The organism is Streptomyces sp. NPDC028368 (assembly GCF_055565615.1).
This window is the reverse complement of sequence record NZ_JBVHTY010000011.1, coordinates 56,313-113,983: the sequence shown is the minus strand read 5'-3', so window position 1 is coordinate 113,983 and position 57,671 is coordinate 56,313. Positions and strand designations below refer to the sequence as shown.

Annotated in this window: 44 protein-coding genes and 1 pseudogene (2 of these 45 cut by a window edge); 12 read left to right on the top strand and 33 right to left on the bottom strand. The window is 71.7% G+C overall.

Annotated elements, in window-relative coordinates; genetic code table 11:
- Window positions 1-2,245, bottom strand: the 5' portion of a protein-coding gene (locus ACZ4S3_RS24965; protein ID WP_467937760.1) for a polysaccharide lyase 8 family protein. Its footprint begins 164 nt before the window's first position; the window shows 2,245 of its 2,409 coding nt (coding positions 1-2,245); it begins with the start codon at window positions 2,243-2,245; its stop codon lies beyond the left edge, outside the window.
- A gap of 251 nt (window positions 2,246-2,496) precedes the next feature.
- Between ACZ4S3_RS24965 and ACZ4S3_RS24960 the strand changes: the two genes are divergently transcribed.
- On the top strand, window positions 2,497-3,117 hold the full coding sequence (locus ACZ4S3_RS24960) for a YceI family protein (RefSeq protein ID WP_467937758.1): 621 nt from the start codon (window positions 2,497-2,499) through the stop codon (window positions 3,115-3,117).
- Window positions 3,118-3,188: 71 nt separating this feature from the next.
- Here the strand turns inward: ACZ4S3_RS24960 and cimA are convergent, their stop codons facing one another.
- From cimA to ureA, 6 genes are all read right to left on the bottom strand, one after another.
- Window positions 3,189-4,814, bottom strand: a complete 1,626-nt coding sequence (gene cimA, locus ACZ4S3_RS24955) for a citramalate synthase (RefSeq protein WP_467937756.1) — start codon at window positions 4,812-4,814, stop codon at window positions 3,189-3,191.
- Between the two features lie 281 nt (window positions 4,815-5,095).
- Window positions 5,096-6,403 (bottom strand): MFS transporter, encoded by a 1,308-nt coding sequence (locus ACZ4S3_RS24950; RefSeq protein WP_467937754.1) that lies wholly within the window; start codon window positions 6,401-6,403, stop codon window positions 5,096-5,098.
- 124 nt (window positions 6,404-6,527) lie between these two features.
- Window positions 6,528-7,142: a TetR/AcrR family transcriptional regulator gene (locus tag ACZ4S3_RS24945; RefSeq protein ID WP_467937752.1), complete on the bottom strand. Its 615-nt coding sequence runs from the start codon at window positions 7,140-7,142 to the stop codon at window positions 6,528-6,530.
- 36 nt (window positions 7,143-7,178) lie between these two features.
- The gene (locus ACZ4S3_RS24940) at window positions 7,179-8,219 is read right to left on the bottom strand and encodes an agmatine deiminase family protein (protein WP_467937750.1); all 1,041 of its coding nucleotides are present in this window, start codon (window positions 8,217-8,219) and stop codon (window positions 7,179-7,181) included.
- A 97-nt stretch (window positions 8,220-8,316) separates the two neighbouring features.
- Complete coding sequence (locus ACZ4S3_RS24935; RefSeq protein ID WP_467937748.1) at window positions 8,317-10,011, bottom strand: urease subunit alpha; 1,695 nt, start codon at window positions 10,009-10,011, stop codon at window positions 8,317-8,319.
- On the bottom strand, window positions 10,008-10,724 hold the full coding sequence (ureA, locus tag ACZ4S3_RS24930; RefSeq protein ID WP_467937746.1) for an urease subunit gamma: 717 nt from the start codon (window positions 10,722-10,724) through the stop codon (window positions 10,008-10,010). Before ureA ends, ACZ4S3_RS24935 begins: the two co-directional genes overlap by 4 nt.
- Before the next feature lie 316 nt (window positions 10,725-11,040).
- Here ureA and ACZ4S3_RS24925 point away from each other — a divergent pair, with 316 nt between their 5' ends.
- Entirely contained in the window at window positions 11,041-12,486 is a 1,446-nt protein-coding gene (locus tag ACZ4S3_RS24925; RefSeq protein ID WP_467937744.1) for a cytosine permease, read from the top strand.
- 119 nt (window positions 12,487-12,605) lie between these two features.
- Here the strand turns inward: ACZ4S3_RS24925 and ACZ4S3_RS24920 are convergent, their stop codons facing one another.
- Window positions 12,606-13,694, bottom strand: coding sequence for a branched-chain amino acid aminotransferase (locus ACZ4S3_RS24920; protein WP_467937742.1), 1,089 nt, complete (start codon window positions 13,692-13,694; stop codon window positions 12,606-12,608).
- A gap of 314 nt (window positions 13,695-14,008) precedes the next feature.
- A complete protein-coding gene (locus ACZ4S3_RS24915; RefSeq protein ID WP_467937740.1) occupies window positions 14,009-15,049 on the bottom strand; it encodes a 3-isopropylmalate dehydrogenase in 1,041 nt (346 codons plus the stop codon).
- Window positions 15,050-15,178: 129 nt separating this feature from the next.
- Between ACZ4S3_RS24915 and ACZ4S3_RS24910 the strand changes: the two genes are divergently transcribed.
- Entirely contained in the window at window positions 15,179-16,774 is a 1,596-nt protein-coding gene (locus tag ACZ4S3_RS24910; RefSeq protein ID WP_467937738.1) for a purple acid phosphatase family protein, read from the top strand.
- Between the two features lie 55 nt (window positions 16,775-16,829).
- Here ACZ4S3_RS24910 and ACZ4S3_RS24905 read toward each other — a convergent pair whose 3' ends face one another.
- Window positions 16,830-16,961, bottom strand: coding sequence for a hypothetical protein (locus tag ACZ4S3_RS24905; protein ID WP_403502025.1), 132 nt, complete (start codon window positions 16,959-16,961; stop codon window positions 16,830-16,832).
- Between the two features lie 348 nt (window positions 16,962-17,309).
- Between ACZ4S3_RS24905 and ACZ4S3_RS24900 the strand changes: the two genes are divergently transcribed.
- From ACZ4S3_RS24900 to ACZ4S3_RS24885, 4 genes are all read left to right on the top strand, one after another.
- Window positions 17,310-17,906 (top strand): CDP-alcohol phosphatidyltransferase family protein, encoded by a 597-nt coding sequence (locus ACZ4S3_RS24900; RefSeq protein ID WP_467937736.1) that lies wholly within the window; start codon window positions 17,310-17,312, stop codon window positions 17,904-17,906.
- Window positions 17,907-17,950: 44 nt separating this feature from the next.
- Window positions 17,951-18,814 carry a phosphatidate cytidylyltransferase gene (locus ACZ4S3_RS24895; protein WP_467938065.1) on the top strand — a complete coding sequence of 288 codons (864 nt, stop codon included), beginning with the start codon at window positions 17,951-17,953 and terminating at the stop codon, window positions 18,812-18,814.
- A 251-nt stretch (window positions 18,815-19,065) separates the two neighbouring features.
- The gene (locus ACZ4S3_RS24890; protein WP_467938063.1) at window positions 19,066-20,307 is read left to right on the top strand and encodes a lysophospholipid acyltransferase family protein; all 1,242 of its coding nucleotides are present in this window, start codon (window positions 19,066-19,068) and stop codon (window positions 20,305-20,307) included.
- A gap of 178 nt (window positions 20,308-20,485) precedes the next feature.
- Window positions 20,486-20,632 carry a hypothetical protein gene (locus ACZ4S3_RS24885; RefSeq protein WP_467937734.1) on the top strand — a complete coding sequence of 49 codons (147 nt, stop codon included), beginning with the start codon at window positions 20,486-20,488 and terminating at the stop codon, window positions 20,630-20,632.
- 62 nt (window positions 20,633-20,694) lie between these two features.
- Here the strand turns inward: ACZ4S3_RS24885 and pruA are convergent, their stop codons facing one another.
- On the bottom strand, window positions 20,695-22,326 hold the full coding sequence (pruA, locus tag ACZ4S3_RS24880; RefSeq protein ID WP_467937732.1) for an L-glutamate gamma-semialdehyde dehydrogenase: 1,632 nt from the start codon (window positions 22,324-22,326) through the stop codon (window positions 20,695-20,697).
- A gap of 122 nt (window positions 22,327-22,448) precedes the next feature.
- Complete coding sequence (locus ACZ4S3_RS24875) at window positions 22,449-23,375, bottom strand: proline dehydrogenase family protein (protein WP_467937730.1); 927 nt, start codon at window positions 23,373-23,375, stop codon at window positions 22,449-22,451.
- A 215-nt stretch (window positions 23,376-23,590) separates the two neighbouring features.
- Between ACZ4S3_RS24875 and ACZ4S3_RS24870 the strand changes: the two genes are divergently transcribed.
- Window positions 23,591-24,931 carry a PucR family transcriptional regulator gene (locus ACZ4S3_RS24870; RefSeq protein WP_467938062.1) on the top strand — a complete coding sequence of 447 codons (1,341 nt, stop codon included), beginning with the start codon at window positions 23,591-23,593 and terminating at the stop codon, window positions 24,929-24,931.
- A gap of 26 nt (window positions 24,932-24,957) precedes the next feature.
- Here ACZ4S3_RS24870 and ACZ4S3_RS24865 read toward each other — a convergent pair whose 3' ends face one another.
- From ACZ4S3_RS24865 to ACZ4S3_RS24830, 8 genes are all read right to left on the bottom strand, one after another.
- On the bottom strand, window positions 24,958-25,881 hold the full coding sequence (locus tag ACZ4S3_RS24865) for a hypothetical protein (RefSeq protein WP_467937729.1): 924 nt from the start codon (window positions 25,879-25,881) through the stop codon (window positions 24,958-24,960).
- Between the two features lie 285 nt (window positions 25,882-26,166).
- Window positions 26,167-26,508 (bottom strand): PRC-barrel domain-containing protein, encoded by a 342-nt coding sequence (locus ACZ4S3_RS24860; RefSeq protein ID WP_467937727.1) that lies wholly within the window; start codon window positions 26,506-26,508, stop codon window positions 26,167-26,169.
- A 327-nt stretch (window positions 26,509-26,835) separates the two neighbouring features.
- Complete coding sequence (gene serA / locus ACZ4S3_RS24855; RefSeq protein ID WP_467937725.1) at window positions 26,836-28,425, bottom strand: phosphoglycerate dehydrogenase; 1,590 nt, start codon at window positions 28,423-28,425, stop codon at window positions 26,836-26,838.
- 281 nt (window positions 28,426-28,706) lie between these two features.
- Entirely contained in the window at window positions 28,707-29,705 is a 999-nt protein-coding gene (gene ilvC, locus ACZ4S3_RS24850) for a ketol-acid reductoisomerase (RefSeq protein ID WP_467937723.1), read from the bottom strand.
- 101 nt (window positions 29,706-29,806) lie between these two features.
- A complete protein-coding gene (gene ilvN / locus ACZ4S3_RS24845; RefSeq protein WP_388262403.1) occupies window positions 29,807-30,331 on the bottom strand; it encodes an acetolactate synthase small subunit in 525 nt (174 codons plus the stop codon).
- Window positions 30,332-30,372: 41 nt separating this feature from the next.
- A complete protein-coding gene (locus ACZ4S3_RS24840) occupies window positions 30,373-32,244 on the bottom strand; it encodes an acetolactate synthase large subunit (protein WP_467937721.1) in 1,872 nt (623 codons plus the stop codon).
- A 209-nt stretch (window positions 32,245-32,453) separates the two neighbouring features.
- On the bottom strand, window positions 32,454-35,399 hold the full coding sequence (locus ACZ4S3_RS24835) for a putative bifunctional diguanylate cyclase/phosphodiesterase (RefSeq protein WP_467937719.1): 2,946 nt from the start codon (window positions 35,397-35,399) through the stop codon (window positions 32,454-32,456).
- A 293-nt stretch (window positions 35,400-35,692) separates the two neighbouring features.
- Window positions 35,693-36,670: a 2-hydroxyacid dehydrogenase gene (locus tag ACZ4S3_RS24830; protein WP_467937717.1), complete on the bottom strand. Its 978-nt coding sequence runs from the start codon at window positions 36,668-36,670 to the stop codon at window positions 35,693-35,695.
- An 89-nt stretch (window positions 36,671-36,759) separates the two neighbouring features.
- Between ACZ4S3_RS24830 and ACZ4S3_RS24825 the strand changes: the two genes are divergently transcribed.
- The 3 genes from ACZ4S3_RS24825 to ACZ4S3_RS24815 all read left to right on the top strand — a co-directional run bounded on the left by ACZ4S3_RS24825 (window position 36,760) and on the right by ACZ4S3_RS24815 (window position 39,433).
- On the top strand, window positions 36,760-37,797 hold the full coding sequence (locus ACZ4S3_RS24825; protein ID WP_467937715.1) for an aldo/keto reductase: 1,038 nt from the start codon (window positions 36,760-36,762) through the stop codon (window positions 37,795-37,797).
- A 112-nt stretch (window positions 37,798-37,909) separates the two neighbouring features.
- A complete protein-coding gene (locus ACZ4S3_RS24820) occupies window positions 37,910-39,139 on the top strand; it encodes a PQQ-dependent sugar dehydrogenase (RefSeq protein ID WP_467937713.1) in 1,230 nt (409 codons plus the stop codon).
- Between the two features lie 105 nt (window positions 39,140-39,244).
- Complete coding sequence (locus ACZ4S3_RS24815; protein WP_467937711.1) at window positions 39,245-39,433, top strand: DUF6191 domain-containing protein; 189 nt, start codon at window positions 39,245-39,247, stop codon at window positions 39,431-39,433.
- Window positions 39,434-39,451: 18 nt separating this feature from the next.
- Here the strand turns inward: ACZ4S3_RS24815 and ACZ4S3_RS24810 are convergent.
- The 6 genes and pseudogenes from ACZ4S3_RS24810 to ACZ4S3_RS24785 form a co-directional block, all read right to left on the bottom strand.
- Window positions 39,452-39,682, bottom strand: a pseudogene (locus ACZ4S3_RS24810) (GNAT family N-acetyltransferase); the annotation flags it as partial.
- Between the two features lie 108 nt (window positions 39,683-39,790).
- On the bottom strand, window positions 39,791-42,874 hold the full coding sequence (locus ACZ4S3_RS24805; protein ID WP_467938060.1) for a helix-turn-helix transcriptional regulator: 3,084 nt from the start codon (window positions 42,872-42,874) through the stop codon (window positions 39,791-39,793).
- A 74-nt stretch (window positions 42,875-42,948) separates the two neighbouring features.
- Window positions 42,949-43,206 carry a hypothetical protein gene (locus tag ACZ4S3_RS24800; protein ID WP_467937709.1) on the bottom strand — a complete coding sequence of 86 codons (258 nt, stop codon included), beginning with the start codon at window positions 43,204-43,206 and terminating at the stop codon, window positions 42,949-42,951.
- 144 nt (window positions 43,207-43,350) lie between these two features.
- Window positions 43,351-43,956 (bottom strand): hypothetical protein, encoded by a 606-nt coding sequence (locus ACZ4S3_RS24795; protein WP_467937708.1) that lies wholly within the window; start codon window positions 43,954-43,956, stop codon window positions 43,351-43,353.
- A 96-nt stretch (window positions 43,957-44,052) separates the two neighbouring features.
- Entirely contained in the window at window positions 44,053-46,314 is a 2,262-nt protein-coding gene (locus tag ACZ4S3_RS24790) for an MMPL family transporter (RefSeq protein ID WP_467937706.1), read from the bottom strand.
- A gap of 224 nt (window positions 46,315-46,538) precedes the next feature.
- On the bottom strand, window positions 46,539-48,647 hold the full coding sequence (locus ACZ4S3_RS24785; RefSeq protein ID WP_467937704.1) for a phosphocholine-specific phospholipase C: 2,109 nt from the start codon (window positions 48,645-48,647) through the stop codon (window positions 46,539-46,541).
- A gap of 260 nt (window positions 48,648-48,907) precedes the next feature.
- Here ACZ4S3_RS24785 and ACZ4S3_RS24780 point away from each other — a divergent pair, with 260 nt between their 5' ends.
- Complete coding sequence (locus ACZ4S3_RS24780; protein ID WP_467937703.1) at window positions 48,908-49,912, top strand: aldo/keto reductase; 1,005 nt, start codon at window positions 48,908-48,910, stop codon at window positions 49,910-49,912.
- A 37-nt stretch (window positions 49,913-49,949) separates the two neighbouring features.
- Here ACZ4S3_RS24780 and ACZ4S3_RS24775 read toward each other — a convergent pair whose 3' ends face one another.
- The 7 genes from ACZ4S3_RS24775 to ligA all read right to left on the bottom strand — a co-directional run.
- Window positions 49,950-50,852: an LLM class F420-dependent oxidoreductase gene (locus ACZ4S3_RS24775; protein WP_467937701.1), complete on the bottom strand. Its 903-nt coding sequence runs from the start codon at window positions 50,850-50,852 to the stop codon at window positions 49,950-49,952.
- 199 nt (window positions 50,853-51,051) lie between these two features.
- Window positions 51,052-52,560: an Asp-tRNA(Asn)/Glu-tRNA(Gln) amidotransferase subunit GatB gene (gene gatB / locus ACZ4S3_RS24770; protein ID WP_467937699.1), complete on the bottom strand. Its 1,509-nt coding sequence runs from the start codon at window positions 52,558-52,560 to the stop codon at window positions 51,052-51,054.
- A gap of 31 nt (window positions 52,561-52,591) precedes the next feature.
- Window positions 52,592-52,834 (bottom strand): hypothetical protein, encoded by a 243-nt coding sequence (locus ACZ4S3_RS24765; protein ID WP_393539992.1) that lies wholly within the window; start codon window positions 52,832-52,834, stop codon window positions 52,592-52,594.
- Window positions 52,831-54,324, bottom strand: coding sequence for an Asp-tRNA(Asn)/Glu-tRNA(Gln) amidotransferase subunit GatA (gatA, locus tag ACZ4S3_RS24760; protein ID WP_467937697.1), 1,494 nt, complete (start codon window positions 54,322-54,324; stop codon window positions 52,831-52,833). The genes ACZ4S3_RS24765 and gatA overlap by 4 nt, the downstream gene beginning before the upstream one ends.
- 5 nt (window positions 54,325-54,329) lie before the next feature.
- Window positions 54,330-54,626: an Asp-tRNA(Asn)/Glu-tRNA(Gln) amidotransferase subunit GatC gene (gene gatC / locus ACZ4S3_RS24755; protein ID WP_467937695.1), complete on the bottom strand. Its 297-nt coding sequence runs from the start codon at window positions 54,624-54,626 to the stop codon at window positions 54,330-54,332.
- Between the two features lie 465 nt (window positions 54,627-55,091).
- Window positions 55,092-57,200: a putative bifunctional diguanylate cyclase/phosphodiesterase gene (locus ACZ4S3_RS24750; RefSeq protein ID WP_467937693.1), complete on the bottom strand. Its 2,109-nt coding sequence runs from the start codon at window positions 57,198-57,200 to the stop codon at window positions 55,092-55,094.
- Window positions 57,201-57,356: 156 nt separating this feature from the next.
- Window positions 57,357-57,671, bottom strand: partial view of an NAD-dependent DNA ligase LigA gene (ligA, locus tag ACZ4S3_RS24745; RefSeq protein WP_467937691.1) — the end only. 1,902 nt of this gene lie beyond the right edge of the window; the window shows 315 of its 2,217 coding nt (coding positions 1,903-2,217); the start codon falls outside the window, past its right edge; it ends in the stop codon at window positions 57,357-57,359.

Sequence of the window (57,671 nt, the reverse complement as noted above, 5' to 3'; positions counted from 1 at the left end):
CGGGGGCCGCGGCGCAGAGCACCGCCGTCCGCTCGCGAGGGCGCTCCCGTACCAGCACACTCGCCGGGCCGCCACTGGTGAGCTTCCCGGCGCTGCCCGCCTGCCAGAAATTGGCGGCCGTTACGCCGAGCGAGTGCACGGATACGGCCTGCCGGGTGGCGTCGTTGGCGAGCACGGTCAGCCAGTGCCGGTCGGCGGCGCGGGCGGCGAGGGTGCGCGCGGTGGCGCCCGGCATGAGGAGGTAGGCGTAGCGGGCGTCGGTGGGGTCGGTGCCGTGGTCGTGCCAGAGGGTGAGGTAGCGGCGGGTGAGGGGGGCCGGGTCGGAGCCGGTGTTGATGTCGTGCCAGGAGCCGGTGCGGGCCTCGCGCAGCGCGCTCAGCGGGGCGCCGCCGGGGAAGACGTAGCCGCCGTGTCCGGCGAGGTGGGCCCAGTGGGCGCGGCGGAATCGGCGGGTGCGGCCGAGGGTGCCGGGCTGCCGGGCGCCGTCGACGGTGAGGCAGGCGGTGCCCCGCTCCCCCAGCGCCCGGTTGTCGACGACGGTCTCGGCGGGGACCCCGTCGCGGGCCGTGATCCCCGCGCCCAGGCAGACGACGGTGTCCGCGAGGCAGAACCAGGACTTCTTGGCGGTGAGGGTCGAGGCGAGACCCCGTAGGTCCTGGCCGATGGCCGCGAATTCGCCGTCCGTGGTGCCGCCCACCCAGCGCGCGGCGGGTTTCGGTTCGCCCCAGCCGCCGCCTTCGTTGTCGGCCAGCCGCTTGGTGGACACGGTCGTGCCGGGCAGCCGGTAGGGGTCGACGGTGGGCCAGAAGGCGTCCGTGTACTGGTCACCTGCGAAATCCGCGCCCCACCAGGAGAGCATGCCGGCTCCGGTGTGCCAGCCGTGCGGGTTCTCGCCGTTGCCGTTCTCGTAGTACGTGATCCGGTCGGAGGCCATGGCCAGGCCCGCGGCCCAGCCGGGGCGGCGGTGCACGGCGCGGTCCATGGCGGGGAAGAGGCGGTGGCCGACGGGTTCGGGGGCGGCGGGTGCGGGACTGTCTGCGATGGCGGCCAGGCGGGCCAGGTCGGCGACCGTGTACTGCCGGTCGGTGCGGACGGGCAGCGTACGGTCGCGCGCGGTCCAGCCCTTGACCATGGCGTGCCAGCGGGCCCGCTCGGCGGCGCTCGCGGCCTCGCCGAGCAGGGCCACGGCGGCGATCAGCGCATGGCCGTGGTAGTGGTCGCTGCGCATGATGTGCCGCTCGTCGCCGCGGAGGTAGCCGCGGCTGACGGCCCGTCCGTTGACGCTGTCCATCATCAGGCCGTTGTAGAGCAGCGGGGCGTAGGCGTGCTCCACGCTGTCGAAGATGATCTGCCGGGCCGGGTCGGTGACCTGCCAGGCCGAGCCGTCGAGCAGGGTGAACAGCCGGCCCAGGCCGTCGAGGAGGACATAGCCGTAGGTGCCGGAGTAGGCGACCCAGGTGTGCTGGATGAAGGAGCCGTCGGCGTAGAGGCCGTCGCCCTTCGTCACGTACGGGAAGACGGGCGAGAGGGCGTCGCGGGCGAGGGCGAGTTTGGCGGGGGCGCGGCCGAGGAGGCCGCGCAGGGCGACGACGCGGCACAGGTCGACGCGGTTGGCGCCGGTGCTGGTGCCGGTGTAGTCGCCGAGCATCGAGTCGGGGACGAAATGGTCGACGGCGGCGAGGTAGCGGGCGCGCCGGGCTTCGGTGAGTCCGCCGTCGGTCACGCGGTCGTCGAGGATCGCCACGGTGTCGAGTAGGAGTCTGGGGGTGCCGATCTGCCACTCCCACCAGTTGCCGTAGCGGGTGGTGCGGGTGTTGTAGACGGTGGCGTCGAGGTGGTCGAGGCCGGTGATGATGTCGGCGGCGAGGTCCGGGGCGCCGGTGTGGCCGGTGCCGGGCTGGGCGTAGGCCTGAGCCATGGTGGCGAGCCGGCCGTAGCTCCGGGTGATGCCGGACGGCGGGTCGTAGGGGCAGTCCGGCCAGAGGGAGGCGGCGGTGGGCCGCATGCCCGTACGGAACGTTTCGGCGAGATCGCCGGTCTCACGGAGGGCGTCGGCGTACGGCGCGGCGGCGGGGTCGAAGCCGGTGCCGAGGGTGAGGGCGACCCAGCGGGCGCGGAGGGCGTCGTAAGGGTCCGCCGCGGCATACGCGGGTCCGGGCCCGAGCGAGAGGCCCAGCGCGCCTGCCGTGGAGGCGGCGAGAAACCTTCGGCGGGACCAGGCGGACGGAGCGGGGACGGTCGGCACGGTCGGTCCTCTCCATGGCGTCAACTGGGGTGTGGCGCTGCGCACTTGGGAGTTTCCGATGGTGTAGCACGGCGCCCGGCCGGCGGCAATGACCGCGCCGGAACGGCGGCCGCAGCCCGCCCGGAAGCATCGACCTCGAGCAAGCATGTTGAACATTGAACTAAATCTGCTACGCTCAATCTCGTTGAAGGTTAAACAAATACCTGCACCCCTGACGCAGCCCCGCTGCACACCGTCCTCGAGGAGGAGCCATGGCTCTGTTCAACCGCACGAAGCGCACCGCCGCCCCGGCCGGCACCACGGCCCCCACCGCCGTCCTCGATGCGGACCCCGCGCTCGCCGCGCTGACCGGGGACTACACCATCGACCCGGCGCACAGCAGCATCGGCTTCACGGTCCGGCACGCGATGGTCACCAACGTCCGCGGCGCGTTCGGCGCGTACGAGGGCGCCCTCCACCTCGACGGCGGCGACCCGGCCCGCTCCACCGCCACCATCGACATCAAGATCGCGAGCATCGACACCGGCATCGCGGACCGCGACGGCCATCTGCGCAGCCCCGACTTCTTCGACGCCGAGGCCTTCCCGCTGATGACCTTCCGCAGCACCGCCGCCGAGCGGGTGGCCGGCGACCGCTTCCGTATCACCGGCGACCTGACCATCAAGGACGTCACCAAGCCGCTCACCATCGACCTGGAGTTCAACGGCTCCGCCACCGACGTCTACGGCGCCGAGCGGGTCGGCTTCGAGGGGCACGCCGAGATTCTGCGCTCCGAGTGGGGCCTGACCTGGAACGCCGCGCTGGAGACCGGTGGTGTGATGGTCAGCGACAAGGCCAAGCTCACCTTCGACATCTCCGCGGTCAAGGCCTGACCGCACATCAGCACGCGAGGGCCCCGGCGGATACGCCGGGGCCCTCGCGTGCGTCCATGCCTACTCCATGCCTACTCCTGCGGCTCGACCCCGGCCCGCAGCAGCCCGTACGCGTACGCGTCATCGAGCGCCTGCCACGACGCCGCGATGACGTTCTCGGCGACGCCGACCGTGGACCACTCCCCCTGTCCGTCGCTGGTGGAGACCAGGACGCGGGTGATCGAAGCGGTGCCCTGGGCACCCTCCAGGATGCGGACCTTGTAGTCGACCAGCTCCATGTGGGCGAGCTGCGGATAGATCCGCTCCAGGCCCACCCGCAGCGCCCTGTCCAGCGCGTGGACCGGACCGTTGCCCTCCGCGGTGGCGACGATCCGCTCGCCCTTGGCCCACAGCTTCACGGTCGCCTCGTTGGCGTGCGTACCGTCGGGGCGGTCCTCGACGATCGCCCGCCAGGACTCGACGGTGAAGTAGCGCAGCGCCTTGCCGCCCGTCGCCGCCCGCAGCAGCTCCTCCCGCAGCAGCAGCTCGAACGACGCGTCGGCGGCCTCGTACGTGTAGCCCGCCAGCTCCCGCTCCTTGACCCGCGCCACGACCCGGCCGACCAGCTCGCGGTCGCCGCTCAGATCGATGCCGAGCTCCTTGCCCTTGAGCTCGATGGAGGCCCGGCCGGCCATGTCGGAGACCAGCATCCGCATGGTGTTGCCGACCAGCGCCGGGTCGATGTGCTGGTAGAGATCCGGGTCGACCTTGATCGCGGAGGCGTGCAGCCCGGCCTTGTGGGCGAACGCGGAGACACCGACGTAGGGCTGGTGGGTGGAGGGGGTGAGGTTGACGACCTCGGCGATGGCGTGCGAGATCCGGGTGGTCTCGGCGAGCTTGCCCTCGGGCAGCACCCGGCGCCCGTACTTGAGCTCCAGGGCGGCGACCACCGGGAAGAGGTTGGAGTTGCCGACCCGCTCGCCGTAGCCGTTGGCGGTGCACTGGACGTGGGTGGCGCCCGCGTCGACGGCGGCCAGGGTGTTGGCGACGGCGCAGCCGGTGTCGTCCTGGGCGTGGATCCCCAACCGCGCGCCGGTGTCCGCGAGGACGGTCCGTACGACGGCCGTGACCTGCGCGGGAAGCATGCCGCCGTTGGTGTCGCAGAGCACCACGACATCGGCGCCGGCCTCGCTCGCGGTCCGTACGACCTGCTTGGCGTAGACCGCGTCCAGGGCGTAGCCGTCGAAGAAGTGCTCACAGTCCAGGAAGACCCGGCGGCCCTGGGCACGCAGATACGCGACGGTGTCCCGCACCATCGCGAGGTTCTCCTCCGGCGTGGTGCGCAGTGCCAGCTCCACATGCCCGACATGGGACTTGGCGACCAGGGTGATGACCGGCGCCTGTGAGTCCAGGAGGGCCGCGACCTGCGGGTCGTCCTCGACGCGTACGCCCGCCTTGCGGGTGGCGCCGAAGGCGACCAGCCGGGCGTGCCGGAAGTCGATCTCCGTACGGGCGCGCTCGAAGAACTCGGTGTCGCGGGGGTTGGCGCCCGGCCAGCCGCCCTCGATGAAGCCCACGCCGAAGTCGTCCAGGTGCCGGGCGATGGTCAGCTTGTCGCCGACGGTCAGGTTGATGCCCTCGCGCTGCGCACCGTCGCGCAGCGTCGTGTCGAACACATGGAAGTCGTCGGACACGGGGGCTTCGGGTACGTCCGTCATGCTGGTCTGGCTCCTGTCGGGTCTCGGTCTACCGGAATAACCGGTTCCACCGTCCCTCCATGATCCCTCGCGCTCCGCCTCCGGTGACTGGTGGGCCGGAAACGAAAAAACCTCTCGCGGGTGCGAGAGGTCTGCGCGCGGGTCTGGGACGACGATGGCCGCGCCGTACTCGGTTCGTACGGGGCGGTCACTGCGGACCGGCGCGCCTGCTGCCAATAATCATGGCGAACGAGAGCACGGGGGCAGTCTGGCACACCGCCGCCCCCGCGCCGCCGCCCGTCTCAGGATGCGAGCACGCGCTCGGACCCGGCGTCCTTGCCCACCTGCTGGAGGTCGATGGTGCGGGTCTCGCGCATCGTGAGGTACACGATCAGGGAGACGGCGGCGCAGCCGGCCACGTACCAGTAATAGCCGGACTCGACACCGCCCTTCTTGAACCACAGGGCGACGTATTCCGCGGTGCCGCCGAAGAGCGCGTTGGCGATGGCGTACGGCAGGGCGACGCCCAGCGCGCGGATGCCGGTGGGGAACAGCTCGGCCTTCACACAGGCGTTGATGGAGGTGTAGCCGGTGACGACGACCAGCGCGAGGAGCGAGAGCCCCAGGGCCGGCCAGAAGCTGCCCGCGTGCTTGAGCAGCGTCATGATCGGGACGGTCAGGAAGGTGGATCCGACCGCGAAGGTGATCAGCAGCGGGCGGCGGCCGATCCGGTCGGAGAGCCTGCCCGCCAGCGGCTGCAGGCACATAAAGAGGAACAGGGCGCAGAAGCTGACCAGCGAGGCGGTCGGCTTGTCCAGCCCGGCGCTGCCCGAGAGGTACTTGGTGAGGTAGGTCGTGTAGGTGTAGTAGGCGACCGTGCCGCCCATGGTCAGCGCGATGACCAGGAACGCCTCGCGCTTGTGGGCCAGCAGCGCCTTGATGGTGCCGCGGTCGGGGTCGGCGTTGGCGTCCTCGTCCCCGGCGTAGACCTCGGTCTCCAGCATGTTGCGCCGCAGATAGAAGACGATGGCGGCGCCCAGCGCGCCCACGATGAACGGGATCCGCCAGGCCCAGCTGTGCAGCGCGTCCTCGGACAGGGTGCGCTGCAGCACGATCTGCAGGCCCAGACCCAGCAGCTGCCCGGCGGTCATCGACACGTACTGGAAGCTTGAGGCGAAGCCGCGTTGGCCGGGCGCGGAGGCCTCGGTGAGGTAGGTGGCACTGGCCGCGTACTCGCCGCCGACCGAAAGCCCCTGCAGCATCCGGGCGATCAGCAGTACGGCCACGCCGCCATAGCCGGCGACGCCGTACGTAGGCGCGATGGCGATCAGGATCGCCGAGGCGGACATCAGCGTGACGGTCAGCGTGAGCGCCGCCTTACGGCCCTTGCGGTCCCCGACCCGCCCCAGCACCCAGCCGCCCACCGGGCGCATGAAGAAGCCGACGGCGAAGATCCCCATGGTGTTCATGAGGTTGGCGGTGTCATTTCCCTTGGGGAAGAACGAATCCGCGAAGTAGACCGCGAAACTGGCGTAGACGAACCAGTCGAACCACTCCACCATGTTGCCGGCCGAGCCGACCCAGATCTTCTTCCACTGCTCTCGTCCCATAGCCGCTCACGGTTGCGGACGCGGAGGCCTTCGGCAAGAGCCAAGGTGGCAACGATCGGGCGTACTTGTGTGCCTTGCGGTCACGGGCACTCGGATGCCTGCCCGGCGGAGGGATCCGCTCCGGTCACGGCGTCAGCGACTCGTCCAGGAATTCCGTCACCTGCTCGCGCACCTGTGCCCGGTCCGTCCCCGGCAGGCCCACCACCAGATGGGTGCCGAAACCGTCGAGGAGGGCGCGGGTGCGGGCGGCGAAGCGTTCGGGGTCCACGGGGCGGAATTCGCCCCTGGAGGAGCCTTCCACGAGGAGTGCCACCAGGTCGCGGTGCCAGGCCAGTTCCAGGTCGAGCTGGCGCTCGCGGGTTTCGTCGTCGGCGTTCTGGGAGCGGTTCCAGACCTCCAGCCACAGGGTCCAGCGCGGATCGCGGTGGCCCTCGGGGAGGTAGAGGTCGACGAGGGCGTCCAGGCGTTCGCGGGCCGGGACGCGGCGGGAGAGGGCGGCCCGGCGTTCGGCGCCGAGCTGCTCCTCGCTCCACTGGAGGGTCTGCAGCAGCAGCTCGTCCTTCGTACCGAAGTAGTAGAGGATGTGGCCGCTGCTCATGCCGACCTCGCGGCCGAGACCGGCCATGGTCAGCCGGTCCAGGCCCTCCGCGGCGATGGTGGCCATCGCCGCGGCGAGCACCTGTTCACGGGGCTGGTTGAGCCGCCGCCGGGGACGGCGCGCGGGCACGGGACCGGGCACGGGGGGACCTCCGGGGACGGCGGGGTCTGGGGTGGATCAGACCTTGGGCTGCTGCTGGGTGATGCAGTGGATACCGCCACCCGCTGCGAAGATCGTACGGGCGTCCACCAGGGTCACCGTCCGGCCGGGGAAGAGCCGGCGGAAGATGGCGGCCGCTTCCTCGTCGCGCGGGTCGTCGAAGGCGCAGAGCACGATGCCGTCGTTGCACTGGAGATGGTTGATGTAGGAGTAGTCGACCAGCTCGCCGTCTTCTTCGATGACGGTGGGGGCGGGGATCTCCACGATCTCCAGCCGGCGGCCCTTGGCATCGGTCGAGGCGCGCAGCAGCTTGACGATCTCGTTGCAGATCGCGTGGTCGGGGTGGTCCGGGTCGGGCTGGGTGTGGACCATGACGACGCCGGGGCGGGCGAAGGCGGCGACGATGTCGACATGGCCGCGGGTGCCGAACTGGCCGTAGTCGGCGGCGAGGCCGCGCGGCAGCCAGATCGCCTTGGTGGTGCCGAGGTGGGCGTGGATCTCAGCCTCGACGTCCTCCTGGGAGCGGCCGGGGTTACGGCCCGGGTCGAGCTGGACGGTCTCGGTGAGCAGGACGGTGCCCTCGCCGTCGACGTGGATGCCGCCGCCCTCGTTGACCAGGTCGGTGGCGTAGCGGCGGGCGCCGGCCAGGGCGGCGACCTGCTCGGCTATCTTCTCGTCGCGCTCCCAGCGGGCCCACTCCTGGGCGCCCCAGCCGTTGAAGACCCAGTCGGCGGCGGCGAGATTGCCCTTGCCGTCGGTGAGGAAGGTGGGGCCGATGTCGCGCATCCAGGCGTCGTTCAGCGGCCGCTCGACCAGCTCGATGTCGTCGCCGAGCAGGGCGCGGGCGCCCGCCAGCTGGCCGGGTCCCGCCACGACGGTGACCGGCTCGTACTGACGGACCGCGCGGGCGACGGCGGCCCAGGCCTCGCGTGCCTCGGCCAGCGTCTCGCCGCCCTCTTCACCGAAGGTGAAGTTGGGGCCGGGCCAGGCCATCCAGGTGCGCTCGTGCGGTGCCCACTCCGGGGGCATGGAGAAGCCGTCGGCGACGGGAGTGTTCATGTGGGGTCCGTCCTCACATTCGGGGGAGAGAAGGTGGCGGGGTCGCCGGACGTCTGTAGCGGTGTTACAGGCGGTGTGGTGACAAGAGGCGGTGTGGTCAGAGGAAGTACAGGCGCGAGAGCGAGACGGTGTCGGCCGGCTCCGAGCGCATCGGGTCGCCGTCGAGCGTGACCAGCCCGCTGCCCCCGTCCACCTGCACCTGCCCGACACGGGAGTTGTGGATGAGGTCGGCGGGGCCGATGCCGCGGGTGCCGCGGACGGCGACGCGACGGCGGCGGGTGGGCATACCGTCCATGCCGCCCTCGGCCGCGGCGCGCGCGACAAAGGCGACGGAGATCTCGGCGGGGGTGGCTCCGTGCGCACCGAACTGCGGGCCGAGCACCAGGGGTTCGCAGGTGTCGGTGGCGGCGTTCGGGTCGCCGGTGACGCCGTAGGCGGGGAAGCCGGACTTCAGCACCAGCTGCGGCTTGGCGCCGAAGTACTGCGGCGACCAGAGCACGACGTCCGCCATCTTGCCGACCTCGATCGACCCGATCTCGTGCGAGAGACCGTGGGCGATGGCGGGGTTGATGGTGAGCTTGGCGATGTAGCGCAGGACGCGGGCGTTGTCGTCGTGCGCGCCGTCGCCCTCCATGGGGCCGAGCTCGGCCTTCATCTTTCCGGCCATCGCGAAGGTGCGGCGCACGGTCTCGCCCGCGCGGCCCATGCCCTGGGCGTCGGAGGAGGTGATGCCGATCGCCCCGAGGTCGTGCAGCACGTCCTCGGCACCCATCGTGCCCGCCCGGATACGGTCGCGGGCCATGGCGGCGTCGCCCGGCAGGTCGGTCTTCAGATCGTGGACCGAGACGATCATGCCGTAGTGCTCGGCGACCGCGTCCCGCCCGAAGGGGAGGGTGGGGTTGGTGGAGGAGCCGATGACGTTGGGGACGCCGGCCATCTTCAGGACGTTGGGGACGTGTCCGCCGCCGCAGCCCTCGATGTGGAAGGCGTGGATGGTCCGGCCGTCCAGGACCCGCAGGGTGTCCTCGACGGAGAGGCATTCGTTCAGGCCGTCGCTGTGCAGCGCGACCTGGACGTCGTGTTCCTCGGCGACGCGCAGCGCGGTGTCCAGGGCGCGGGCGTGCGCGCCCATGTCCTCGTGCACCTTGAAGCCCAGGGCGCCGCCCTCGGCCAGCGCCTCGACCAGCGGGGCCTCTCCGGAGGAGGAGCCGCGGCCCAGGAAGCCGATGTTGACCGGCCAGGCGTCGAAGGCGCTGAAGGCATGGCCGAGTGCCCACGGGGAGTTGACGCCGACGCCCCATACGGGGCCGAATTCCTGGCCGATGATCGTCGTCACGCCGGAGGCCAGCGAGGCCTCCATGACGCGCGGCGAGAGGAGGTGGACGTGGGTGTCCACGGCGCCCGCGGTGGCGATCATGCCCTCGCCGGAGACGATGGACGTGCCCGTGCCGACGACGACCTCGACACCCTCGAGGGTGTCGGGGTTACCGGCCCGGCCGATCGCGTGGATCCGGCCCTCGCGGAGGCCGATGGACGTCTTGCGGATGCCCTGGACCGCATCGATGACCAGGACGTTGCTGATCACCACATCGCAGGTCTCGCGCAGCGATGCGGCCTTGAGGTGCAGCCCGTCACGGGCGGTCTTGCCGAAGCCGGCCAGAAACTCGTCGCCGTGCTTCTGGGAGTCGGACTCGACGCGGACGACCAGGCCCGTGTCGCCGAGGACGACCCGGTCGCCGGCCCGCGGGCCGTGCACCGACGCGTACTCGTGCGGGTCGATCGTGCTGCTCATGCCTGCTCCTCCGCTCCCAGGTAGCCGCAGGCGGCCGCCCGCCGCAGCGCTTCCGTCTTGGCGCCCGGTGCATCGAGCGGGCCGTCGACCAGACCGGCGAAGCCGATCGCGATCCGGTCGCCGCCGATCGGGACCAGACCGACCTCGTGCGTGCCGCCCACATCGAACCGCTCGGACGAGCCGGCCGGGACGCACAGCCGCATGCCGTAGGCCGCGGCGCGGTCGAAGTCCAGCCGAGGGTTGGCCTCGAAGAAGTGGAAGTGGGAGGTGACGCTGATCGGCACGCTCGCGGTGTTCCGTACGGTCACGGTGACCGCGGGTACCGGCTCCGGGTCGGCGGGGCCGGGGAGCACCGCGCCGGGCACCGCGCTCTCGTCCCCGTCGCCGGCGGGTTCGCCCTCGGGGGCGCCGCCGCGAATCGGGTCGCTGACCACCGCGAGGCGGGAGCCGTCGTCGAAGACGGCCTCCACCATCACGTCGCCGACCACATCGGCAACGCCCGGCAGCACATCGTCCGGGCCCAGCACATTGCGGCCCGCCTCGATGGCCTGAGCGAGGCGGCGCCCGTCCCGCGCCGCCTCGCAGACTGTGTCCGCGATCAACGCGGTCGCCTCGGGCACGTTCAGCTTCAGTCCGCGGTCGCGGCGTGCGCGCGCCAGCTGTGCCGCATTGAAGAGCAGCAGCCGGTCGCGTTCCGTGGGGGTCAGCCGCATCCCGTCGCACCTCCAGCTCGATGACTCGATTAGAGCAGCACTCTAACTGGAAAATCGTCAAGCCGAAAGCATTGACCTGGGGCGCATTCATGAGTCACATTGAGCGCTGCTCTAAAAGAGTGGCGGACGGCGAGCCGCTTAGAACGCCACTCAAAGATCACCACACGGATCACCACCACGTGATCCCGGAGAACATCACCCGACCTCGCCCCTCACCTCACCGGGCGAGCGCCGCTCACGGAGCACTGCACAGAGCAGCCATCGAGCACTCATACACACGCAACACACAGTTGTCCGGCCTCTCAGGGGAGCCCTCATGCCGATCGAACAACGCGGAGTCGACACGATCCCGGACGAGGAGCGCACCAGCGGCCCTCGCGACCTCATCTCGATCCTGCTCGGGTCGAACCTCGCACTCGGCGTGGTCATCTTCGGCTGGCTCCCGGTCTCCTTCGGTCTGGGTTTCTGGGGCTCGGTCAGCTCCCTGGTGACGGGCACCCTCGTCGGCGCGGTGCTCACCGCCCCGCTCGCGCTGGTCTCCCTGCGCAGCGCGACGAACCTCTCCACCAGCAGCGGCGCCTTCTTCGGCGTACGCGGCCGGCTCATCGGCTCGGTCATCGGCCTGCTGCTCTCCCTCGGCTACACCGCGCTGACCCTGTGGGTCGGCGGCGATGCGATGGTCGGCTGTCTGCACCGCCTCATCGGGCTGCCGACCGGCGGCGCGTCGTACGCGGTCGTCTACGCGGTGCTGGCGGGCGCCACCGCCGTGGGCGCGGTCTACGGCTACAAGGTGCTGCTGCGGATGAGCAAGGTGCTCTCCATCGGCCTGACGATCCTCCTCACGGTCGGCGTGATCGCGTTCGCGCACCACTTCACCACCGCCCCGGTGCCCGGCACCTCGTACGCGCTGGGCGGTTTCTGGCAGACCTGGCTGCTGGCCGCCGTCTCCGCCGGTCTCAGCGGCCCGATCGCCTTCATCACCCTGCTCGGCGACTACAGCCGCTACATCTCCCCCCGCCGCCACAGCTCGAAGAAGGTCTTCGTGGCCACTTACGCGGGCCTGGTGATCGGTCTGCTGGTGCCGCAGCTCTTCGGTACGTTCAGCGCGCTCGCGGTCGGTGCGGGCGACGACTACGCCGGTCCGCTGGTGGCCGGCGCGCCGTTCTGGTACCTGATCTTCCTGCTGGTCAACGCCTCCGCCGGTTCGGTGGGCAACTCCGGCCTGATGCTCTACAGCATGGGCCTGGACCTGGACGCGATCCTGCCGCGGGCCACCCGCACCCAGGCCACGTACGTCGTCGCCGCGGTCTCGACCCTGCTGGTCTTCGCCGGCCACTTCCTGTGGGAGGCGCAGGACGCGATGACGTCCTTCGTCCTGCTCATGACCGCCATCGGCACCCCGTGGGCGGTCATCACCGTGATCGGCTTCGTGCGCTGCCGCGGCACCTACGACCCGGATTCGCTCCAGGTCTACAACCGCGGCACGCGCGGCGGCGTGTACTGGTTCCGGGCGGGCTGGAACGTCCAGGCCACCATCGCCTGGGTGCTCGGCTCCGTGGTCGGCCTGATGGCCGTGGACACGCCCTTCTACCAGGGGCCGCTGCTGAACTACACGGGCGGTATCGACGTCAGCTTCCTGCTCGCCGCCGCCGTGGCCGGTGTCGCCTACCTGGCCCTCAACGCCCGGCAGCCGCGCCCGGTCCCGACGCTCCGGCCCGCTCCGGCGGCCGCCCCCGTGGAGGCGCCCGCGGAGGTCGGCTGAGCCGGCCGTCGGCTGAGCCGGCCCGCCCACGGCTGAGGCCGCCCCCGACTTCGCGTCGGGGGCGGCCTCAGTCGTGTTCAGGGCGGCGCGCCGGTGTCCGGGGCGGTGCCGCGGCGGGGTCAGCCCAGCTCGTGCATCCAGCCGTGGGTGTCCTCGGCGACACCGCGCTGGATGTCCAGGAGCGCCTCGCGCAGCCGCAGCGTGACCTTGCCGGGCTCGCCGCCGGACTGGGTCCAGTCGCCGCCCGCGCTCTTGACCGTGCCGACGGGGGTGATCACGGCGGCCGTGCCGCAGGCGAAGACCTCGGTGAGCGTGCCGTTCTCCGTGTCGGCCTTCCACTGTTCGATGGAGACCCGGGCCTCCGCCGACTCATAGCCCAGGTCACGGGCGACGGACAGGAGGGAGTCGCGGGTGACGCCGGCGAGGAGGGAGCCGGTCAGCGTGGGCGTGACGATCTTGTCGCCGTACACGAAGTACAGGTTCATGCCGCCGAGCTCCTCGACCCACTTGTGCTCCACGGCGTCGAGGTAGGCGACCTGGTCGCAGCCGTGCACCGCGGCCTCGGCCTGCGCGAGCAGCGACGCGGCGTAGTTGCCGCCGGTCTTGGCGTCGCCCATGCCGCCGGGGACGGCACGCACCCGGTCCTCGGACAGCCAGATGGAGACCGGCTTGACGCCGCCGGCGAAGTACGCGCCGGCCGGCGAGGCGATGACGACGAAGAGGTACTCGTTGGCGGGCTTCACGCCCAGGCCGACCTCGGTCGCGATCATGAACGGGCGCAGGTAGAGCGACTCCTCGCCGCCGTGCGCGGGCACCCAGTCCTTGTCCTGCTGGACGAGCAGGTCGCAGGCCTCGATGAAGGTCTCGACGGGCAGTTCCGGCATGGCCAGCCGGCGCGCGGAGGCCTGGAAGCGCCGGGCGTTGGCGTCGGGGCGGAACGTGGCGATGGAGCCGTCGGGCCGGCGGTAGGCCTTGAGGCCCTCGAAGATCTCCTGCGCATAGTGCAGGACGTTGGTCGCCGGGTCGAGGGAGAGCGGCCCGTACGGCACGAGCTGGCCGTCGTGCCAGCCGCGGCCTTCCGTCCACTTGATCGTCACCATGTGATCGGTGAAGTGGCGGCCGAAGCCGGGGGCGGCCAGGATCTGCTCCCGCTCCGCATCGGACAGCGGGTGGGAGGAGGGCTTGAGCTCGATCGTGGGCGTCGTCATGAATGCGTGTCCTTCACTGCGTCTTCCGCACCGGTGCGGTTGGTGGCGGCCGCGTACGACGGTCTCCTGACGTACCGGTCGTTACGGGGACGTCCGAGTTTCCTCGCGGACGGCGGCCCCTCGTCCGATTATCGCTCGTGGGTGTCCGCCCCCGTAAAGGTCCCGGCGCCCTGCCGTGTGCGCGGTCTCCGGGACCGATGGTCGCATCCCGGCCCGGAGCGGCGCAGGGCGGGACGGCGGCGGACATGCGGACAGCGCCGGAACCCCATGGGGGCCCGGCGCTGTCCGTACTGCTCAGTGCGCTGCTGCGGGCCTCAGCCCGCTACTCGCGCGGCGAGGGCGTCGCCGATCTCGTCCGTGCTGCGGGCGGTGCCGTTCCGGGCCTCCAGGTCGGCCGCGACGGCCTCCTCGATGCGGGCGGCCTCGGTCTCGTAGCCGAGGTGGCGCAGCAGGAGGGAGACGGAGAGGATCGTCGCCGTCGGGTCGGCCTTGCCGGTGCCCGCGATGTCCGGCGCGGAGCCGTGCACCGGCTCGAACATCGAGGGGAACTCGCCGGTCGGGTTGATGTTCCCGGAGGCGGCCAGGCCGATACCGCCGGTGACGGCCGCGGCGAGGTCGGTGAGAATGTCGCCGAAGAGGTTGTCGGTGACGATCACATCGAACCGCTCGGGCTGCGTGACGAAGAAGATCGTCGCGGCGTCGACGTGCAGGTAGTCGGTGGTGACCTCGGGGTACTCCTGGCCGACCTTGTCGAAGATGTTCTTCCACAGGTGGCCGGCGTAGACCAGGACGTTGTTCTTGTGGACCAGCGTCAGCTTCTTGCGGGGGCGGGCGTTGGCCCGCTCGTAGGCGTCGCGGACCACGCGCTCCACGCCGTAGGCGGTGTTGAGGCTGACCTCGGTGGCGACCTCGGCCGGGGTGCCGGTCCGCAGGGAGCCGCCGTTGCCGGTGTAGGGGCCCTCGGTGCCCTCGCGGACCACCACGAAGTCGATCTCCGGGCGGCCGGCGAGCGGGGTCGCGGTGTTCGGGAAGAGCTTCGAGGGGCGCAGGTTGACGAAGTGGTCGAAGGCGAAGCGGAGCTTGAGGAGCAGCCCGCGCTCGAGCACACCGGACGGCACCGACGGGTCACCGATCGCGCCGAGCAGGATGGCGTCGTGCTGCTTGAGCGACTCCAGCTCCGCGTCGGGGAGCGTGTCCCCGGTCTCGTGCCATCGCCTGGCCCCGAGGTCGTACTCCTGGGTTTCCAGCTTGACGTCCTGCGGGAGTACCGAGGTCAGGACCTTCAGGCCCTGGGCCACGACTTCCTGGCCGATACCGTCACCGGGGATCACTGCGAGGCGAATGCTGCGAGACATGCCTGGACCCTACTCTCCGTCCCATTGATTGACACGTAACGTCCGTCATACGGACACGTGGGAAGCCGGTCAGCTGCCGTTCACCCGTTCGACCCACCGTGTACGGCTCTCGCTGCGAAATTCAACGGCATGACTGCACCTTCCCGGGGCTCCGGCCCCGTGTCCTCGCATCTTCCGCGTGTCGGTATACCGGAGCAGCTCGCGGCCCGGCTGAGCATGCCCGAGCAGCATGAGTACCTCCGTACGAAGCTGACCCGCCGCGGCCTGCTGCGGACCTCGGCCGCCACCGCGGGCGCGGTCGCGGGCTCCGGTCTGCTGGCCTCTTCGGCCCAGGCCGCCTCCCCCACCCTTCTCGCCTCGCGCGCCACCGCCGCCGTCGACGGGTCGCTGGTCGCCCCCTTCGGCCGTCACCTGGCCTTCGGCGCCGACCCCAAGACCCAGATGCGGGTGGCCTGGCAGGTGCCGTTCGCGGTCCGGCGGCCGTATCTGCGGGTGGGGCTCGAGCCGTGGGACCTGGGGCGCAAGATCGAGGCCGAGGTGCGCGATCTGCACACCCCGGCGCTGTCGTCGAAGCTGCCGGCCGTCGAGCAGTACTACCTGCACGCCGCACTGGACGGGCTGCGCCCGGGGACGACGTACTACTACGGCGTCGGCCACGACGGTTTCGACCCGGCCGACCCGCGCCACTTCTCCACCGTCGGCACCTTCCGTACCGCCCCGGCGCGTGCCGAGTCGTTCGTCTTCACCGCCTTCGGCGACCAGGGCGTCAGCTACCACGCGCTCGCCAACGACCAGCTGATCCTGGGTCAGAACCCGTCCTTCCACCTGCACGCGGGCGACATCTGCTACGCGGACCCGGACGGCCAGGGCTCCGACCACGACACCTACGACGCCCGCGTCTGGGATCAGTTCCTCGCCCAGACCGAGTCGGTGGCCAAGTCCGTGCCGTGGATGGTGACCACCGGCAACCACGACATGGAGGCCTGGTACTCGCCCAACGGCTACGGCGGCCAGAACGCCCGCTGGACGCTGCCCGGCACCGGCCCGGACGCCGAGAACGCCCCCGGCGTCTACTCCTTCACCTACTCCAACGTCGCCGTCGTCGCACTGGACGCCAACGACGTCTCGTACGAGATCCCGGCCAACCAGGGCTACACCGGCGGCAGGCAGACCCGCTGGCTGGACCGCCGGCTGGGAGAGCTGCGCGCCGCGGACGGGATCGACTTCATCGTCGTCTTCTTCCACCACTGCGCCTTCTCCACCACCAACTCGCACGCCTCGGACGGCGGCGTGCGCGACGCGTGGCTGCCGCTGTTCGAGAAGCACCAGGTGGATCTGGTCGTCAACGGCCACAACCACGTCTACGAGCGCACCGACGCCATCATGGGCGGCCGGGTCGGCAAGAAGGTACCGATCGGCGAGCGCGTCGACTCCTCGCGCGAGGGCATCGTCTACGTCACCGCGGGCGGCGCGGGCAGGGCGCTGTACGACTTCCCGGTGCCGGACAGCTACGAGGGCCATGTCAAGGACCTCGACGAGGTGAAGACGTATCACTGGACCAAGGACCGCACCAAGGCCGTGGACACGGTGGAGTGGTCGCGGGTGCGCTACACCGGCTTCTCGTTCCTCGCGGTCGAGGTCGAGCCGGGGCACCGCCCCCGCATGAAGGTCACGGCACTCGCCGAGTCGGGCGAGCGCGTCGACCACTTCGAGGTGACGCGCTAGCGGACACCGCCCTGGGCGACGGCTGTGCCCCGGGTGCGCCCGTGCGCCCGGGGCGTCAGTGCCCGGTGGCGCCGCCGTTGTCGCGGCGGTCGAGCGCCCGCTGGAGGGCGGCCGCGGCGGCCCGGCGGTCGGCTTCGTTGGTGGTGCGGGCGGAGTGGCGGGTCCTGCGGACGGCTGTCTCGGCCATGATTCACGTCTCCAATGCCAAAGCCCCGAGAGCTTCAGGGGTGCGTCGATGCAGACACGGCCGGCAGGGGCGGGGACCACGGCGCGGCAGGGATCACCTGCGCTGGCGCACCGGGCCTCATCCGCCGCGCTCGATGGAGCGGTACGTTCGGCTTCTACAACGCTAGGACAGCCGGGCCGTGATGTCTGCACAATTACTTGGGCTTCCTACTATCTGAGACGGAGACCACTGCGCTCCGGGCGGCGCCCGCCCGGCGAGCGGTACTCAGCCGGGGTTAGCCCACTTGAGTACCGCACGTGAGTACGAACACCGTGCCGCGGCCGGGCGTTGCACGGCGAAAGTGGCCCCATGAACGGCCTGTACGCACTCAAGCCCTGGTACGCGGCCCGGCTCGGCAGGGTCCGCGGCGCGCTGGCCCGCCGGGAGGTCTCGCCCGACGTGCTGACCGCCGCCGGTGTGCTCGCGGCCGCGTGGGCCGCGGCCGCGCTCGCCTGGCTGCCGGCCCCGCTCGCCGCCCTCCCCGTCGCGGCCCTGCTGGCCGCCCGGCTGGCCTTCGCCAACCTCGACGGCGCCCTGGCCCGCGACACCGGGCGCTGCACCCGGCGCGGCAGTGTCCTCAACGAACTCGGCGACCGCGCCGCCGACCTCCTGGTCCTCGCCGGATTCCTGACCCGCGCCCCGCTGTGGCTGGTGGCCGCCGCCGCGCTGGCCGCGACGCTGCCGTCCTGGGTGGCGCTGGCGGGCGCGGCGGCCGGGGCGCCGCGCCGTAACGGCGGTCCGGTCGGCAAGACGGAACGCTGCCTGCTCACGGTGGTGGCCGCCGCGACGGGCTGGGCGGTACCGGTCCTGGCCGTGCTGGCGGTCGGCTCCGCGCTGACGGCGGTGCTCCGACTGGCCTGGCTGTGGCGGGAATTGGGCGACACCACGACCGAGGTGACCCGGTGAGCGCGCTCGTGGGGCCGGCCCCGGCGGGCGGCGCCGGAAGCCTCCTGCTGACCGGCGGCGAGGCCGTCGGGCGGGTCGCTCCGGTGGTCGGCGGGGTACTGGGGCTGGGCGGCGTGGCCGTCGCGGCGCTGCCCGCCCGGGTACGGATGCGCCGCGAACTGCGCCGCCGCTGGCGCACCTGGGCGCTGGCCGCCCCGGTCTTCCTGGGCTCGCTGTTCTTCGGCGAGGCGGGCGCGGCGGTCCTGGCGGCGGGCCTCGGCCTGATCGCCGTGGCGGAGTACGCACGGATGGCCCCCGGCGGGACGTCCGCCGGCGCCGAGCGCCGGGTGCTCGCCGCGGCCGCCGTCGTCCTGCCGCTGCTCGCCTGGCTGCGCCCCGAGTGGCTGGATCTGCGGGCGATGACGGTGCTGCTGCTCGCCGCCACGCTGCCCGCACTGCTGTCCGGCGACCACACGGCGGGCGCGGCCCGCGCCGCCCGCGCCCTCTTCGGCCTGCTGTGGATCCCGGTGGCGCTCACCGGCCTCGTCCTCCTCGGCGGTACCGCCGTCGCGGTGGGCGTCGCGGTCGCGCTCGGCGATGTGGGTGCCTGGTGCGGCGGTATGGCACTGGGGCGGCGCGGCGCACTCGCCCGCCCGCTGTCGCCGCTCTCCCCCAACAAGACCTGGGCCGGGGTGCTCGGCGCGGCGGTGGCAACGGCCGGTGCCCTGGCGGCCGTCGGCGCGTTCACCCCCTGGCTGTGGGGCGCGGTGCTGGCCGGCTGCGTCCTGGGTGACCTGCTCGAATCCATGGTCAAGCGGGAGGCCGGGGTGAAGGACGCCGGGAGCTGGCTGCCCGGCTTCGGCGGGCTGCTGGACCGTATCGACTCGCTGCTGGTGGCGGTGCCGCTGGCGATGGTGGTGACGCTGTGACAGCAGCCGGGCGTGAGTGCCGTACCGCCGCACGGGCCGCCGCACGGGCCACGGCCCGCCGCGGCGCCAGGGTGCGGGCCGGGGGTTCCGTTGCGGGCGGCCGACGGGGCCGCACCGGCCGCCGGCGCCCGTCGTCCCCGCACGCCCGCCGCCGTGCGCTGCGTCCCCGGGGCATCCGGCGCCCCCGCCGGATCCACCGGCCGCTGCGCCCCCACCTCCTCGGCGGCGGCCGCCCCGCCCGCCACCCGGCGCTGCGCACGCTTCCTCCCGTCCCCCGGCTCCCCCGGGTGCCGCTCCCGTCCACCACCGCCTCCTGGCTGCGCCGCGCGCTGTGGACCCTCGCCCTCACCCTCACCGGCGGCATCACCCGCCATGGCCAACTCCCGCGCGGCGGCTGCGTGGTCGTCGCCAACCACTCCTCACACGCCGACACCGCGGCCCTGCTCGCCGCTCTCGACGCCCGGCACGCCCCGCTGATCGGCGCGGCCGCCGACTACTGGTTCGCCACCCCGTGGCGCCGCCGCATCTGCCGCCGCCTCGCCGCGGGGTTCCCCGTACGGCGCACCGGCGGCGGCCTCGACGACCTGCTGGACACGGCCGACGCGCTGCGGGCCGGCCGCGCCGTGGTCCTCTTCCCCGAGGGCACCCGCGGCCGCGACGGCGCGGTCGGCGACTTCCGCCGGGGCGCCCTGCTCCTGGCCGAACGGGCCGGCGTCCCGGTCGTCCCGGTGGGCCTCGCGGGCACCGACCGCCTGCTCCCCAAACACGGCACCCTGCGCCGCACCGAGGTCCGCGTCCACATCGGCGCCCCCCTGTACGGCCCCGTCGCCCCGGCCACCGCCCGCGACGCCGTGCAGTCCCTGACCGACCGCGCGGCGCTGACCGATCACGCGGCCCTGACCGACCTTGCGGCCGTGGGCGGCCGCCCCGACTCCCGGCTCCGCCGCCGTACCGCCGCCCTCGTCGCCTCCCGCCGGGGCCTGCCGCTCGCCTTCGCCTGGGCCTTCGCCGAGGCGCTGAGCTGGCCGCTGATGCCGGAACTCTTCCTCGCCATCGCCTGCGTGGCCGCGCCCCGCGCCGGTCTGCGGCTCTCCCTCGCGGCCCTGGCCGGCAGCCTCACGGGCGGTCTCCTCGCCCTCCAACTCGCCGCCGGCGGCGCCCACTTGCCCGCCCCGCTCACCACGGACCGGATGCGCGCCGAGGTCTCCCGCCAGCTCGCCGACGAGGGCGCCGCGGCCGTCCGCCACCAGCCCTGGGACGGCATCCCGTACAAGGTCTACGCCGCCGAAGCGGGCCGCGCCCATGTCCCCGCCCCCGACTGGCTCCTGGCCTCCGCCGAGGCCCGCGGCAGCCGCACGCTGACGGTCGGCCTGGCGTTCGCTGCGCTGGGGGCGGCGGGGCGGCCTTGGCGGCGGCGGTATGCGGGGTATCTGGCGCTGTTGGGGGGTGGGTTCGCGGTGGGGCTGGGGATGATCGTCAACGGCTGGAGCTGATATTCGTACGAACTGGTGGTGGGCGGCGGTCACGTGGCCGGGCGACGGAACCGCATGCCTACCGTGGCCGCATGATCAATCCGGACAAGGCCCTGTGGCGGGCGTGGAAAGCCATCGACCTTCCCGAGGGCTGCCACACCGAGCTTGTGGAGAACTGCGAGGCCACGGCACCGTCACCGTGCTCACCGTCCCCTGCCCCGCAGAAGCCTCCTACGCCGACGAGCACCGCGTCGCGTACGGCACCGACATCACCCTCCCCGAAGGTCCCGCCAAGGGATTCACCATCGGGGAGCCCATCACCGGCCCCCGTCGCACCGGCAGCTGACGCAAACACCGGCGGCCCGGCACCCCCAAGAGGGTGCCGGGCCGCCGCCGTACGCAGGGGCCTCAGCCCATGTGCGGGTACCGGTAGTCCGTCGGCGGCACCAGCGTCTCCTTGATGGAGCGGGTGGACGTCCAGCGCATCAGGTTCTGCTTGGCGCCGGCCTTGTCGTTGGTGCCCGAGGCGCGGCCGCCGCCGAAGGGCTGCTGGCCGACGACGGCGCCGGTGGGCTTGTCGTTGATGTAGAAGTTGCCGGCCGCGAAGCGCAGCACCTCACAGGTACGGGCCGCTTCGGCGCGGTCCTGGGCGATGACGCAGCCGGTCAGGCCGTAGGCCGAGGCGGACTCCATCTGCTGCAGCATCGCGTCGTAGTCGGCGTCGTCGTAGACGTACACGCCCAGGATCGGGCCGAAGTACTCGTCCTTGAAGATCTCGTTCTCCGGGTCGGTGGAGACCAGGACCGTCGGGCGGACGAAGTAGCCCTCGCTGTCGTCGTACGTGCCGCCGGCCACGACCTCGACCGTCGGGTCGGCCTTGGCGCGGTCGATGGCCGCCTTGTTCTTGGCGAAGGACCGCTCGTCGATGACGGCGCCCATGAAGTTCGCCAGGTCCGCGACATCGCCCATGGTCAGGCTGTCGACCTCGGCCGCGAACTCTTCCTTCAAACCGGCGTTCCAGAGGGAGGCCGGGACGTAGGCGCGGGAGGCGGCGGAACACTTCTGGCCCTGGAACTCGAAGGCGCCACGGGTCATGGCGGTCTTCAGCACGGCGCGGTCGGCCGTCGGGTGGGCGACGATGAAGTCCTTGCCGCCGGTCTCGCCGACCAGACGCGGGTAGGTCTTGTAGTTCTCGATGTTGGTGCCGACCGTCTTCCACAGGTACTGGAAGGTCTTGGTCGAACCGGTGAAGTGGATGCCCGCCAGCTCGGGGTGGGTCAGCGCCACCTCGGAGACGTCCTTGCCGTCGCCGGTGACGAGGTTGATGACGCCCTTGGGCAGCCCGGCCTCCTCCAGCAGCTGCATCAGCAGCACGGCGGCGTAGGTCTGCGTCGGGGAGGGCTTCCAGACGACCACGTTGCCCATGAGGGCGGGGGCGGTCGGGAGGTTGCCGGCGATCGCGGTGAAGTTGAAGGGCGTGATCGCGTAGACGAAGCCTTCGAGGGGGCGGTGGTCCGAGCGGTTCCAGACGCCGGGGGAGTTCGCCGGGGGCTGCTCGGCGAGGATCTGGCGCGCGAAGTGCACATTGAAGCGCCAGAAGTCGATCAGCTCGCAGGGAGTGTCGATCTCCGCCTGCTGGGCGGTCTTGGACTGGCCGAGCATGGTGGCGGCGGCCAGCTTCTCGCGCCAGGGACCGGAGAGCAGGTCCGCGGCCTTGAGGATGATCGCGGCGCGGTCGTCGAAGGACAGCGCACGCCAGGCGGGGGCGGCGGCCAGCGCGGCGTCGACCGCGTCCTGGGCGTCCTTGACGGTGGCGGTGCCGAAGGTGCCGAGCCGGGCGGCGTGGTTGTGGGGCTGTACGACATCGAAGCGCTCGCCGGCGCCCATCCGCCGCTCGCCGCCGATGGTCATCGGCAGCTCGATCGGGTTACCGGCCAGCTCCTTGAGCTTGGCCTCCAGGCGACTGCGCTCCGCGCTGCCGGGGGCGTAGGTGTGAACCGGCTCGTTAACCGGCACGGGGACCTGGGTCACAGCGTCCATGGCGGCCGTGTCTCCTTCGCTGTAGTTCGCTGTAGCGACGTCGGTGTTCGTACGGGGTCTACGGGGGTCAGCGGTGCGGCCCGGGTTTCCAGCATCCACCCGAACCCGCCGCCAGGGGGCAATCAGCCGCGAGTCGCCAGCGACCGCAGGAAGAACCCGAGGTTCGCGGGGCGCTCGGCGAGGCGGCGCATGAAGTAGCCGTACCAGTCGGTGCCGTACGGGATGTAGACCCGCATGCGGTGCCCCTCGGCGACCAGCCGCTGCTGTTCGGCCTCGCGGATGCCGTACAGCATCTGGAATTCGAAGTCGCCGGGCTTGCGGCCGTTGCGCTGCGCCAGCTCCTGGCCGATGGCGACCATCCGCGGGTCGTGCGACCCGATCATGGGGTAGCCCTGCCCCGCCATCAGGATCTTCAGGCAGCGGACATAGGCCTTGTCGACCTCCCGCTTGTCCTGGAAGGCGACGGTCGCGGGCTCCTTGTACGCACCCTTGACCAGCCGCACCCGGGAGCCTTCCCCGGCGAGCGCATGACAGTCGTCCTCGGTACGGAAGAGGTAGGACTGGACGACCGCGCCCGTCTGGGGGTAGCGCTCACGCAGCTCGGCGAGGATGGCGAGGGTGGAGTCGACGGTGGTGTGGTCCTCCATGTCGAGGGTCACCGTCGTACCGGCCTCGGCGGCGGCCTCGACCACCGGCGTGACGTTCTTCAGCGCCAGCTCGTGGCCGCCGGGCAGCGCCTGGCCGAAGGCGGAGAGCTTGACGGACATCTCGGCCTTCACGCCGAGCCCCTGCTCCTTGAGCGCCGCCGTCAGCTGGAGATAGGCGTCGCGGTTACGCAGCGCCTCGGCAGGGTCGGTGATGTCCTCGCCCAGGTGGTCGAGGGTGACCTCCAGGCCGCGCGCGGCCAGCGACCGGACGACCGTCATGGACTCGGCCAGCCGCTCGCCGGCGATGAAGCGGTCCACCACAGGGCGGGTGACCGGAGCGGCCGCGACGATGCGGCGGATGCTGTCGCTGCGCGCTGCGGCGAGAAGCACGGGACCCAGCATGGGGCACCTCCACGGTTCAGGATGACAAATGCCGGGCGAGCGCCGTAGCGGCGGTGCAGCGGCAAGATGAGCCACCTGAAACTTAAGGATCTCGCCATCTTCCGGCCATCGACAGCTGTCACGCCTTCGTGGTCAGGATCTCAGACAGATGTATGAGAATGGTGCAGGGCACGTACGGACGAGAAGGTACGGACAAGAAGGGAGCCCGGCGGCGGATGCGGGGCGATTACCAGCAGCTCGTGGACGAGATCTCGGCGGCGCTCGGCGCACCGGCGACGCTGGAGGACCGGGATTTCGGGCTGATCGCGTTCGGCGCGCACGAAGGTGACGACGACGAGGTCATGGACCCGGTACGGACCCGGTCGATCCTGCAGCGCCGGTCGTCGGCGGCGGTACGGGCCTGGTTCGAGGCGTTCGGGATCGCGCGGGCCAGGACGGCGCTGCGCATTCCGCCGGACCCCGCAGCCGGGGTCTTCCGCGGCCGGATCTGTCTGCCCGTACGCCATCGCGGCATCGTGCACGGCTATGTCTGGCTGCTGGACGACGGGCATCTGACCGACCTGGAACTGGGCGGCCGCGGCGCGCCGGCGGACCCGCGGATCGCGCAGGCGATGGAGACCGCCGCCCGGATCGGCGCCCTGCTGGCGGACGAGGCCCGCGCCGGGGCCGAGCTGGGCGATCTCCTGCGGGAGCTGCTGACCTCGGGGCCCGGTGCGCGCGGGTCCGGTGCGCGCGGCGCCGCCGAGGCCGCCCTGGGCGATGCGCTGCGCGACACCCTGCGCTTCCCGGCGGGCTCGCCGCTCACTCTGGTCGCGGTGCTGCCCTGGGACACCACGGACGCCGACGCGGCGCCGCTGCCGAGCCTGCCGGGGCTGCTCGCGGCCTGTCCGCTGCCCGCGGGCAGCGGCCCGTCCGGGGCCGCCGAGCCCCCGGCTCCGGGGACGGCGCCCGACGCCACCGACTCCGCCGACCGGCCGCGCACCGGCCACCCGCACGCCGCGTCCCCCGCCCTGGCCGCCCTCGTACGTCTCCGTTCGCCCGGCTCCCTCGCCCCCGCCCATACGGTGGCCGAGCATCTGCTGCGCTCACCCCGCGCGGGCGCCGCGCCGGCCGCCGGGACCGCCCGCGGCCGCGCCCTCGCGCCCCGGCCCGGTGCCGCCGGAATCGGCACCGGCACAAGGGAGTTGGCCGACCTTCCGGCCGCCTGGCAGCAGGCCCTGGATGCGGCCCGCGCCGCCCGTGCCGAGCCGCGGCTGGGCCCGGTCGCCCAGTGGGACGCCATCGGCGCGTACCGCCTGCTGACCGCGCTGCCCCTCACCGGCCCCGACCCGGCCGTCGAGGCGCTGCTGGCCCCCGCACACGCCGAACTGGCCCGCACCGCCGAGGCGTTCCTCGACTGCGCGGGCCAGGCCGGCCGTACCGCCCAGGCCCTGGGCATCCACCGCCAGACGCTCTACTACCGCCTGGGCCGCGTGGAAAAGCTGACCGGCCTCGACCTGGACGAGGGCCAGGACCGGCTGCTGCTGCACATCGCGCTCAAGGAGGCGCGGCTGTGAGCCCCGGCGGCCGGCGGCGGTGAGCCCTAGCGACGGAAGACGACCGCCGACACCGGCATGGCCGGGTTCCCGTACCCGCTCAGCTGGAGGGTGAAGCCGCCGTCCAGGACCCGCCCGGCCAGTTCTCCGTGCTCGACCGCCGCCCCCTGCGCCTCGAGCTCGGCGACGACGTCGGCGTAGGGGCGGCCGAGCAGCTGTACGCCGCGGAACCAGGCCGTGCCGCTCACCCCGGAGTAGGTGATGACCATCGAGGTCAGCCGGTCGTCGGCGTCGAAGAACAGCACCAGGCCGTGGTCGGAGTACCAGTCCATGCTCACGCCGCCGTACTCCGGGCGGCTCTGCTGCGCCGGCCCGAGCCTGGCCCCCAACTCCCGGCGCTCCTGGCCCAGTTGTACGGCCTCGGTACCTTCGCCGGGGACCAGCCGGTGCTCGGTGATCCGCTCGGCCGGGCCCGCCTCCGAGTAGGTGATGGCGTCGGCGAGCGCGGACCTGCGGAAGAGTCCGACGCTGTAGGCGCGGTCGTCGTCCGGTCCGTAAGGGGCTGTGAGGTGGAAGCCGGCGTCCGGGGCCGCGACGCCCACGTCGCCGTCGACCAGGCGGACGCCGCGCTCCCGGAGGCCGTCGAGCACCGCGTCGTACGGCAGCCCGGTGAGCGGGAGGTCCTGGTAGAAGACCGGTGCGGGGTCGAACGCCTCCAAATACACCAGGCGTTCCGCGTCGTCGAAGTGGAAGATCAGCCCGCCCTCGACGTAGTGGTCGCACAGCCCGGTGTCCCAGGGCGCCTTGCGGAACGTCCTCCGCTCCCCCAGGTGCTCGCCGAACGCCCCGGCCAGCCGGTCGGCGAGCACCTTGCGATGCTCGCCGAGCCGGATGCCGCCGGGGACCAGCCCCGCCAGTCCACCGAAGGGCTGGACCCGCCAGCCCGGGAACTGCGCCTCGTCGTCCGCCATCGCTCGCTCCTCCCCCGTCGGCCTCAGCGGCCCCGGCACCTCAACCTGTGCGGCGATGAACTCCCGTTCACCGCCGATGCGTTGGAGGACCTTGTCGCAGACGCCGCGGGCGGTGGTGCGCGCGTACCCCTGCTCCGGCAGGCACCGCTCGGCGCCTCCCCGAAGATCTTCGCGGTCTCCCCTGCCGGCAGCCTAACGCCGCGCCCTGCGGAAGGGATCCAGGGCCCGGCCCCGGACGCAGCCCCGGACGCATCCCCGGTCGCCTCGCCCGACAGGACGGGTGCCCTAGCGGGAAGTGGGGTCGCCCGGCCGGGTCATGCCGTAATAGCGGTAGAGCTCGGCCTCCTCGGAGGGGTCGAGATGGCCGTTCGCGTCGATCCGCGGCGCTTTCTTGATCGTTTCCTTGGCGTGCGGAACATGCAGCTCGCCGCCCGCCCGCCGCGCCCCGGCAAGCGGTACGAAGATCTCCTTCATACCGAACAGCCCGATACGCACAGTGATCCACTCGGGGGCATCGGTGGCGTCGTCGCGGTAGACCTGCTGGACGGTGCCCACCTTGGAACCCTGCACATCGACCACGGTCAAGCCGGTCAGATCCTGAGGGGTGTCACCCTGCGGTGCGTTCATGGCGCATCTCTCCTTCCGCACGCGCCGGCGGGGGCACGCGCAGTTCCCATTGCGCGCCGCGAAGACCCCCGCAGCGACTCGGGGCGGCCGGGAATCACCGGGCTCGGCGGCGCCGGGACGGTGCTGGGGCCTCGCACGCCGTCAGGGGCGGGCGCACCGTTGCTACGCCGTTCGGGTGAACGGCGGGAGCGTCCACGGAACGGCGGGAGCGTCCACGCCTGCCGGCCGGTACGTCACCCCCATGGCCCCGTCCTTGCACGCAAAGGGGTCAGGGCCCCGCCGAAACGGGGCCCTGACCCATTGACCTGCGAAAACCGCCGAAGCGAATCAGCCGAGGTTGACCGCGCGCACCGAGGTCGCGCCGATCTCCTCCGCGATCTCGGAGAGCACGGCGGCCGGAATCGTGTCGTCAACGGTCAGCGCGACCAGCGCCTCGCCGCCGACGTTCTCCCGCGAGACCTGCATATTGCCGATGTTGATGCCGGCCTCGCCCAGGATCTTGCCGACGGTGCCGACGACACCGGGGCGGTCGCTGTAGCGCAGGAACGCCATGTGGTCGGCGAGCGCCAGGTCGATGGAGTGCTCCCCGACCGCGACGACCTTCTGGATGTTCTTGTGGCCGGCGAGCGTGCCGGAGATCGACACCTCGTCGCCGCCCGCGAGCGTGCCGCGCACCGTCACCACATTGCGGTGCTCGGGCGACTCGCTGCTGGTCGTCAGCCGCACCTCGACGCCGCGCTCCTGCGCGAACAGCGGGGCGTTCACGTACGAGACCGTCTCGTCCACCACGTCCTCGAACACGCCCTTGAGCGCGGACAGTTCGAGCACCTTGACGTCATGCTGGGTGATCTCGCCGTACACCTCGACATCGAGCCGCAGCGCGACCTCGCCCGCGAGGGCGGTGAAGATGCGGCCGAGCTTCTCGGCGAGCGGCAGCCCCGGCTTGACGTCCTCGGCGATCACGCCGCCCTGGACGTTGACCGCGTCCGGCACCAGCTCGCCGGCGAGCGCCAGGCGCACCGACTTGGCGACCGAGATACCGGCCTTCTCCTGCGCCTCACCGGTCGAAGCGCCGAGGTGCGGGGTGGCGACGACCTGGTCGAACTCGAAGAGCGGCGAGTCGGTGCAGGGCTCGGTCGCGTACACGTCCAGGCCCGCGCCGGCGACCCGGCCCTCCTTGAGCGCGGTGGCCAGCGCGGCCTCGTCCACGATCCCGCCGCGCGCGGCGTTGACGATCCGGACCGACGGCTTGACCTTGTGCAGCGCCTCGTCGCCGATCAGACCGACCGTCTCGGGGGTCTTGGGGAGGTGGACGGTGATGAAGTCCGCGACCTCCAGCAGCTCGTCGAGCGTGAGGAGCTTGACGCCCATCTGCGCGGCGCGGGCCGGCTGGACGTAGGGGTCGTAGGCGACGACCTTCATGCCGAAGGCGGACATCCGCTGGGCGACCAGGACGCCGATCCGGCCGAGGCCGACCACGCCGAGGGTCTTCTCGCTGAGCTCGACGCCGGTGTACTTGCTGCGCTTCCACTCGCCGTTCTTCAGAGCGGTGTTGGCCTGCGGGATGTTACGCGCGGTGGCGACCAGCAGACCGCAGGCCAGCTCGGCGGCGGTGACGATGTTGGAGGTGGGGGCGTTGACGACCATCACGCCCGCCTTGGTGGCGGCGGAGACGTCGACGTTGTCCAGGCCCACACCCGCGCGGGCCACGACCTTCAGCTTCTTGGCGGCGGCGATCGCCTCGGCGTCGACCTTCGTCGCGCTGCGCACGAGGACGGCGTCGACGTCGGCGATGGCGGGCAGCAGCTCGGCGCGGTCCGCGCCGTTGCAGTGCCGGATCTCGAAGTCAGGGCCGAGGGCGTCGACGGTGGCGGGCGACAGCTCTTCGGCGATCAGTACGACGGGTTTCGAGCTCACGTGGTCTTCAGTCCTCACTAGTCCTTCGCGGACGGCCGTCCCGGCGGCCGAAGGCGGTGAAGGGGGAAAGCCGCGTGGAAGACGCACGACGTTGTGAGCCTGACGCGCTTGTTGGTTTGAGTGTAGTGGCGCGGGGAGAAGCGGCCTGCGCCGAAGCGGAAGGATCACCCGTGCGGGCTTCTACGCGGTGGACAATGCGGCGCCGCCGTCCTTGCGCACGGGCCGCGGCGGGTATGGACGAGGGGGCCGCGACCTGCGCCGCGACCCCCTGTCCCACGGGCTTACGCCTCGTCGTCCACCCAGCTCATCAGCTTGCGCAGCTTCTTGCCGGTGGTCTCCAGCAGGTGGTTCTCGTCGGCCTTCTTGTACTCGTTGTACTTCGGCAGACCGGCGTTGTACTCCGCCATCCAGTTGTTGGCGAAGGTGCCGTCCTGGATCTCGGCGAGGACCTTCTTCATCTCGGCCTTGGTCTGGTCGGTGACGACGCGGGGGCCGGTGACGTAGTCGCCCCACTCGGCGGTCTCGGAGACCGACCAGCGCATCTTCTCCAGACCGCCCTCGTACATCAGGTCCACGATCAGCTTGAGCTCGTGGAGGCACTCGAAGTACGCGATCTCGGGCTGGTAGCCCGCCTCGACCAGCGTCTCGAAGCCGGCCTTGACCAGCGCCGAGGCGCCACCGCACAGCACGGCCTGCTCACCGAACAGGTCGGTCTCGGTCTCCTCGGTGAAGGTGGTCTTGATGACACCGGCACGGGTGCCGCCGATGGCCTTGGCGTACGAGAGCGCCAGGGCGAACGCGTTGCCGGAGGCGTCCTGCTCGACGGCGGCGATCGCCGGAACGCCGCGGCCCTCTTCGTACTGACGGCGCACCAGGTGGCCCGGACCCTTGGGGGCGACCAGGGCGACGTCCACGCCGGCCGGGACCTTGATGAAGCCGAAGCGGACGTTGAAGCCGTGGGCGAAGAACAGCGCGTCGCCGTCCTTGAGGTTGTCCTTGATGGACTCCTCGTAGACCTTGGCCTGGATCGGGTCCGGGATGAGGATCATGATGACGTCGGCCTCGGCCGCCGCCTCGGCGGGCGTCACCACGCGCAGGCCCTGCTCCTCGGCCTTCGCCTTGGACTTGGAGCCCTCGTGCAGACCGACCCGCACGTCGACGCCGGAGTCACGCAGGGACAGCGCGTGGGCGTGGCCCTGGCTTCCGTAGCCGATGACCGCGACCTTGCGGTTCTGGATGATGGACAGGTCGGCATCGTCGTCGTAGAACAGCTCGGCCACTTCGGGTATCTCCTTGGATCTAGCGGGTGCCCACACAGTATGTCGGGCGGGTCGGGGAAGGTTTGAGGGTCTCGCCATACGGTCCGGGCGGACCGCGGGAATCAGGCCGTACGGTCCAGGGCGCGCAGCGAGCGGTCCGTGATGGACCGGGCGCCACGGCCTATGGCGATGGTGCCGGACTGGACCAGTTCCTTGATGCCGAACGGCTCCAGCATCTTGAGCATCGCCTCCAGCTTGTCACTGGATCCGGTGGCCTCGATCGTGACGGCGTCCGGGGAGACATCCACGGTCTTGGCGCGGAAGAGCTGGACGATCTCGACGATCTGCGAGCGGGTCTCGTTGTCGGCGCGGACCTTGACCAGGACCAGCTCGCGCTGGATCGCGGTGCCCGGCTCCAGCTCGACGATCTTCAGGACGTTGACGAGCTTGTTGAGCTGCTTGGTGACCTGCTCCAGCGGCAGCGACTCGACGCTGACCACGATGGTGATGCGGGAGATGTCGGGGTGCTCGGTGACACCGACCGCGAGGGAGTCGATGTTGAAGCCGCGGCGGGAGAACAGGGCGGCGATCCGGGCCAGGATGCCGGGCGTGTTCTCCACCAGGACGGAGAGCGTGTGCTTGGACATGGGTCTTCTCTCTTCTTCCGTGCGTCCGTGACGTCCTGGGTTCAGTCGTCTTCGTTGTCGCCGAAGTCGGGACGCACGCCCCGGGCGGCCATGACCTCGTCGTTGGAGGTGCCGGCGGCGACCATCGGCCACACCTGGGCGTCCTCGTGGACGATGAAGTCGATCACGACCGGGCGGTCGTTGATGGCATTGGCCTTGGCGATGACCGCATCCAGTTCGGCAGGGTCCTCGCAGCGCATCGCGACACAGCCCATCGCCTCGGACAGCTTCACGAAGTCCGGGACGCGGGTGCCGCCGCTGGCCTTGCCCGCCGTCACAAGGCCGTCGGACTCGGGGCCGCTGTGCAGCACGGTGTTGGAGTAGCGCTGGTTGTAGAAGAGGGTCTGCCACTGGCGGACCATGCCCAGCGCGCCGTTGTTGATGATCGCGACCTTGATCGGGATGTTGTTCAGCGCGCAGGTGACCAGCTCCTGATTGGTCATCTGGAAGCAGCCGTCGCCGTCGATCGCCCAGACCGTGCGGCCCGGCTGTCCGGCCTTGGCGCCCATCGCGGCGGGCACCGCGTAGCCCATGGTCCCGGCGCCGCCGGAGTTCAGCCAGGTCGCGGGCCGCTCGTAGTTGATGAAGTGGGCGGCCCACATCTGGTGCTGGCCCACGCCCGCGGCGTAGATGGTGTCGGCGGGGGCGAGCTCGCCGATCCGCTGGATGACCTGCTGCGGGGAGAGGCTGCCGTCGTCCGGCAGGTCGTAGCCCAGCGGGTAGGTGTCGCGCCAGCGGTTGAGGTCCTTCCACCAGGCGCTGTAGTCACCCCTGTGGCCGGCGTCGTACTCGGCCTGGACGGCGACGATCAGGTCGGCGATGACCTCGCGGGCGTCACCGACGATCGGCACATCGGCGACGCGGTTCTTGCCGATCTCCGCCGGGTCGATGTCGGCGTGCACGACCTTGGCGTACGGCGCGAAGGAGTCCAGCTTGCCGGTGACGCGGTCGTCGAAGCGGGCGCCGAGGGTGATCAGCAGGTCCGACTTCTGCAGCGCGGTGACGGCGGTGACGGCGCCGTGCATGCCGGGCATGCCGACGTGCTGCGGGTGGCTGTCGGGGAAGGAGCCCAGCGCCATCAGGGTGGTGGTGACCGGGGCGCCGGTGAGCTCGGCGAGCACCTTGAGCTCGGCGGTGGCGCCGGCCTTCATCACACCGCCGCCGACGTAGAGCACCGGGCGCTTGGACTCGACGATCAGCCGGGCGGCCTCGCGGATCTGCTTGGCGTGCGGCTTGGTCACCGGGCGGTAGCCGGGCAGCTCGGTGTGCGGCGGCCAGACGAAGGTGGTCTGCGCCTGGAGGGCGTCCTTGGCGATGTCGACCAGGACCGGGCCGGGGCGGCCGGTGGAGGCGATGTGGAACGCCTCGGCGATCGTCCGGGGGATCTCGGCCGGGTCGGTGACCAGGAAGTTGTGCTTGGTGATCGGCATCGTGATGCCGCAGATGTCCGCCTCCTGGAAGGCGTCCGTGCCGATCGCCTTGGACGCGACCTGACCGGTGATCGCGACCAGCGGGACGGAGTCCATATGGGCGTCGGCGATCGGGGTGACGAGGTTGGTGGCACCCGGTCCCGAGGTCGCCATGCACACGCCGACCTTGCCGGTGGCCTGGGCATATCCCGTGGCGGCGTGTCCGGCGCCCTGCTCGTGGCGCACCAGGACGTGCCGGACCTTCGAGGAGTCCATCATCGGGTCGTACGCAGGCAGGATCGCACCGCCGGGAATGCCGAATACGGTGTCGGCCCCGACCTCCTCGAGCGAACGGATGAGGGACTGCGCACCCGTGACGTGCTCGACGGTGGCGGACTGCTGCGGTCCGCCGGAGTTACGGGCCCGCGGCTGCGGATGGTGGGCCCCGGAGGCCTGCTCGGTCATCTGCGTCTCTTCTCGAAGCTGAGGGTTTTGACGGGATTTGTGAGGTAGCTGTGCAACAAAAAACCCCCCGTGCCTAGTGGCAAGCGAGGGGAGCGCGTCGGAGCGGTTCGCTGGGCATCATCAGGGCCCTGGCTTCAGCCGACGCGCTTTCCAAGTACGAGAATTCGGGTGCGCATGGCACTGACCCTCTCCCCGCCGTGCACCGAGTGTCAAGTGGGTGGGACGGGGGTCTCACTATTTGAGCGCAATGGCGGATGCACGAGCGAATCCGGACCCGCCGTACCTGCCCGCCTCACGGGCAGTCCGCTGCCGCTGAGCACCACCGCGCGCCCCTCTCCCTCGGGGTCGGGCACCGGGTAACTGCCGCGGGACAGGGCGCTCCGCAGCCGGTGCTCGTCCAGCGGCCCGGCGAAGGCCAGGCCCTGGCCGTGGGTGCAGCCCATGGAGCGCAGTGCGAGGACCTGTTCGGGCAGATCGACGCCGTCCGCGACGGACTGCATCCCGAGGTCGGCGGCGATCCGCAGCAGCCCGGCGGTGATCTTGTGCAGCCGGGGAGACTCCACGACGCCGTCGACCAGGCCGCGGTCCAGCCGCAGGACGTCGATGGGGAGCCGCCGCAGCGCGGTGATGGCGGCGTAGCCGCTGCCGAAGCCGTCCAGGGCGATCCGTACGCCCAGCCGGCGCAGCGCCACCAGGCGGCGCTCCAGCTCGTCCAGGGGGACGCGGGGGTCGCTTTCGGCCAATTCCAGGACGAGCGAGCCCGAGGGCAGGCCGTGCCGGGTGAGCAGCGCCTCGACGGCCTTGGGGGGCATCCCCGTCCGGCCGCCGTCCAGCAGCCGGCGAGCGGAGAGCCGGATGGCGACCGGGACGGTGTGGCCCGCGCGCTGCCGCGCCGCGGCCTGCTCGACGACCTCCTCCAGCTGCCAGCGGCTCAGCTCCGCGGCGCGCTCGCCGTCCTCCGTGCGCCGGCCGCGGTCGCCGACCCGCAGGAACTCGGCGGGGGTGAACCAGATGCCCTCGGCGGAACGCCAGCGAGCGTGCGCGGCGACCGCGGTGACCTTGCCGCTGGAGAGCTCCACCACCGGCTGGTGCAGCAGCGCGAACTCGCCGTCATGCAGCGCCGTACGCAGTTTGGTGGCGAGCTCGGCACGCTGCACCACCTCGGTCTGCATCTGCGGGGCGTACATCTCCACCCGGCCCTTGCCGGCCTGCTTGGCGCGGTACATCGCCATGTCGGCGTTGCGCAGCAGAGCGGCCGGGGTGACGCCCGGGTCGGCGAAGGCGACGCCGATGCTGGCCGCGACGCGGACGTCCCGGCCGTCGATGCGGTACGGCTCGGAGAGCTTGATGCGCAGCCGGTCGGCGATCTCATGGACGCGGAATTCCCGGGCCGCGCGGTCGCGGGTACCGTCGCCCGTGATCAGCGCGGCGAACTCGTCGCCGCCGAGCCGCGCCGCTATGTCTCCCGAGCGCACCGAATCGCCGAGCCTGCGGGCGGCCTGCACCAGCAGTTCGTCGCCGGCCTGGTGCCCGATGGTGTCGTTGACCTGTTTGAAGCCGTCCAGGTCGATGTAGAGCACGGCGGTGTCGTGGTCGCTGGCGCGCCGGCCGGTGACGGCCTGGCTGACCCGGTCGGTGAACAGCGCGCGGTTGGGCAGGTCGGTGAGGGCGTCGTGCGAGGCGTTGTGCTGGAGCTGGGCCTGCAGTCGGACCCGCTCGGTGACATCGCGGGAGTTGAAGATCAGGCCGCCGTGGTGGCGGTTGACCGTGGACTCGACGTTCAGCCAGCCGTCGCCGCCGGAGCGCTGCTCACCGGCCCGGAAGCGGCATTCGATACGGGTGGTCGGTTCCTGTTCGGGGGCGGCGGCGAGGAACCTGCGCACCTCGTGCACCACCCGCCCCAGGTCCTCGGGATGGATCAGGGAGGCCAGCTCGGAGCCGACCAGCTCCTCCGCCTCACGGCCGTACACGCCCGCCGCGGCGGGGCTCACGTAGCGCAGCACACCGGTCGGGGCGGCGATCATGATGACGTCGCTGGAGCCCTGCACCAGGGAGCGGAAGTGGTTCTCCTTCTGGGCCAGCTCCTGGGTGAGGGTGATGTTGTCGAGCAGCATGATGCCCTGGCGGACGACCAGCGCGAGGACGACCGTGCAGCCGGTGAAGAGCACCACGCGGTCGATGCGCCGCCCGTCCAGGACGTTGGTGAGAATGCCCAGGGTGCAGACGGCGGCGGCGAGATACGGGGTCAGGGCGGCGAGCGAGCCCGCGATGGGGCGGCTGCCGGGCGGCTGGACGCGGCGTGCGGCGCGCTGGAAGTCGTCACCGGCGCGCTCGGGGTCGTCGTGGGCGCCGGCCGTACGGCGGGCGACCCAGGGCGCGTACGCGAGGAGTATCGAACCGGCGAACCAGCCCGCGTCCAGGATCTGGCCGGAGCGGTAGTGCTCGCGCAGCAGCGGCGAGCTGAACAGGGCGTCGCACAGCACCGTCAACGCCAGCGCCGCGATGGCGGTGTTGATCGCGGAGCGGTGCACCGAGGAGCGCCGGAAGTGCAGCGCGAGCACCATGCTCACCAGCACGATGTCCAGCAGCGGGTAGGCGAGCGACAGGGCGCCCTGGGCGACGTTGGCGCCCTGGAAGTGGGTGGTGTGGGCGAGCGCGAGGCTCCAGGAGAGGGTGACCAGGGAGCCGGCGATCAGCCAGGCGTCGAGGCCGAGGCAGACCCAACCGGCCCTGGTGACCGGCCGCTTGGCGAGTACCAGCAGACCGACGATGGCCGGCGGCGCGAACAGCAGAAAGCAGAAGTCGGCGAGGGAGGGGCTGGGCACCGGGGCCCGCAGGACGACTTCGTACCAGCCCCATACACCGTTGCCGAGGCCTGCCATCCCGGAGGAGGCGGCGAACAGCATCCAGGCCGGCCGGAAGCGGCTGCTCGGGTGCTTGCGGGCGTACAGTCCGCAGGAGACGGCCGCGACGAGGGCGGCGACGCTGAGCCCGAAGTCACCCATGAACAGCGCGACTTCGTGTGACCCCCAGCCGACGGCGGCGCCGACGGCATAGCCGCCGCAGACCACCGCCAGGGCGATTTGCGGTGCCACGCTCGGCGGGCCGCCGGCGGAGGCCGGCGGCCTGGAGAGCACCGCCCCCGGGGCGCTCACCGCGTTCTCCCGCTCGCCCGTGCACGACGACGTCGCGATCGGCGCGCCTGAGGATCCAGCAGTATTCCCTCGGGCGCTCGTGGATCGCGCGTATCGCGATTCGCCCATCGGCCGTACATCGCCCGTCGCCCCCCTCGAGTTCCGGATCCTTCGCACCGCGCCGCGCAGACCCCGGCGCCGTCCCCTTTTCCGGACGATACACCAGTTCCGTCACTCAGGGACATAGGGTCTCTACAGAGCGTGACTGACTGGGAGTTGATGAACACCCCCTGCAGTCGTACGGCCTCGTAGAGCTACTCGCAACCGTTTTGGTCAGCTGTAGCTACCACGTTCCGCAAGGGCTCCCCGGCCGCGAAAAGCGTCAACTGGTCCCGCAGAAGCCGCTTCGCACGGGGCAGGAAGGCAGAACTGGGGCCACCGACGTGTGGAGTGATGAGCACGCCGGGAGCGTGCCACAGCGGATGGCCGGCGGGCAGGGGTTCGGGATCGGTGACGTCCAGCGCGGCGCGCAGCCGTCCGGACGCCAATTCGCCGAGCAGTGCGCCGGTGTCGACGATCGCGCCGCGGGCGACGTTCACCAGGAGTGCGCCGTCCTTCATCCGGGCCAGAAAATCGCGTCCGACCAGGCCACGGGTCTCGCCGGTGAGCGGAGTGGCCAGGATGACGACGTCCGCGTCGGGCAGGAGGGCGGACAGGGCAGGGAGTGGATGCACGGGACCGCGCACAGTTTCACGGGCGGTGCGCGCGATGCGCGCCACCCGCGCGCACTCAAAAGGTGTGAGCCGGTCTTCGATGGCACTGCCTATCGAACCGTAGCCCACAATGAGGACGGACTTGTCGGCGAGGGCCGGCTGGAAGCCCGCCCGCCATTCCTCGGCGTCCTGGCCCCGTACGAAACCGGGGATATCGCGCAGCGCCGCCAGCGTCAGGGTGAGCGCCAGCTCGGCCGTGCTGGCGTCGTGCAGGCCGCGGGCGTTGCACAGCTCGGCGCCGGACGGCATCGCGGGCAGACCGGGCAGCATGTGCTCGATCCCGGCGGTCAGCGTCTGTACGGCCTCGACCCGGGCCATCAGGGGCAGCGGGCGCAGGCAGGCCTCCGCGCCCTTCATGTAGGGGACGGCATAGAAGACGCACTCGGCGGGGTCGGCGGGGTAATCGGGACCGGCGTCCCAGTGGACGTAGCGGAACCCCTCGGGGAGGCCGTCGATCTCGTCGGGCGGGATGGGGAGCCAGACGTCTCTCGCGCCGGTGCGGCGATGTGCTGATGCCATGGCCCGAGGCTATGCGAAGAGGCGTTTGGTTCAGACGTTAGTTTGGTGACGGCCCTTGATCGGGGGCGAGGGGACGGAGGCACGACCAGGTGGAGCGCAGGACAATCGGTGCGGCGGCCCTCGAAGTGGGCGCTATCGGACTGGGCTGTATGCCGATGAGCTGGGGGTACACCGAGTCGCAGCGCAGCGGGGAGGGCTCGCTGCGGGCCGTGCACGCCGCGCTCGACCGGGGCTGCAGCCTGCTGGACACCGCCGATATGTACGGCCCCTTCACCAACGAACTGCTCGTCGGCCGGGCGCTCAAGGAGCGGCGCCAGGACGCCTTCGTCTCGACCAAGTGCGGGCTGCTGGTGGGCGAGCAGCACATCGTCGCCAACGGGCGCCCCGGCTACGTCAAACGCGCCTGTGACGCGTCGCTGCGCCGGCTGGGCACCGACCGCATCGATCTCTACCAGCTCCACCGGGCGGACCCCGAGGTGCCCATCGAGGAGACCTGGGGCGCGATGGCGCAGCTGGTGGCCGCGGGAAAGGTGCGGTCCCTGGGGCTGTGTGCGGTGGGCGCGCGGGCGGTACGGCCGCCGCGTGCGGCGCGTATGGAGCGCCGGGCGGGCGCCGGGAGCCGCCTTCCTTCGCGGATGCACGACGGCACACTGCGCCAACTGGAGCGCATCCAGCAGGTGTTCCCGGTCAGCAGCGTCCAGGCCGAACTGTCGGTGTGGTCGCCGGAGGCGCTGGAGGCGCTGCTGCCGTGGTGCGAGTCCCGGGGCGTCGGCTTCCTGGCGGCGATGCCGCTCGGCAACGGCTATCTGACCGGCACCCTCACCCCGGGCCAGGGCTTCGAACCGGAGGACGTACGGGCTCGCCACCCGCGCTTCACCGCCGAGATGATGGCGGCGAACCAGCCGGTGGTGGCGGGGCTGCGGCGGATCGGCGCGCGCTACGGCGCGACGCCCGGCCAGGTGGCCCTGGCCTGGGTGCTGGCGCAGGGCCGCCACGTGGTCCCCGTCCCGGGCACGAAGAAGGAACGCTGGGCCGCCCAGAACGCCAAGGCGGCGGAGCTGGTGCTGAGCCGGGAGGACCTGGCGGAGATCGCGGGTCTGCCGCCCGCCCGGGGCTCTTGGTACTGACCCGGGGGCTTGGTACTGACCCGGGGGGGCTTGGCACCGACCCGGGGCTCTTGGTGCTGACCTCGGGGTCTTGGCACCGAGGGGCGCGCCACCGTCCGCCCCACCCGCCACGATGTGGTCTCCTTGTCCCGCCCGACAACGAGAGGACCCCGCCGTGCAACGCCGTTCCCACACCGCCGTGTTGGCCGTCGCTTCGCTGCTTCTGGCGGCCGGGTGCTCGTCCGCCGGCGCGCCGGCCGCCAACGGGGGGAACACCGCCGCCCCCAAGGGCAAAGGCAAGGACTCCGGCGCTCCGGCGTCGCCGAGCGCCACGCCGTCCGCCACCGCGCCGCCCACCAAGGGGTCGGTCAAGGTCGTCGGCACCCTGACCACCGGGCTGAAGTCGCCCTGGGGCGTCGCGGTGCTGCCGGGCGGGGATCTGCTGGTGGCCTCCCGGGACACCGGGAAGATCGTCCGGGTGTCGGCGGACGACGGGAAGACCACGGAACTGGGCTCGGTACCGGGCGTGGACCCGGAGGGCGAGGGCGGGCTGCTGGGGATCGCGGTGTCCTCGACGTTCGGGGCGGACCACCAGGTGTACGCGTACTTCACCACCGCGTCCGACAACCGCATCGCGCGCATGATCTACGACGAGAAGCGCCCCCAGGGCGACCAGCTCGGTGCGCCCGACACGATCCTGCGGGGCATCCCCAAGGGCCAGATCCACAACGGCGGCCGGATCGCCTTCGGCCCGGACAAGATGCTCTACGCCGGCACCGGGGAGACCGGCGACACCGGGCTCGCGCAGGACAAGACGTCGCTGGGCGGCAAGATCCTGCGGATGACGCCCGACGGCGAGCCGGCGCACGGCAATCCCCAGGCGGATTCGGTGGTCTACGACTACGGCCACCGCAATGTGCAGGGCCTGGCCTGGGACGACGAAAAGCGGCTGTGGGCCTCGGAGTTCGGGCAGGACACCTGGGACGAGCTCAACCTCATCGAGCCGGGCCGCAACTACGGCTGGCCGGAGGCGGAGGGCAAGGCCAAGGGGGACCAGGCGGGCTCCGGGTTCGTGGACCCGGTCGAGGAGTGGAAGACCAAGGACGCCTCGCCCAGCGGCATCGCGTACGCCAGGGGCTCCATCTGGATGGCCTCGCTGCGCGGCGAGCGGCTGTGGCGGATCGCCCTGAACGGCACGAAGCCGGTGGCCGCGCCGCAGGCGTTCCTGAAGGGCAAGTACGGGCGGCTGCGGACCGTGGTCGCGGCCGGCGACGGCTCGTTGTGGCTGGTCACCAGCAACACCGACGGGCGCGGCCACCCTGCCAAGGGCGATGACCGGATTCTCCGTCTGAAGGTGAGCTGATCCCTTGCGGGCAAACTGATCCCCTTTTCGCGCGAGATGCCTACACTCGAAGGCGGGGTGAGGGTGCCTCCCGCTTGCGGGGAGGTCTCGCCGAAAGGGGGCACGTTGTTCAACGTCGTCGAGGAACTGTTCGCACCCGGCCGTAAGCACACCGACGAGGAACGGCAGAAGATGTCGCTCGTCGTCGATGACGTGGGAGACGGCGATCCCGGGTCGGGCCCGATAGACCTCTCGTCCGGCACCGTCGTCGTCCGCCCGCCGCGCCCACAGCCCGCACCGGACGACGCGGACTGAGCGCGCTGTGGGAGCCCGTCAGGTGACGGCCCTGCGGAACATCTGACGGGAGCCGCCCGCCGGGCCCGGGTGCGTGGGCTCGGCGGGGGTGAAGCCGAGGGAGTGGCAGAAGGCGCGGGCGCCGCTGACCGTGGCGCCGGGGTGGTCCGGCCCGAAGGTGGTCACCTGGAGGGTTCCCGGGCCCCGTACGAATCTGCGCGTGGCGTGCGCCATCAGCGTCCGTCCGACGCCCTGCCCGAACCGGTGCTCCACCTGGGCCGCCAGGGCGAGAAAGCCGGCGGCGGCCTGCTAACGGGCGAGCCTGACGATCACCGGGAGGCCGCCCGCCGTATCGGGTACGGGGCGCGGCTCACCGGCTCATCGGCTCATCGGCTCCCCGAACAGTCGTAGCCGATGCGCCACCGCACCCGCCTCGCCGCGGCCGGAGACGCCCAGTTTGGCGAGGATGTTGGAGACATGGACGCTGGCGGTCTTGGGCGAGATGAACAGGGTGTCGGCTATCTGGCGGTTGCTGCGGCCGTCGGCGACCAGACGCAGCACGTCGCGTTCGCGGGGCGTCAGGCCGAGGGAGTCGGCGGGGGCGGGGCCCGCCGGTGAGGAGGGCGCGGCGTCCGGGGCGGGCGCGGCGGTCGCGGTCAGGCCGGGCAGGGGGATGCGGGCGCGCTGGGCGAGGAGTTCGACCTCGTCGGCAAGCGGGCGGGCGCCCATCGTGGCGGCCGCGGCGTGGGCCTGGGCGAGGAGGAGTACGGCGGCCTCGCGCGGGGTGCGGCCGTCCAGCCCGGCGGTGGCCCGCTCGGTGCCGTGGAGCAGCGATTCGGCCCAGCGGTAGCAGGCCCAGGCCAGCTCGTGCGGACGCTCCAGGGGTTCGAAGGCGCCGACCGCCTCGGCCCAGGCGTCCGGCGCCTCCCGGCCCTCGGCGCGACGGAGTTCGGCCTCGACCGCGAGGCCGTAGGCGTCCCAGACCGGGGTGAGGCGGGGCAGGTCCTTGGCGGCGTCGCGGATGCGGGCGAGGATCCCCGCCCGGCCGGGCTCGGCGGCGGGCAGCCCGCGGGTGTCCGACTCGGCGACGGTGGCCGACCAGAGCAGCGGCCAGGCATAGCGCTGGGTGCCGAGCGGGAACCCGGCATCCAGGGTTTGCTGGAGGATGCCGCGGGCGTCGAGGACCCGGCCCTGCCCGGCGGCGATGCGCAGGGCGTGGCGCGCCAGCGGGATGGCGTGCTGGGGCTGGTCGTCGTGGGTGCCGTAGCTCTCCCGGGCGAGGGCCAGTTCGCGCTCGGCGGCGGCGAGGTCGCCCTTGTCGAGGGCGAGGTGGGCGAGGCGGTGGCCGGCCAGCCCCGTGGAGCGGGGGCTCTGGGACAGGCGGCGGGCGTCGGCCGCGGACCGGCTCGCCTCCTCCCAGCGGCCCAGCGAGTGCAGCGACTCGGCGCGGTTGCCCAGCACCCAGCTGGTGTTGTCGTTGAGGCCGTAGCGGGTGGTCAGTTCGATGCCCCGCGCGGCGACCTCGAGGGCCTCCCGGGAGCGGCCGACGCCCTCCAGGTGGGAGGGGAGGTTGATGTGGCCGCGGCCGATGACCGCGAAGTAGCCGCGGTCCACGGACAGTTCGAGTGCGGTGCGGAATTCGGCGAGGCCGCCCTCGACCTCGCCGGCGTCGATCCGCAGGCCCGCCAGCGTCAGCCGGGAATTGAGCTCGGCCTCTTCATCCCCGACCGACCGGGCCAGCTCCACGGCGCGTTCGGCCGTGGCGAAGGTGTCGGGGCCCGGTTCGTGCAGCACCGACCAGCCGGCGACACCGGCCATGACGGCGGCGTGCACGGAAGACGGCGGCAGCCCGCGCATCAGCTCCTGCGCCTTGCCCAGGTCCTGCCAGCCGTCGCCGCGGCCGGTGCGCTGGCAGAGCCGGGAGCGCTGCACCAGGAACCAGGCCTCGCGCAGAGGGTCGTTCTGGTCGCGCAGCGAGCGCAGGGCGCGTTTGGTGATGGTGAAGGCCCGCTCGCCGTCGCCGGACAGCCGGGCGGCGACCGCGATCTCGGCGAGCAGGTCGAGGAAGCGCAGGGCGTCGTCGTCGCAACCGCAGGCCGGATATGCCTCGGCGGAGTCGGGCGGACGCACGCTCTGGCGGACCTCCGGGGGCGCGTCGTCCCACAGCTCCAGGGCCCGGTCCAGCAGCCGCAGCTGCTCGGCGTAGGCATGGCGGCGGCGGGCCTGGACGGAGGCGGCGAGGACGGCGGGCAGCGCCTTGGCGGCGTCATGGGCCTTGTACCAGTAGCTGGCCAGGCGGGCGGCGCAGACATCGGCGCCGACCAGGGAGCGGTTGGCCTCCAGGGCCTCGGCGTAGCGGCGGTTGAGGCGGGTGCGCTCGCCGGGCAGCAGATCGTCGACGACGGCCTCGCGGACGAGGGCATGGCGGAAGCGGTAGCCCGTACCGTCCTGGGTGGGCACCAGGGTGTTGCTGCCGACGGCGGCCCGCAGCGCCGCGATCAGGCCGTCCTCGGGCATCTCGCTGACGGCGGCGAGGAGTTCGTGTTCGACCGTGGAGCCGCCCTCGGAGGCGATGCGCACCACGCGTTGGGCGTCCTCCGGCAGCGCCTCGACGCGCACCAGCAGCAGATCGCGCAGCGGGTCGCTGAGGCCGTGCAGACAGCCGTCGGCGAGGCTGCGGGCCAGCTCCTCGACGAAGAAGGCGTTGCCCTCGGAGCGCTTGAAGACCCGTTCGACGGTGGCTTCTTCGGGCTCGCTGCCGGTGATCCCGGCGAGCTGGGAGCGGACTTCGGCGCGGGTGAAGCGGGCCAGCTCGACGCGCCGGACCGTACGCATCCGGTCGATCTCGGCGAGGAAGGGGCGCAGTGGGTGGCGGCGGTGGATGTCGTCGGAGCGGTACGTCGCCACCAGAAGGACGTTGGCGCCGTGCAGGGCGCGCAGGAGGTAGGCGAGGAGTTCGCGGGTGGAGCGGTCGGCCCAGTGGAGGTCCTCGATGACGATGACCAGGCTGCGCTGCGCGGCCAGCCGCTCCAGGAGGCGGGCGGTCAGCTCGAAGAGGCGGGCGCGGCCGATCTCCTCGTCGTGGGTCTCGCCCGCGGTCTCCCCCAATTCGGGCAGGATGCGGGCGAGTTCCCCCTCCTGGCCGGCGACGGCGGCGGCGAGGTCGACGGGCAGATGTGCGTTGAGGGTGTGCAGGATGGCGGAGAACGGGGCGTAGGGCAGGCCCTCGGAGCCGATCTCGATGCAGCCGCCGAGCGCGACCAGCGCGCCCCGGTCGCGGGCGGATTCGGTGAACTCCTCGATCAGCCGGGTCTTGCCGACCCCGGCTTCACCACCGATGAGCACCGCCTGGGGCGCGCCAGACGCCGCGATACGGGCGAGTGCGTCGCGCAGTGCGGCAAGCTCGGCCGCACGGCCGACGAACACGGGACTGACGGACCAGATCTCCACGCTGCCGAGCATCGCACAGCGGTCCGACAATCCGGCACTGTGTTTCATCACGCGAAACGCCCGGCCCGCTGCGCGGCGACCCGGCGTCAGGCGGCGGCGCGGCGTACCCGCGCCCACCGGCCCCGCTTCGGACTCACCCGCCCTTCGGCTTCGTTCTCCCCGGAACGGGCCGCGACGCGCTGCCCCTCGACCGCCTGCCGCACCAGACGCTGCCGGTCGGCCTCGCGGCGCAGCTCCTCGTAACGGATCCGGATCTCCAGCTCGGAGGTGTGCATGGTGTCTCTCCCGACTGTGGTGGTGCCCTGGTTCGACTGCTTGTCGATGTGCTCAAGCTTCGTCGCCAAGGGGGGTCCACCACATCGGGAGAGTGCCCGATCTCCTTGCCCGTACGGGACTTAGAACCCCGCGGGGCGGCCCGCAGGGGACTTAGAAACCGCCGGGGCGGCCCGTAGGGGACTTAGAGACCGGCGCCGTCCGGCGTACGGGACTCAGGCGCCGGGCGCGGCGCCCTTAGGGATGCTGGGCAGGCTCGCGAACAGGTCGAGGTACATGCCCGCCGAGATGAACAGTCCGAGCACGCCGAGGGCCAGTGCGCCCCAGGCGACGGCCCGTACCCAGGTGGCGCGCGGCCGGGTCAGCACCACCGCGGCGACGATCACGGCGAGCAGTGCGAAGACGCCGTTGACCAGGGCGGTGGTGTGCCAGGGGGTGCCGTAGACGGCGGAGATCTGGTCGGTGGCCTTGCCCGACTGGAGCTTGATCTGGCCCAGGAGGGTCTGCCGCTCGGCCATCAGGGTGCCGAGCCAGGTGCCGGTGAGGGAGGCAAGTCCCAGCCCCGCGGCCACCACGGCACCGGCACCGGCGGCGACCCCGATGGCGGGCCGGTCGGCGCCGTCCCCGGTGTCGTCGGCGGCCTCGGTACCGGCCGCCTCAGTGCCGGCCTCCCGGTCCGTGGTGTCATCGGCCTCGGCAGGGACCGCAGCCTCGGGTTCGGTGCTCGTGCCGGTGGCGCTGTGAGTGGCGGTCTCCTTGGCCGCGTCCGCCTCCGGGGCGGTCTCGTCGTCGGTGCGCTTGTCCGTAGTCGTCGTTCCCATGGGCGCGACCGTAGGTGCCGTGTCTGAGAGTCCGATGAGAGGGGACTCCCGGGCCGGGCGGCACGCCGCGGCACGCCCCCGGGTGCGTCCGGTCTCCTACACCCTGACCAGGGGATTGTCCCCGTCCCGCGGGCCGGGGACCGCGACCGGATCGTTGCTTTCCGGTGGCGGTTCGATGCTGATCCGGGGCAGTCGGCGCTCCAGCCAGGCGGGCAGCCACCAGTTGGCGCCGCCGAGCAGGTGCATCAGGGCGGGGACCAGCAGCGTACGGAGCACAAAGGCATCCAGGGCGACGGCCGCGGCCAGCCCGATGCCGAACATCGCGATGATCCGGTCGCCGCTGAGGATGAACGCCGCGAACACCGCGATCATGATGACCGCCGCGGAGTTGATCACCCGGCTGGTCTCGGCGAGGCCGACCCGTACCGCGCGGCGGTTGTCGTGCGTCAGCTGCCACTCCTCGTACATCCGGGACACCAGGAACACCTGGTAGTCCATGGACAGCCCGAAGAGCACCGAGACCATGATGACCGGCAGGAACGGCTCGATCGGCCCGGCGCTGCCCAGCCCGAGCAGCTCGCTCCCCCACCCCCACTGGAAGATCGCGACGACGATCCCGAAGGACGAGGCGACCGCCGCGATGTTCATCAGGGCGGCCTTCAGGGGGATGCCGATGCTCCGGAAGGCGAGCAGCAGCAGGATCGAGCCGAGCGCGATGACGACGCCGACGAAGAGCGGCAGCTTGCCGACGATGACGGAGGCGAAGTCGTCGTAGCTCGCGGTGATGCCGCCGACGTGCACCCGCATGGTCGTCCCGTCCGCGGCGTCCGGGAGGACGTCGGTGCGCAGGCGATGCACGAGGTCGGAGGTCTGCCGGGACTGCGGTGAGCCGGCCGGTACGACGGTGATCACGCCGGTGCTGCGGCTGCCGTCGAACTCGGGGCCGCTGACCTGGGTGACGCCCGGCGTCTCCCGCAGCTCCCGCGGCAGCCGGTCGAAGGCCAGCCGGTCCTTGGGGCCGTCCAGGCTGCCGACCAGCGTCAGCGGTCCGTTGAACCCGGGCCCGAAGCCGCCCCCGTCTGCGCCGCCACCCGCCAGCAGGTCGTACGCCTTACGGGTCGTCGACGTGGCCGGGTCATTGCCCTGGTCGGAGGTGCCCAGGTGGAGGCCGAAGGCGGGCAGGGCGAGGACGGCCATGACGGCGGCCGCGGTCACCCCCAGCAGCTTGGGGTGGCGCTCGACGAAGGAAGCCCAGCGAGCGGCGATGCCGGTGGCCTGCTCGGGCCGCGGGCCGCGCTCGGCCAGCCGCCGGCGCTCGCGGCGGCTGAGCGCCCGCATCCCGATCAGCCCGAGCAGCGCGGGCAGCAGGGTGACGGAGGCGGCGACGGTGAGGACGACGGTGAGCGAGGCGGCGAGGGCGACGCCGTTGAGGAAGCTCAGCCGCAGGATCAGCATGCCGAGCAGCGCGATACAGACGGTGGCCCCGGCGAAGACGACCGCCCGCCCGGACACCGACACGGCCCGTTCGGCGGCCTCCTGGACGGACAGTCCCGCTCGCAGTCCCTTGCGGTGCCGGGTGACGATGAACAGCGCGTAGTCGATGCCGACGCCGAGGCCGATGAGCATGCCCAGCATGGGCGCGAAGTCGGCGACGGTCATGGCGTGGCCGAGCAGGGTGATACCGGCCGAGGCGGTGCCGACGGCGACCAGCGCGGTGATGATCGGCAGGAAGGTCGCGGCGAGCGAGCCGAAGGCGAGGAACAGCACCACGGCCGCCGCGCCCAGCCCGATGATTTCCGGCAGTTGGGCGCGCGGCGCCTGGGTCAGTGCGATCCCGGCGCCGCCCAGCTCCACCTGGAGGCCGTCGCCGGAGGCGGCCTGCGCGGTGTCCACGACCTTTTTGACCTGGCCGGCGCGCAGCTCGTCGGCCGGCCGGTCGAAGACGACGGAGGCGTAGGCGGTGTGCCTGTCCTTGCTGATCTGCCGGGCGCCTTCGCCGGTCCCCGACGCATGGCGGGAGCCGTCGCCCGGCCGGCCGTACGGGCCGTGCACCTCGGCGACCCCGGGCAGCGCGGCGACCTTCCGCAGGGTGTGCGTCATCCGCTCCTTGACCGCGCCGGCCCGTACCGAGCCCGCATCCGTATGCCAGACGAGGGTGTCGCTGTCCCCGGACTGCCCGGGGAAGGCCTTCGCCATCAGGGCGGCGGCCTGTCCGGATTCGGTCCCGGGAACCTCGTAATCGGTCGAGTACGCGGATCCCATCACCCCCGCGGCGGCCGCGACCCCCGCGAAGGCGGCGAGCCAGAGAACGATCACCACGATGCGGCGCCTGAAACACCACCGAGCCAGAGCGGTCACGGACCTCGTCTGCTTCCCGGGTCGAGCGTCGATAACTCCCGGGTGGCGGGTGGTGCCGAGCGCGGATGTACGGGTACGGGGCGGGCCCGCCGCTGCCGGCGATGGAGCGGCGAGCCCACCTGACAGAGCAGAGTGTCAGCCCGAAAAGATCCTTAGACCTCTTTGTGGATTTCCCCACAAAGAGACGGGAATAGGGAACGCGTCCCGCCGGCCGCCGCCCCGCCTCAGCCGGTGATCGACTCCTCGCCGTTCTCCACATGCCCCATCAGCCTGCGGCGAAAGGACACGTCCTCGGCGACCGTGAGCGCGAGGTCGTACCAGCCGTGCGCGTCCGCGGTCTCATGCGCGACGGTACGGGTGCTGCCGGCCCCTACCTTCACCGTGCGCGGCGCGGTGTCCGCATCCGCCAGCGGTGTGAGGGTGCAGGTCAGATCGCCGCCGCCGTGGTTGACGAGGGTCAGATGGAGCTCCCGCCGCCCGGCGTCGATCCATGTACTGATCTTGACGTCCGCCGCCGCACCCCGGCCCGTACCGCCGAACTCCCGCCGGAACCCGTTCGGCCCGGTCACCGTGAAGCGGTAGGCGCCGCCCTTGACCGGCACCTCCCACTCCGCCGCCCCCCGCACATCGCGGTGCTGCGGCACGTCGTACTCCTTCGCGTACGGGTAGAGCGCGAAGTGCGCGGAGGCCTTCCCGGCGTTGCGCAGGGCCATCCGGAAAACCGCGGCCCCCGGGTCGAAACCGCCGTCGGCGTCCGGCTGGTACGGCAGCGGGCGGGCCGGGCGGCTGCCGCTCTCCTGCCGGGGCAGCGCCTGCTCCAGCGGCGGCCGCGGCGCCCACCGTCCGCTGAACTGCGGGATCGCCCCCGGCTGCGGCACCGCCGGCTGCCGGCGCCCGCGCGAGAAGTCGAAGGCGCCGGTCAGATCCCCGCACACGGTCCGCCGCCAGGCGCCGATGTTCGGCTCTTTCACCCCCGTCCACTTCTCCAGGAACCGGGTGAGGGAGGTGTGGTCGAAGACCTGCGAGCAGGCGTAGCCGCCGACCGTCCACGGCGAGATGACGATCATCGGCACCCGCATGCCCAGTCCGGTGGGCTTCCCGTCCCAGAATTCCCCGTCCGTCCCGGCGGGCGGCACCGGCGGCGGCACGTGGTCGAAGAAGCCGTCGTTCTCGTCGTACGTCAGGAAGAGCGCGGTGTGCCGCCAGACGTCAGGGTTCTTGCCCAGGGCGTCCAGCACCTTGTAGACGATGGTGGCGCTCTCGACCGGCGACGACGACCCCGGGTGCTCGGAGTCCGCGGCCGACGGGACGATGTACGACACCTCCGGCAGTTGGCCGCTCGCCACATCGGCGGCGAAGGCCGTCGCCGTGCTGTCCGGCTCACCGCGCCGCAACGCCCGCTCGAACAGGCTGCGCTCGGCGCGGTTCAGCCCCTTGACGCCCTCCTCCAGCAGCCCCTGCAGCCGCTTGCGCCCGGCCTCGTCGGCCCCGGCCACCTTCCCGTAGAAGGCGGTCATGGTGTGCACCCCGTCCACCTTCACCAGGGCTTTCCTCGCCACTGCCTTGAAGCTCGCATAGAACTCCAGGTTGTTGTCGGTGAAGTTGTCCCACTCCTGGTAGACCTGCCAGCTGTGCCCGGCCTTCTCCAGCCGCTCCGGGTACGTCGTCCACGTGTAGCCGGTGTGGGTGTCCTCCTCGTACGCGTCGTTGCCGACGGCCCGCTTGCCGTTGGGCTCGTAGCCCGTCCAGCCGCTCACCAGGTGGTTGCGGTTGGGGCTGGTGGAGGAGTGGATGGCGCTGTGGTACGCGTCGCAGATGGTGAAGGTGTCCGCGAGCTCGTAGTGCAGCGGGACGTCCTGGCGGTCGTAGTGCGCCATGGTGGCGGCGGTCTTGGCGGTGACCCAGTTGTTCATCCAGCCGCCGTTCCACGCCGTCGCCCCGCCCTCCCAGCCGTGGTCCAGCGCCCCGATGTACTGCAGGTCCTTCTTCTGCGCCGCGGCCGCCTCGCGCACCGAGAAGGGCAGGACATGTCCGAAGCCCAGCAGCCCCGGCTGTTCGTAGACGCTCCTGCCGCCGGGCAGTTCGATCGCGTTGCGGTCGGCGTAGCCGCGCACGCCACGCAGCATCCCGAAGTAGTGGTCGAACGAACGGTTCTCCTGCATCAGCACGACCACATGCCTGATGTCCTTGAGCCCGCCGCCGCCCCGTCCCGGCCGTGCCTCGTCGTCCGCCAGCGCCTGCTGCAACGACGGCGGCAGCAGCGAGCCGGCCATCGCCGCGCCCGCCGCCGCGCCAACTCCCAGTACCCGTCTGCGAGATATCTCAGGTGCCACGCCCGACCTCCCAGTCGACGATCACTCAGCCAGCCACTCGGTCAATGGTCTTGACCCAGCCCATTGAGTTGGTGCGACGGGGACGGTAGTGGACCACCGTGACGGGCGATAGGTACCGGAGTGACAACTTTGGGAACGCTGGGTCTGCCGCCGCGCCTCGATGTCCCGAACGAGGCCGGTGTGCTCCAACAGGAGTATGGGATGCTGCGATCGCAGGCACTCACACCTGAAGACAGCATCAGCCTGCTTGGGGGGCGAGGATGAAGCACCGTCGGCTCGGTACCGACGGGCCGGGCGTCGGCGCGCTCGGCCTCGGCTGCATGGGGATGTCCACCTCGTACGGCGTCCCGGACGACACCGAATCCCTGCGAGCCCTCGACCGCGCGAGCGAGCTGGGCGTGACCCTGCTGGACACCGCGGACGCCTACGGGCGGGGCGCCAACGAGGAGTTCGTCGGGCGCTGGCTGCGCGGCCGTACGGCCGCGCAGCGGGACGGTCTGGTCGTGGCGACCAAGTTCGGGCTGCGGCACGATGACGCCACGGGGCGGGTCAACGCGGTCGACGGCTCGGCCGCCTGGGTGCGCGAGGCGTGCCAGGCCTCGCTGCGCCGCCTCGGTACGGACCGTATCGACCTCTACTACCTGCACCGCCGTGATCCGGCCGTCCCCATCGAGGAGACGGTCGGCGCGATGGCTGAACTGGTCGCGGCGGGCACCGTACGCCACCTCGGCCTCAGCGAGGTGAGCCCGCGGACGCTGCGCCGGGCGCACGCCGTGCATCCCATCAGCGCCGTACAGCTGGAGTACTCCCTCTTCACACGCGACGTCCTGGAAGGCGAGATGCTGGCGACCTGCCGGGAGCTGGGCATCGGCGTCGTCGCGTACTCGCCGCTCGGACGCGGGATGCTGACCGGCGCGCTGACGTCACGCGACGACCTCGTCGCCGAGGACGCCCGGCGCCGGTGGCCGCGGTTCTCCGAGGAGAACATCGACCGCAACCTGCGCCTCGTCCGGGCCCTTCGTACCACCGCCGCCGCCCTCGGCTGCACCCCGGCACAGGCCGTCCTCGCCTGGCTGCTCGCCCAGGGCGAGGACATCGTGCCGATCCCCGGCACCAAGCGCTGCGCCTATCTGGAGGAGAACGTGGCCGCGGCCGGCATCGCGCTCGGCCCGGAAGGGGCGGACCGGCTCCGCGCCGTCGTGCCCGACGGCTCCGTGGCCGGGGAACGCTACCCGCTCGCCGCCCTGGAGCGGCTGGGCCACTGATACCGGCCGGGGCCGGCGCAGAGCGGGATGCGGCAGCTCATCCCTCCAGCAACGCCGGTGCCAGCTCCCGGAGTTGGCCGAGGCCCAGGCCGCGGTTCGGGGCCACCGGCTGAATGGCCACGTGGTCGGCGCCCGCATCGTGGTGTTCCTGGACGCGGCGGCGGATCGCGTCCACGTCTCCCCAGGCGACGATCGCGTCGACCAGCCGGTCGCTGCCGCCGTCCTTGAAATCGTCGTCGCCGAAGCCGAGCCGGCGCAGGTTGCCGGTGTAGTTCGGCAGCTGCAGGTAGAAGTGCATGTGGTGTTCGCGGGCCGAGGAACGGGCCGTCGCGGGGTCGGACTCCAGGAGTACGGCCTGTTCAGGGGCGAGCAGCGGGCCGGTGCCGAGGGCCTCACGGGCGCGGGCGGTGTGCTCGGGCGGAACGAAGTACGGGTGGGCGCCGGCCGCGCGGTCCCTGGCCAGCTCCAGCATCTTCGGGCCGAGCGCCGCCAGCACCCGCTCCGGCGCGGGGCCGGCCTCCGGGCCGTCGAACGGGGCCGCGTCCATCGCGTCGAGGTACTCGCGCATGACCGCGAGCGGCTTGGCGTAGGTGTGGCCCCGCCGGGCGACGGTCGGGGCGTGGCTCGCGCCCAGGCCGAGCAGGAAGCGGCCGTCGTACGCTTCGGCGAGGGTGTGCGCGGCGGCGCTCGCGGCGGACGCGTCGCGGACCCAGATGTTGGCGATGCCGGTGGCGACGGTGATCCGCTCGGTGGCGGCCAGCAACAGAGCGGCCCGGCTGACCGCCTCCGTACCGGGTGACTCCCCGAACCACAGCGCGCCGTAGCCCAGTTGCTCGATCTCGGCCGCCGCCTGGCGGCCGGTGGCCGCCGAGACCCGGCCGAGCCCGCCGTGCCAGACACCGACCCGGCCGATCCGCGAAGCAAGAGCGTGCTGCTGCACCGTTCCTCCACTGGCTGAGGTGTGGTGGCCCCGCCCGCGCCGGCGGCGGCGGTGCCTCTCCTTGATCACAGCACGGCGGCGCACCCCGGCATTCCCGGGCCGGGCCAATCGGGTGGGGGAATCAGCAGGTGGGGGAACAGCGAAGCGGCCGCCCTCCCGGAGGAGGACGGCCGCTTCGCGCTATCGGATCAGTGGTGCGTCAGCCCTCGACGCCCAGCCGCTCCAAGATGAGCTCGCGCACCCGGGCCGCGTCCGCCTGGCCGCGGGTCGCCTTCATGACCGCACCGACCAGGGCGCCGGCCGCGGCCACCTTGCCGCCGCGGATCTTGTCGGCGATGGCGGCGTTGGCGGCGATCGCCTCGTCGACGGCGGTGCCCAGGGCGCCCTCGTCGGAGACGACCTTCAGGCCGCGCTTTTCGACGACCGTGTCGGGGTCGCCCTCGCCGGCCAGCACACCCTCGATGGCCTGGCGGGCCAGCTTGTCGTTGAGGGAACCCTCGGCGACCAGCGCGGTGACCCGGGCGACCTGCTCGGGCGTGATCGGCAGGGCGGCGAGGTCCACGCCGTCCTCGTTGGCACGACGGGCCAGCTCGCCCATCCACCACTTACGGGCCGAGGCGGAGTCCGCGCCGGCGTCGACGGTGGCGGTGATCAGGTCGACCGCACCGGCGTTGAGGATCGACTGCATGTCGTGCTCGGAGATGCCCCACTCCTCGCGCAGCCGGTTACGGCGTAGGCGCGGAAGCTCGGGCAGGCCCGCCCGCAGTTCCTCGACCCACTCGCGCGCGGGGGCCACCGGCACCAGGTCCGGCTCGGGGAAGTAGCGGTAGTCCTCGGCGTTGTCCTTGATGCGGCCGGCCGTCGTGGAGCCGTCCTCCTCATGGAAGTGCCGGGTCTCCTGGACGATGGTGCCGCCCGAGGAGAGCACGGCGGCGTGCCGCTGGATCTCGAAGCGGGCCGCACGCTCCACGGAGCGCAGCGAGTTGACGTTCTTGGTCTCGCTGCGGGTGCCGAACTTCTCGGTGCCGTTGGGGCGCAGCGACAGGTTCACGTCGCAGCGCATCTGGCCCTGCTCCATACGGGCCTCGGAGACGCCCAGCGCCTTGATGAGCTCGCGCAGCTCGGCGACGTACGCCTTGGCGACCTCGGGGGCCCGCTCGCCCGCGCCCTCGATGGGCTTGGTGACGATCTCGATGAGCGGGATGCCGGCGCGGTTGTAGTCCAGGAGCGAGTGCCGGGCGCCGTGGATACGGCCGGTGGCACCGCCGACGTGCGTCGACTTGCCGGTGTCCTCCTCCATGTGGGCGCGCTCGATCTGCACCCGGAAGACCTCGCCGTCCTCCAGCTGTACGTCGAGGTAACCGTCGAAGGCGATCGGCTCGTCGTACTGGGAGGTCTGGAAGTTCTTCGGCATGTCCGGATAGAAGTAGTTCTTCCGGGCGAAGCGGCACCACTCGGCGATCGAGCAGTTCAGGGCCAGGCCGATCTTGATGGCGGACTCGACGCCGATCGCGTTGACGACCGGCAGCGAGCCGGGCAGGCCCAGGCAGGTGGGGCAGGTCTGCGAGTTGGCGTCCGCGCCCAGGGTGGTGGAACACCCGCAGAACATCTTGGTCTTGGTGCCGAGTTCGACATGCACCTCGAGCCCCATCACGGGGTCATAGGTGGCCAGCGCGTCCTCGTACGACACCAGGTCGGTGACAGTCACGGTGAAACTAACCTCTCAGGTCCGGCGCCGCTCAGCCCGCGAGGACGTCGTCGTCGCCCAGACGACGCAGTTCGCGGATGAGCAGGGCGACACCGGTGACGATGGCGGCGGCGGAGACGACGGCGTCGACCAGCTGGAGCGTGTCCTGCTCCGTCCGGGCCTTCTTCGCCTGCTTGACGACGCTCACCGCGCCGAACAGCGTGGTGCCGATGGACAGGTACGTACCGGGCTTGGACTTCTTGAAGCCTTTGGCCTTGGCAAGCTTTCCACTCACAGTGCAGGTGCCTCCTCGAGCAGCGGATGACCCCACTTGGCGGTGAACGCGGCCTCGACCGCGGCACCGACCTTGTAGAGCCGGTCGTCGGCCATGGCAGGAGCGATGATCTGCAGACCCACCGGCAGCCCGTCCTCGGGGGCCAGTCCACAGGGCAGCGACATGGCTGCGTTGCCTGCCAGGTTGGTGGGGATCGTGCACACGTCGGCGAGGTACATCGCCATCGGGTCGTCGCTGCGCTCACCGATCGGGAAGGCGGTGGTCGGCGTGGTCGGCGAGATGATCACGTCGACCTGCTCGAAGGCCTTCTCGAAGTCGCGCGTGATCAGGGTGCGGACCTTCTGGGCGCTGCCGTAGTACGCGTCGTAGTAGCCGGAGCTGAGCGCGTACGTGCCGAGGATGATCCGGCGCTTGACCTCGTCGCCGAAGCCGGCCTCGCGGGTCAGTGCCGTGACGTCCTCGGCGGACTTGGTGCCGTCGTCGCCGACCCGCATGCCGTAGCGCATGGCGTCGAAGCGGGCCAGGTTGGAGGAGCACTCGGACGGCGCGATCAGGTAGTACGCGGACAGCGCCAGGTCGAAGGACGGACAGTCCAGCTCGACGATCTCGGCGCCCAGCTCCTTCATCAGCGCGACCGACTCGTCGAAGCGCTGGATGACGCCGGCCTGGTAGCCCTCGCCGCGGAACTGCTTGACGACGCCGACGCGCATGCCCTCGACGCTGCCGTTGCGGGCCGCCTCGACGACCGGCGGGACCGGCGCGTCGATGGAGGTGGAGTCCAGCGGGTCGTGGCCGGCGATGGCCTCGTGCAGCAGCGCCGCGTCCAGGACCGTACGGGCGCAGGGGCCGCCCTGGTCGAGGGAGGACGAGAAGGCGACCATGCCGTAGCGCGAGACGCCGCCGTAGGTGGGCTTGACGCCGACCGTGCCGGTGACGGCGGCGGGCTGGCGGATGGAGCCGCCGGTGTCCGTGCCGATGGCGAGCGGGGCCTGGAAGGAGGCGAGGGCGGCGGAGGAGCCGCCGCCGGAGCCGCCGGGGATCTTGGTCAGGTCCCAGGGGTTGCCGGTCGGCCCGTAGGCACTGTTCTCCGTCGAGGACCCCATGGCGAACTCGTCCATGTTGGTCTTGCCGAGGATGACGACGTCGGCCGCCTTGAGCTTCTTGGTCAGCGTCGCGTCGTACGGCGGGATCCAGCCCTCGAGGATCTTCGAGCCGACGGTGGTGGGGATCCCCTCCGTCGTGAAGATGTCCTTGAGCGCGAGCGGGACGCCGGCCAGCGGGCCGAGCTTCTCGCCGCGGGCCTTCTTCTCGTCCACGGCGCGGGCCTGGGCGAGCGCGCCCTCGCGGTCGATGTGCAAGAAGGCGTGCACCTTCTCGTCGACGGCTTCGATGCGGGCCAGGTGGGCCTCGGTCACCTCGACGGCGGTGATCTCGCCGGCGGAGATCTTCGCCGCGATCTCGGCGGCGGTGAGCTTGATCAGGTCAGCCATGTCGGTCACTCCTCCCCCAGGATCTGCGGCACCTTGAAACGCTGCTGCTCCTGGGCCGGGGCGCCGGAGAGCGCCTGCTCGGGGGTCAGCGACGGACGGACCTCGTCCAGCCGCATGACGTTGGTCAGGGGCAGCGGGTGGGAGGTCGGCGGTACGTCTTGGTCGGCGACCTCGGAGACGCGGGCGACCGCGCCGATGATGTCGTCGAGCTGCGTGGCGAAGTGGTCGAGCTCTTCGGCCTTCAGCTCCAGACGTGCCAGCCGGGCGAGGTGGGCGACCTCCTCGCGCGTGATGCCAGGCATGCAGCGATCCTCTGGTGTTCTGGGGCGGAGTGTTCTGGGCGGGATGTTCCAGGTGGCGGGTTCCGCGTGGAGTGTTCTGGCGAATGCTCCGGTGCTCCTGTGAACTTTTCCGGCCCAATCCTATGGCGTACGGGAGAGCTGTCCGAAATGCATTCCGCGGAACGGGGCCGGAAGGGCGGGGCGAGGACGGTACGGGGCCCGGCGGACCCCGCTACTCGGGCTGCGGGTCCGGGCGCGCTTCCTCGGCTTCGGGGCCGCCGGTGCCGGGTTCGGGCGCGGGTTCGGGCGCTTCGGAGGAGTCGGACGCGCCGGGGTCTCCGGGCGGGTTCTGTGGTGGCGGATCCTGCGGCGGATCCTGTGGTGGCCGGTCCTGCGAGGGCGGGTCCTGCTGGGGCTGGTCGTGCTCGGGCTGGTCCTGCGAGGGATCTTCGGAGCGGGGACACGGGACGGCCGATGGCCGGGTCGTCAGTTCAGGACCTGTCCCGAAGGGCTCTTGGCTGCCTTCTCCGCCGCCAGGGCGGTCGTCTCCGATTCGCGGTGCCAGCCGTGCTCGCCGCGGGCCCGTAGCCAGGCCGTGGTCTCGTCCGGCGGCATCGCGGCGGCCACCAGCCAGCCCTGTACGGCGTCGCAGCCCAGGTCCCGCAGCCGCTCCCAGGTCTCGTCGTCCTCGACGCCTTCGGCGACGACCAGGAGGCCGAGGGAGTGGGCGAGGTCGAGGGTGCAGCGGACGATCTCGGCGTCCTCGTTGTCGACGGCCAGCCGGGCCACGAACGAGCGGTCGATCTTGAGCTCGCTGACCGGGAGGCGCCGCAGATGGACGAGGGAGGAGTAGCCGGTGCCGAAGTCGTCGAGGGACATCTTCACGCCGTGGGCGGTGAGCCCGGCGAGGGTGTCGGCGGCGCGCTGCGGATCCTCCAGGAGGACATGTTCGGTTATCTCCAGCTGGAGGGCGCCCGGCGGGACCCGATGTCGGGCCAGCCGTGCGGCGACGGCGCCCGCGAACCCCGGGGAGTGCACATCGCGGGGGGAGACATTGACCGCGACGGGCACCTCGAGGCCCATCGCGCGCCAGCGCGCCACCTGGGCGAGGGCGGTCTCCAGGACGTACTCCGTCAGCCGTGGCATGAGTCCGGACGACTCCGCGATGGCGATGAATTCGTCCGGTGGCACTCTGCCGCGGTCCGGGTGTACCCAGCGGACCAGTGCCTCCAGCCCGGCGACATGCCCGTCGAAGCCGACCTTGGGCTGGTAGTGCAGCTCGACGTCGCCGGCGTCCAGGGCGCGGCGCAGGTCCCCCAACAGGCCGAGCCGGTCGGGGGTGTTGCCGTCCCGCTTGGCCTCGTAGAGCTCCACTCCGCTGCGGTCCCGCTTGGCCTGGTACATCGCCACATCGGCGCGGCGCAGCAGCCCTTCGGCATCGAGGGCGTGGTCGGGGAAGACGGCGACCCCCGCGCTGGCTTCCAGTACGAGGGTCAGACCGTCGAGGTCCAGAGGGGAGCCCAGGGCGGCGACGAGGTTGCGCGCCACCCGCTGGGAGCTGGTGAGGGAGTCGGTGGTGGGCAGGAGGACGGCGAACTCGTCGCCGCCGAGCCGGGCCGCCTCGGCGCCGCGCGGCAGGGCGTGCCGCAGCCGGTCGGCGATCTGCAGCAGCAGGCGGTCGCCGGCGAGATGGCCGAGGGTGTCGTTGACGGAGCGGAAGCGGTCCAGGTCGATGAGGACCAGGGCGGAGCGGACGCCGACCCGCTCGGCCTCGTCCAGCGCCGTCCAGGTGCGCTCCAGCAGCCACTGACGGTTGGGCAGGCCGGTGAGCGGGTCGCGCAGTTGCTCCTCGGCGCGGGCGCGGGCGATCCACAGGGTGGAGTCCAGCGCGATGAGCGGTACGGCGAACAGCGGCAGCAGCAGCGGCGCGTGGACGGCGCAGACGGCGATCAGCGGGGAGATACCGAGCAGGGCGATGCCCACGAGAACCTGCCGCACCACGGCCGTTCGGGCGATGGTGGGCAGGCCGCCGGTGCGCGGCGCCAGCGTGAACCAGAGCAGGGCGCGGCTGACGAGGAGATAGACGCCGGCCGCGGTGAGGACTTCGGGGAGTACGGACAGGTCCCAGGCCTGCGGGTGCCAGGGGAGGCGGACGGTGGCGTCGACGCCCAACACGGCCAGGCCGAGCGCGGCGACGCCGATGCCGATGATGTCCACGGCGCCGTGCAGCACGGCCTGTCGCCACCGGTGTCTGCGGGCGGCGCCGACCAGGACGACGACCGCGAGGCTGACGAGGGTGGCGGGCACCCAGCCGTACAGGAGCAGTACGGCAAGGGCGAGGGCGGCGCCGGAGCCGGTGCCGCCCCACCAGCGGTCCCGGCCGAGGGCGACCAGGTGGCCGACGATGACGCCCGTGAGGATCGCCAGCGACCAGCCGACGGGGCCCCCCGGGAAGAGCGCATCACCGTTGCCGAGGGTGTGGATGACGCCCGTGGCGAGCGCCAGGCCCGCCACGATGAGGATGGTCGCGGGCAGCGCGGGCACGACGAACCGCTGGAGCCGCGACGCCGGAGCGGCGCTGTCGGTCGGTTTCATTCCGATCCCTCTCACAGCCGGCTGTGCCCGCGCCACGGCAGGCGCACACCTCAACAGTAGGCGCCGGAAGGCCACTACGGGCAGCGATCGGCAGCGGTTGCCCGAATGCGACCTGGCCTGTCCGACGCATCTGGTATGCGCCAGTGGGGTGATTTCTCACTCCTCCTCAGGCGGAGTGACCGCTACCGCTCGTGCCGCCTCGGGACCCTCTTCCAGCAGCACCGCGAAGCCTTCATCGTCCAGCACAGGCACCTTCAACTGCATGGCCTTGTCGTACTTCGAACCCGGGTTGTCACCCACCACTACGAAACCGGTCTTCTTCGAAACGGAACCGGTCACCTTCGCTCCGAGAGCCTGGAGGGCCTCTTTCGCGCCATCTCTGGTGTGTGATTGAAGTGTGCCCGTCACGACGACGGTGACGCCTTCCAGCGGACGCGGGCCTTCCTCGCCCTTGTGCGCCTCCTCCATCCG

Coding starts and splice junctions, on each gene's coding strand:
- ACZ4S3_RS24905 (WP_403502025.1), bottom strand. CDS start 16,961: ATGGCCGAGACAGCCGTCCGCAGGACCCGCCACTCCGCCCGCACCACC.
- ACZ4S3_RS24935 (WP_467937748.1), bottom strand. CDS start 10,011: ATGAGCAGCACGATCGACCCGCACGAGTACGCGTCGGTGCACGGCCCG.
- ACZ4S3_RS24925 (WP_467937744.1), top strand. CDS start 11,041: ATGCCGATCGAACAACGCGGAGTCGACACGATCCCGGACGAGGAGCGC.
- ACZ4S3_RS24915 (WP_467937740.1), bottom strand. CDS start 15,049: ATGTCTCGCAGCATTCGCCTCGCAGTGATCCCCGGTGACGGTATCGGC.
- ACZ4S3_RS24960 (WP_467937758.1), top strand. CDS start 2,497: ATGGCTCTGTTCAACCGCACGAAGCGCACCGCCGCCCCGGCCGGCACC.
- ACZ4S3_RS24870 (WP_467938062.1), top strand. CDS start 23,591: ATGCGGGGCGATTACCAGCAGCTCGTGGACGAGATCTCGGCGGCGCTC.
- ACZ4S3_RS24840 (WP_467937721.1), bottom strand. CDS start 32,244: ATGACCGAGCAGGCCTCCGGGGCCCACCATCCGCAGCCGCGGGCCCGT.
- ACZ4S3_RS24795 (WP_467937708.1), bottom strand. CDS start 43,956: ATGGGAACGACGACTACGGACAAGCGCACCGACGACGAGACCGCCCCG.
- ACZ4S3_RS24750 (WP_467937693.1), bottom strand. CDS start 57,200: ATGAAACCGACCGACAGCGCCGCTCCGGCGTCGCGGCTCCAGCGGTTC.
- ACZ4S3_RS24860 (WP_467937727.1), bottom strand. CDS start 26,508: ATGAACGCACCGCAGGGTGACACCCCTCAGGATCTGACCGGCTTGACC.
- cimA (WP_467937756.1), bottom strand. CDS start 4,814: ATGACGGACGTACCCGAAGCCCCCGTGTCCGACGACTTCCATGTGTTC.
- ACZ4S3_RS24805 (WP_467938060.1), bottom strand. CDS start 42,874: ATGCTCGGCAGCGTGGAGATCTGGTCCGTCAGTCCCGTGTTCGTCGGC.
- ACZ4S3_RS24910 (WP_467937738.1), top strand. CDS start 15,179: ATGACTGCACCTTCCCGGGGCTCCGGCCCCGTGTCCTCGCATCTTCCG.
- ACZ4S3_RS24900 (WP_467937736.1), top strand. CDS start 17,310: ATGAACGGCCTGTACGCACTCAAGCCCTGGTACGCGGCCCGGCTCGGC.
- gatC (WP_467937695.1), bottom strand. CDS start 54,626: ATGCCTGGCATCACGCGCGAGGAGGTCGCCCACCTCGCCCGGCTGGCA.
- ilvN (WP_388262403.1), bottom strand. CDS start 30,331: ATGTCCAAGCACACGCTCTCCGTCCTGGTGGAGAACACGCCCGGCATC.
- ACZ4S3_RS24865 (WP_467937729.1), bottom strand. CDS start 25,881: ATGGCGGACGACGAGGCGCAGTTCCCGGGCTGGCGGGTCCAGCCCTTC.
- ACZ4S3_RS24820 (WP_467937713.1), top strand. CDS start 37,910: ATGTGGTCTCCTTGTCCCGCCCGACAACGAGAGGACCCCGCCGTGCAA.
- ureA (WP_467937746.1), bottom strand. CDS start 10,724: ATGCGGCTGACCCCCACGGAACGCGACCGGCTGCTGCTCTTCAATGCG.
- pruA (WP_467937732.1), bottom strand. CDS start 22,326: ATGGACGCTGTGACCCAGGTCCCCGTGCCGGTTAACGAGCCGGTTCAC.
- ACZ4S3_RS24780 (WP_467937703.1), top strand. CDS start 48,908: ATGAAGCACCGTCGGCTCGGTACCGACGGGCCGGGCGTCGGCGCGCTC.
- ACZ4S3_RS24950 (WP_467937754.1), bottom strand. CDS start 6,403: ATGGGACGAGAGCAGTGGAAGAAGATCTGGGTCGGCTCGGCCGGCAAC.
- ACZ4S3_RS24875 (WP_467937730.1), bottom strand. CDS start 23,375: ATGCTGGGTCCCGTGCTTCTCGCCGCAGCGCGCAGCGACAGCATCCGC.
- ACZ4S3_RS24940 (WP_467937750.1), bottom strand. CDS start 8,219: ATGAACACTCCCGTCGCCGACGGCTTCTCCATGCCCCCGGAGTGGGCA.
- gatA (WP_467937697.1), bottom strand. CDS start 54,324: ATGGCTGACCTGATCAAGCTCACCGCCGCCGAGATCGCGGCGAAGATC.
- ACZ4S3_RS24830 (WP_467937717.1), bottom strand. CDS start 36,670: ATGGCATCAGCACATCGCCGCACCGGCGCGAGAGACGTCTGGCTCCCC.
- ACZ4S3_RS24920 (WP_467937742.1), bottom strand. CDS start 13,694: ATGACGACGCCCACGATCGAGCTCAAGCCCTCCTCCCACCCGCTGTCC.